Genomic DNA, 57,671 nt, shown 5'->3' with positions numbered 1-57,671 from the left:
CGCCCGGATCCGCGGCTGACCGGCCATCTGCCGCGCCATGCCGCACCGCACATCCCGCTTATTGATCCTGGCGCTCGGTAAGCGGGAACAGAAACTATTCTGCGGTGATGACCATCACCCCTGCCGCCTCAAGCGAGAGCGCGAGGCCCTGTTCAACACCAGCGTCTACGACAACCGTGTCGGCCAGAGAGAGAGAGCCGATGACATAGGGTGACGCCGCATTTATCTTCTCGGAGGAAGCAAGCACAATGGTCTCTGCGGCCCGCCGCGAAAAGGCACGCTTTACGCTGGCTTCTTCATAATCCCCGGTCGTCAGTCCCGTCTGAACGTGTAAACCGGTCACCCCCATAAAAAAGAGATCGGCCTGAATAGCGGAAATTCCCTCTATGGCCGTAGTTCCGGTTGTCACAACCGAATGTTTGAATAATTTCCCGCCTATTAATATCACATCAATCAGTGGATGTTCCACCAGCGCCAGGACGATACCCGGACTATGTGTCACCACGGTGATATTGAGCTCAGGCGGCAGAAAGGCCACCATTTCCGCCGTCGTGGTACCGCCATCAATGATGACAACCTGTCCCGGGGAGATAAGCCCGGCACCTTTACGCGCCACCCGTTTTTTGGAGTCAAGGCTGAGGAGCTGGCGATTTGCAAAATTTGCCGTTGCGCCTGAAGCCGGGAGCGCACCACCGTGAACGCGCTGCAACTCGCCCGCTGCCGCAAGCTCCCGCAGATCCCGACGAACAGTATCTTCTGAGACGGCAAACTGCTGACTGAGCGCCTTAGAGTAGACCTGCCCCTCGCGCCGTAGCATATCGAGGATTAAACCTTTGCGTTGCCGGGTAAGCATAATGACGCGCCCTCTTTTTGCATGAGTTATCTTGATAATGCACGAAAATGCCGTTTATGATGTCTACTCTACGTATGGAGGAGCGATCGTGCAATCAAAACGTGCAGAAGTACGCATTACGGACAGTCAGTTGCTGTCCGATAACTGGTATACGTTAAGAAAATACACCTTTGACCTGCATCGACAGAACGGCGAATGGCAACGGCAACATCGTGAGGTCTACGACAGAGGGAATGGCGCAACCATTCTGCTCTACAACCGCGAGAAACGAACGGTTATCCTCACGCGGCAGTTTCGTTTCCCGGTCTTTGTAAACGGGCATGAGAGTAACCTCATCGAAGCGGCGGCGGGTCTTCTCGATAACATGGACCCTGAAAACCGCATCAAAGCTGAAGCGGAAGAAGAAACCGGCTATCGAATTGAGAAGGTAGAGAAAATTTTTGAAGCCTACATGAGCCCCGGTTCTGTCACTGAAAAGCTCTATTTCTACATTGCGCACTATAATCCTGGCGATCGGGTCAGTGAGGGAGGCGGTCTAAAAGAGGAAGGCGAGGATATTGAAGTACTGGAAATAACGCTTGAAGAAGCACTGGCCGCCATTGAAAACGGCCAGATAGTGGACGCAAAAACGATAATGCTGCTCTATCACGTTGCCCTGAAAGGTATTCTCTGACGCGATTCAAAGATATCCGCGCTCCTGCGGATATCTCATTTCATTCACCCTTAGCGCAGTACCGAGCGGGCCATGCGCGTCAGGGTATGCCGCACCCCTCTTATGGCCACACTGTAAGCATAGATATTTTCCGGCAGCGCAATGCCCATAAATCCGGTATCGCCAATGTGATGCATATCTGCTCCGGCCATTTTACTCATCAGCGCAATCTGGCGCAGAGTGCTGACATCGGCGCCTTCCTGCGAGGTTCCGATGGCGGTCATCGCCATCATCCCCTTCGCATGCGCGGCCTCAGTCAGTGACGTAACCCTTTGTTGGCTCATTCCCGGCACGGTGCCTGGCGCGGGGATCAGAACCACATCCGCACCCTGGTCGGCAAACCAGGCAACATCCTCTTCGGTAATAATGGCACTGCCGCTTTCACCCACCAGCCCCGCTCCATGCATTTTCCCGGTAATAAGCAGTGCGCTGTCACCTATAGCATCCCGTATGGCCTTAAGTGCCACGCCCAGGGCACGATTGCTTACGCCATTATTTGGATTCCCGGTCAGCACAATGATTCTGGCACCCATCTCCACTACGGCACGGGCGTTTTCAGGCGTAGCGGCCCGCCCCGCCGTCATGGCCCATATGTCATCATGACGGGCGGCAAAGTCCGGGTCCACGGCCTCCAGATTGACACCAATAATACGCCCGGTCAGCCGTTGTAAAACCTTAATTGCCGCTTGCCCAGGCGTGCCGGGAGGTAATCCCTCAATGCGGGGAGTATGACAGTCGAACATATTGAGCAGCAGAATATCAGCGCCCTGCGACGCGGCTACTTCTGCATTGGTCACGCCAGGTAATAAGGGTTGAGTAATGGCGATGGTTTCACTCATCACTACCCGCCCTTCACTGGCGCGAATGGCATAAATCAGCCCGTGTTTATCGAGCTGTACCAGTTCAGAAGCGCAACAATCCAGTAATCTTTTTTGTGCCATCTACCCCTCTCCCAAAATGTATACCAGTTATGTACCACTCATATACATTAGCTGAATGCATTATCTAACTGCCATTGCATCAAGGTTATTTTGTGATCGTTATCGCGGGTGAGCAGGCGGCTTTTTTCAGCAGAATGGTGACAGAACAGCCAACATGGATAACAATTGGTACATGATATAATGAACCAGTTGATGATTATGTCCTTTACTACAGACCTTTTCAGATTCGATCCCCGAAGTGGTATGCCCCTTTACAGGCAACTGGTGAATGCCATTAAAACGGCCATCACCCGCGGAGAATTACGTCCCGGTGATGTGCTCCCCTCTGAGCGTGAGCTGGTCGATAAGCTTGAGATTGCCAGGGGGACGGTACGCAAAGCGTTTCAGCTGCTTCTGGAGGACGGTATTCTGCTGCGCAGTCAGGGATCGGGTACTTTTGTCGCGCCGCATATCCGCCAGTCCATGCCGATGCTTGAAAGTTTTAGTGAAATGGCAAAAGCGAATGGTGGCCAGGCGCAGAGTGAACTGGTGGGCTTTTCCCGCCGCCCGTCAACCGATACGGAACGGCGTATCCTGCATCTGTCTGCTGAACAGGGTGAGGTGGTGGAGCTGACGCGACTGCGAAAAATAAACGGCGTTGCGGTTTCCCTGCAAACTGCCCTCCTCCCTGCCCGGCTGCTGGTAAACCTGAGCAGTCTGGATGATTCACTCTATCTTTATCTTGAACGGCAGGGCGCGCCGGTTTTACGTGCCAGTCAGCGGTTTTCGGCCGTCGCTGCGGATGAACGTCTTGCGCACTATCTCTCTGTGAAACCCCAGTCGCCACTCTTATTGGTGACCCGCACCGGCTTCAGCCATAACGATGTCCCGGTTGAACACACCTGGACCTGGTGTCTCAACGAGTACTATGACTTTACACTCGAGTTGCATCGACAGGGCGAATAGCGCCGCCGCCCTTTCCTCTCATCAAAAAATTCACTCCTTAACCTGTTTTTGAGGGGTAAGATCCCTCGCCTAAGTGACACTGTCACATCTATTTTCCAGGAATAGACTATGATTTGCTTCGTAAGCCTTCAGGTGTCCGGCAGTGAGGACATCTTCGCCGTCCATTGACAGCTTTGTACTGAACGAGGGAGTTGAATGGAGTCAAAATCATTTATTAAACGCTGGGGCGCTGAGTACCTGGATAACGGCGCTGTGCTTTTTCGTGTCTGGGCGACCGGGCAGCCAGCCATTACGCTGAGACTTGCCGGTAACGATCTCCCCATGCAACCGCAGGGAGATGGCTGGTTTGAACTGCGTGTAGAGGGCGTTAAACCCGGAACGGAATACCACTACGTACTTGAAGACGGGATGGTTATTCCTGACCCTGCCTCCCGGGCGCAGAAAGCCGATGTGAACGGCCCTTCTCTGGTCATCGACCCGCACCACTATGTCTGGCAGCACACGGAATGGCGTGGACGTCCGTGGGAAGAAACGGTGATTTATGAACTGCATGTGGGCACCTTCACCCCCGAAGGGACACTGCAGGCTGCCATCGCGAAACTGCCTTATCTTGCCGATCTCGGTATCACCCAGATTGAGCTGATGCCGCTTTCTCAGGCGGGCGGTAACCGCGGCTGGGGCTATGACGGCGTATTGCTTTACGCCCCGCACAGCGCCTACGGCACACCGGATGACGTGAAAGCCTTTGTTGACGCTGCTCACGGTCTGGGTCTCTCCGTCGTGCTCGATATCGTACTCAACCATTTTGGCCCTGAGGGTAATTACCTGCCCTTGCTGTCGCCGGACTTCTTTGATAAATCGCGCTCGACCCCTTGGGGAGCAGGTATTGCCTATGATGTGGAGGCCGTACGCCACTACATCGGGGACGCCCCGTTATACTGGTTGAAAGAGTTTCACTTTGACGGACTGCGCTTCGACGCTATCGATCAGATTGAAGATAATTCTGAAAAACACCTTCTTATTGAAATCGCTGAACGCATCCGTGCCGAGATAACGGACCGACCGGTTCACCTCACCACGGAAGACTGCCGCAATATTATTTCACTCCACCCGCGTGAAGAGGACGGTACGGCGCCGCTGTTTACCGGTGAATGGAATGACGATCTCCATAACGCCGTGCACGTCTTCGCGACAGGCGAAACGCATGCCTATTATCAGGATTTCGCGAAAGCCCCTGAAAAACTGATTGCGCGTGCGCTGACTGAAGGGTTCGCCTACCAGGGCGAGGTATCGTCGCAGAGCGGTGAAAAGCGTGGCGTGGACAGCCGCAGCCAGCCTCCGGTCGCTTTCGTCGATTTTATACAGAATCACGATCAGGTAGGAAACCGTGCACTGGGGGAGCGACTGATAACGCTTGCTGGCGCGGAAACAACCCAGGTGCTCTACGCCGCCCTGCTACTTTCGCCCCATATACCGTTGCTGTTTATGGGTGAAGAGTACGGTGAGACGCAACCTTTCCTGTTCTTTACCGATTTTCACGGTGAGCTGGCGAAAGCGGTTCGTGAAGGACGGGCAAAAGAGTTTGAAGGTCATTCGGGATATGAAGGTTCCGATGTGCCTGACCCGAACGCCCCCGACACCTTTGCGGCATCTACCCTCAACTGGGCCGCGCAGGAGACGCCGGAAGGAAAATCCTGGCTTGCACTGAGCCGCCAGCTACTGGCGCTGCGCCAGCAACATATCGTTCCGCTTTTGCAGACCGCCAGAGGAGGCTGCGGCAAGGTTATCCATACGGCACCGGGCTTCTTTGCCGTGTCCTGGGCTTTCCCGAAAGGCACCCTCTCCCTGGCGGTAAATATCAGTACGCAGACACATCCTGTTCCGGATCTGCCCGGCACCACGCTTTTCGCGCTACCGGGTATGGGCAATGAACTGCCCCCTCGTTCAGTTGTTGTTCGCCTTGCATCAGGAGAGGCATTATGAGTATCCCGACCGCCACTTATCGCCTGCAGTTTCGTAATGGGATGACCTTTGATCGTGCGGTTACGCTGGTCCCCTATCTTAAAAAACTGGGGATAAGCCATCTCTACGCCTCACCCATCTTTACGGCGACAAGTGACTCCACGCATGGCTACGATGTCACCGATGCGAATGAAATCGATCCGGTTCTTGGCGGCCGTGAAGGATTTGACCGCCTGAGTGCGGCGCTCAAAGCGGCCGGACTCGGCCTGATTCTGGATATCGTTCCGAACCATATGGCCGCCTCACTGGAGAATCGCTGGTGGCGCGATGTCATTGCGTACGGTGAGAAGAGCCGTTACGCCCGCCATTTCGATATCGACTGGTCCCGTCCGCTCACCTTGCCTTTTCTCGGCGATCATTTTGATGCTGTACTGGAAAATGGCGAGCTCAGCGTCCAGGCGGACCCTGAAACCGGCACGCCATCGCTTGCCTATTTTGACAACTTTTACCCGCTCGCGCCGGGTACAACCGAAGGGTTGAACCTGACGGATAATGCCGGGATCGCTGAACTGCATGCGCGGCAACCCTGGCGGTTGATGAGCTGGCGCAACGCGCCTTTTGAACTCTCTTACCGTCGCTTTTTCGAGATAACAGGCCTGGTGGGGATGCGGGTAGAAGATCCGGTCGTGTTTGCTGACACCCACCGGTTAATCCTTGAGCTGGTCCACGAGGGTATGGTGGACGGGCTTCGCGTCGATCACGTGGATGGTCTTGCCGATCCGAAGGCCTATCTCGAACAGCTGCGCCACCATGCCGGACCAGCGTGCTACCTCACCGTCGAGAAGATCCTCGGCGAAGGAGAACAGCTTCCTGCTGACTGGCCTGTCTCTGGTACCACAGGCTATGAATTTATCGCCTCACTCTCCGATGCGCTGGTAGACAGCGAAAAGACGGAGACCCTGTTCAGCCTTTACGAAGAGGTACTCGATCGCTCAGTGGATATGGAAAGTGAGCTGCGTAAAGCCAAGCTGCTGATGGTTGATCGTAACTTCGAAGGCGAATTTACCCGCCTGCTCGCGCTCTGTATGGCCATCGCTGAGACGGAAAATGTCACTATCAGTGAGACACCGGTTCGGGCTGTTCTGCGTGAACTGCTGGTCACCTTCCCGGTTTATCGCACCTACGGAACGGCACAGGGTATGACGTCTGCCGATCGGGCGATGCTCGATAAGGTCGCGAAGGCGGTCAGCGCCAGCCCGAATGCGCCCCATCCCGAAGCGTTACAATTCCTGGTCACTCTTCTCGCGGGCGAGGTGAGTGAAGCGGCACGGGTACAGGCCACCGAATTGCGTACCCGTTTCCAGCAGCTCACCGGACCACTGATGGCGAAATCGGTTGAAGATACCCTCTTTTTCCGTCAGCACATGGATCTGGCGCTTAATGAGGTCGGCGCGGAACCGCTGCCGCGTAGTTATTCCATTGAGCGTTTCCATCAGGATATGCAAACACGGCGGGCATGCCAGCCGGACGCGATTTCTACCACGTCGACGCACGACACTAAACGCGGCGAAGACACTCGCGCACGGCTCTATACGCTGACCGAGGCGCCGCAGGTGTGGGCGGAACATGTGATCCGCTGGCGCGAAATGAACCAGTCTCAGGTCGTAAGGATTGAAGATGGCCTGGCACCCCGCTCCGGCAGTATCTGGATGATCTATCAGGCGCTGGCGGGCGCATGGCCGGTCACCCTCGAGCCGGAGGACAAAGCGGGACTGCAGGCGCTCGAAGCGCGTTTTTTACCTTACGTTGAGAAAGCGCTTCGCGAAGAGAAGCTGCGTACCAACTGGGATAACAACAACGACGCCTACGAGCAGGCCGTGCTCGGCTACGTATCCCATCTTCTGCACTATGAACCTTTCCTGCAGGACTTTACCCGTTCGCTGGCGCCCTTTATCCGTGCAGGCCTGAGCAATACGCTTACGCAGACGGTCATTAAGCTGATGGCCCCCGGCGTACCGGACATCTACCAGGGCAGCGAAGGGCTTAACTTCAGCCTTGTTGACCCTGACAACCGCCGTGAGCCGGATTATGCCGCGCTCGGGACTATGCTGGACGACGTCAGCGATCCGGTCCTCTTCGACGACGCCGGGCTGAAAAGCGGCAAGCTGAAGCAGCACATTACCGCCAGACTGCTGCATTTACGTCAGCACAAACCGGCGCTGTTCCGGTTCGGTGATTACCTGCCGCTGACGCCTTCCGGCACACAGGCCCGTCAGGTGGTTGCCTTTGCCCGTCAGCACGAAGATGAGGCTGTGCTTGTTGTGCTCCCCCGCCTGATGCTGAATGCAGACAACCGCGGCTGGCAGTCAACCGAGGTGCGCCTTCCGGCTACGCTTGCCGGGCGAACCTGGCAGAACAGTCTGACCGGGGAAACCGTTTCGCTAACAGACAGCATCGCTCTGGATAATCATACCCATATGATTGTGCTAAGTGGCTGATCCGTTTGCTATAAAACTATTCTCGTCCGTTGTAAACATTGTTGTGAATATTAAAAAATGAAACATGTTATGGAGAAGGATTAATGGCTAACGGAAATTCGTTTTACATCACCGCGGGCGAAAGTCTGCCGCTCGGTGCTAATTTTGATGGCGACGGGGTTAACTTCGCGATCTTTTCTGCACACGCTGAACGGGTTGAGCTCTGTCTGTTTGATCCAAGCGGAAAAACAGAAATCGCCCGCCTGGAGCTGCCTGAGTATACCCACGAGATCTGGCATGGTTACGTGCCAGGCCTCAAGCCTGGGGCACTGTATGGATATCGGGTCTACGGCCCCTATGATCCTGAAAATGGTCATCGCTTTAATCCCAACAAACTGCTGGTTGACCCCTACGCCCGCGAACTGGTCGGCAATATCGAATGGAATGACGCGCATTTTGCCTATGATCTTCTTCATGAAGATAAAGATCTGACCTTTGATGAGCGCGACAGCGCCCCTTTTATGCCGAAGTGCCAGGTCATCGACCCCAATGCTGTGGACTGGCAGGATACAAACCGCCCTGTCATTCCCTGGTCGGAATCGGTCATTTATGAAACCCATGTTAAAGGGTTTACTCAGCTCAATTCCGCCCTGCCACCTGAGCTGCGTGGCACCTTTGAAGGGATGGGCCACAAAGCCAGCATTGACTACATTAAAAGCCTTGGCATCACTTCGGTGGAACTCTTGCCCGTCCACTGGTTCCCGGACGATCAGCATCTGCTCGACCGCGGCCTGAAAAATTTCTGGGGTTATAACACCCTCGGCTTTTTTGCTCCGGCCTCACGCTATTACGGGCCGCGTAACATTCAGGGCTTCCGCGACATGGTGCGTGCTTTCCACGATGCCGGTATCGAGGTCATCCTGGACGTGGTGTATAACCACACCGCCGAAGGGAATGAACTTGGCCCGACCCTCTCCTTTAAGGGGATCGACAACTTCTCCTACTACCGCACCCTGCCCGATCAGCATCGCTATTACATCAATGACACCGGAACGGGTAATACCGTGAACACCTCCCATCCGCGCGTGTTGCAAATGGTCATGGACTCCTTGCGTTACTGGGCCGATTCCATGCACATCGACGGTTTCCGTTTCGATCTCGGCACCATTCTTGGTCGTGAGCCGCAGGGTTTTGACCAGCGTGGCGGATTCTTTGACGCCATCACGCAGGACCCGGTGCTCTCCCGTCTCAAACTGATTGGCGAACCCTGGGATATCGGCCCCGGTGGGTATCAGGTCGGCGGCTTCCCGCCTGGCTGGGCTGAGTGGAATGACAAATATCGCGATACGGTGCGTGAGTACTGGAAGGGTGATAATGTTTCAGGCGACTTTGCTGCGCGTTTGCTGGGCTCAGGCGACCTCTACGATTTACGTGGTCGACGCCCCTGGTCCAGCGTGAACTTCATTACGGCCCATGACGGCTTCACCCTGAACGATCTTGTCTCGTACAACGAGAAGCACAACGAGGAAAATGGCGAAGACAATAACGACGGCCATAATGATAACCGCTCCTATAACTATGGTGCCGAAGGCCCGACGGATGACGAAGGCATTAATGCCGTTCGCGAGCGGCAAAAACGTAACTTCCTCGCCACTATCTTCTTCTCCCACGGCACACCAATGCTGCTGGCAGGTGACGAGTTTGGACGCAGTCAGATGGGCAACAACAACGGTTACTGTCAGGACAGCGAAGTCTCCTGGATACACTGGGACGATCTGCCCGCCTCCAATGAGGCGTTACGGGACTTTACCCGTCACCTTATTGCGCTGCGTAAGACTCAGCCCCTGCTGCGCCGGGAAAACTGGCGTGACGGTATGATTATCGAGTGGTTCAACGCAGGCGGCGGCGTGCAAAAAGCAGAGCAGTGGGAAGAAGGCACCACCCTTGGCGCCTATATTGGCCGACCTGATCTGCAAACCGAACCTGGTGTCTGGCATGACGTACTGATGCTCTTTAACCCGTATGAAGGCTCAGTGCCGTTCCGCATCCCGCAGTTCGGGGATGGTGGCTGGGTGCTGGAGCTCTCCACTTCCGAGACTGCGACGCCCGGTCAGGTGATTACCCAGGAGACGGATTACGAGCTGGAAGGCCGTAGCCTGGTCCTGTTCAGAAGACCGTAACCCCGTGCGGTGTGACGTTGTCACGCGTTACACCGCCTTTCCCCAGGGCTCCCCGATTTACGCCCGTCAGCCAACGCTATACACTTTGCGCTTCCTCCTTTTTTAAAGTTACACCATGAAAAACTCGCATATTAATCTTCCGGCTGGCTACTTTGGTATGGTGCTTGGCATTATCGGTCTGGGCTTCGCCTGGCGTTATGCGGCTACTATCTGGCCGGTAACCACCCTGCCCGCCAATGTGCTTATCATTCTGGCCATCATTCTCTGGGGGCTGTTACTCGTCGCCTTTGCCAGCCGTTTCGTGTTACACCGTGCCTCCATTATTGAAGAGATAACCCACCCGTTAAAAAGCAGTTTTGTCAGTCTTATACCGGCAACGTCGATGCTGGTGGCCATCGGTCTGGCCCCCTGGACTCACGCCCTGGCCCTCGCGCTTTTTCTTGTCGCCGTCACCGCCCAGCTCGCCTATTCCGCCTGGCAAACGGCAGGATTATGGCGTGGCAGCCATCCCAAAGAGGCCACCACGCCGGGTCTCTACCTGCCAACCGTAGCGAATAATTTTATTAGCGCGATGGCCTGCGGCGCGATGGGGTTTACCGATGTCGGCCTGCTTTTTCTCGGGGCCGGTATTCTCTCCTGGCTCAGTCTCGAACCCGCTATTTTAAGCAGGCTGCGTAACCTGGAGGAGATGACGCCCGCCGTGCGCACCTCGCTCGGTATTCAGATGGCACCGGCGTTTGTTGCCTGTAGCGCCTGGCTGAGCCTCAACGGGGGGGAAGCGGATGTCTTCGCCAAATTGCTGTTTGGCTATGGGCTACTGCAAATGCTGTTTATGATTCGCCTTCTTCCCTGGTACAGCAGCCAACCCTTTAACCCCTCTTTCTGGAGTTTTTCGTTCGGCATCGCGTCGCTGGCGACGACCTCCATCAAGCTTGGACACGGTGCACCCGGCGGCGCACTCTGGTGGATGGCGTTCCCGTTATTTGTCGGCGCAAACCTGGCTATGGGGCTGCTGATGGTCAAGACAGTTATGCTGCTGGTGAAGGGGCAACTGATAGTGCGTCAGGCAGTGAAGTAGCCCGGTAGACTTCGTCAGAGCAAAGGCTAACGTTGCACAATCAAGCAATATCAATCATCATCGAGCAACACTTGAATAAAACAAGCCAGAAATGAGCATGCCAGTTATCATCCTGGCAGACATGGACGGTCGAGCTTAACGCGTAAGGAAGAGCCGCAGATGAATGAAAAAATAGCCACCAGAGTGATCTTTTTTATTGCCGGACTGGTGACGGCCACCTGGGCTGTGATTGTTCCTTTTGCCCGTTTCAACACCGGAGCGAATGACGGGCTGCTGGGGACGTTACTCTTGTGTCTGGGGCTTGGCGCCATGCTGGCGATGCCCGTTACAGGCACGCTGACATCGAAATATGGCTGCCGGGCGGTCATCAGCGCCGCCGTGGGTGTGATTCTCTTCTCCATGCCTTTTCTCGCACTGGTGAGTTCACCCCTCTTGTTGGGCCTGAGCCTGCTGGTTTTTGGTGTTGGTGTCGGCGTCACCGACTGTGCCATGAATGTCCAGGCAATACTGGTGGAGAAGCAGTCCGACCGGCCGCTGATGTCTGGTTTTCACGGCATGTACAGCGTGGGCGGTATTGCCGGGGCCGGGGCCATGACCGCGTTACTCTCCTCAGGTTTGACTATCCTTGCCGCCACCCTGACCATCGCCGCTCTGGTGCTTGTGTTTCTTATCATCAGCTTCAGGCAGTTGTTGCCCTATGCTAATCCTTCAGAAGGGCCCGCATTTGCACTGCCCAGGGGAACGGTTCTGGTGCTCGGCTTGATCTGCTTCATTATCTTTATGGCGGAAGGAACGGTCCTGGACTGGAGCGCGGTTTACCTGGTCGACAGTCGTGACATCCCTGAATCCCTGGGCGGCCTCGGCTTTGCTGCCTTTGCCACCTCAATGACCGCAGGGCGTCTGGGGGGCGATTATCTCGTCCAGCGTTTTGGGGCGCTACGCGTGGTATTAACCGGTACTGCCGCCGCCATTGCGGGCTTTATCATTGTTATTTACAGTGCGCCGCTGGCACTCCTGCTGACCGGGTATTTACTCATCGGGATAGGCTGCGCGAATATTGTGCCGGTCATGTTTTCCCGGATTGGTAAACAGCGCAGCATGCCGCAGATGGTCGCGGTTCCTGCCGTCACCACGCTGGGTTATATTGGCGTACTTGCCGGGCCGGCCATTATTGGTTACATCGCACATCACGCGACCCTGGGCTACGGCTTTATTTTTGTTATTGTCTTGCTGCTGCTTGCCCTCCTGCTTTCTTACCATATACGCCAGCTGCTGGCTTCCGGACAGGCCAGTTGACGCTTTTTAAAGGGACGGCTGCCGGCCGTCCGTACCCTTCCATCGGCAAGGGTAGGATTGTCTCGCGACTATGATTAACACCTTTCTGCGTTACGATAGTTTCGGTGAGCCAGAAACCACCCTTCAGTACATCAGCGAGGCGCAGGGTCCCCTGGATGCGGATAAGCTCCGGGTACGTATGCTGCTTTCACCGATTAACGCGTCAGATCTGATCCCGATTACCGGCGCTTATGGTCATCGTATCAGGCCACCACAGATTGCCGGGTATGAGGGGGTGGGCACGGTCGTTGACGCTCCTGCTCGCTATGCCCGGTTAATCGGCACGCGTGTGCTCCCACTTCGGGGCCAGGGGACCTGGCAACGCTATATCGATTGCCCGGCGCAGCTGGCGGTCCCCGTACCGGATGAGATAGGCGATGACATGGCCGCCCGCGCTTACATCAATCCTCTTGCCGCCATACTGATGCAACAGCGTGTTTCGCCTGCGGGGAAACGGGTGCTGGTCACAGCCGCCGGGTCAGAGTGCGCACAACTGCTCGGGCAGTGGGCATTGATGTCTGGTGCGAAAACCGTGACAGGCGTCTATCGCAACGCTGTTCACGCCGCGCGACTGGCGCAGCGAGGGATTGTGCCGGTTGACCAGACTCATATCCACGACATTGCGTCCTGTGCAACGCATACGGACATTGTCTATGACGCCGTTGGCGGTGAGCTTGCAAACAGTCTGCTCAACCATTTGCCGCACACCGCTCACTTTGTCAGTTACGGTCTGTTATCGGGCCGCCCTTTTAGCATGCAAAACCGGCGTGCCACTCTGCACTGGTTTCATATGCGCGATTCGCTTCGCGCCATGAAGGCCGCGCAGTGGCATGCTGAGTTTGAATTCCTCTGGTCGCTACTGCGCCAGACGACCCTCAGTGAAGTCACCCGTTTTCCGCTTGCCCACTGGCAGGCCGCCATCGCTTATTACCAGAAAGCGGGCAGAACGACCAAACCGCTGCTGGATTTTACTGCGCGTTAAAGTACTCAATGGTTTCCCGGACGGTTAATACTGCCTTTTTCAGCGTTTCGATATCCACCGAGCCAATTGCCAGCCGTACGGCATGTGGCGTATGGACAGAGGCGCTGAAAGGTTCGGCGGTCGAGAGAGAGATATTCTCCCTGAGTAACGCACTGACTACTCTGTCTGCGCGCACCTCCTCCTGCAGGGGAAGCCAGATAAAATAGGACGTCGGATGGGTCTGGTAACGTAGCGGTGCTAAATGCTCTCGCACCACCGACTGGCGAAAACGGGCATCCTCGCGCTTGAGCCCTTCCAGCCGCGCCACGGTGCCATCCTGTACCCAGCCGCAGACGAGTGCGGTCATTAGCGCGGGGGTGTTCCAGGTCGTAGCCCGGATGGCGCGCTCCACCGCCTGCCGCCTCTTTTCGGGTACTGCAAGCAGGCCTACCCGCAGCCCGGAGGCAACATTTTTGGAAAATCCGGCCAGATAAAGGGTACGCTCCGGCGCGTAATGGTGGATGGGCAGCGGCGGATTTTCTACCAGCCAGACGTAGGTGGCATCTTCAATTATCAGCAGATCATGCTCCCGTGCGATAAGGGCCATTTCGCGACGAAAAGCCTCATCCACCACCCAGCCCAGCGGATTATGCAGTGTAGGCATGGTATAAACCGCTTTGACGCGGCGCGTTTTACACACCTGACGCAGAGCCTGCAGATCCATAGCCTCGCCCTTTGCCGGGATTGCTACCAGTTCAAGATGAAACTGTTCTGCCAGCACTCTGAATCCCGGGTAGGTCAGTGCATCGACCGCAACCACATCGCCCGGTTTGAGCAGACCCATGACCACGACCGTCAACCCATGCTGCGTACCATTCACCACCAGGAGGTTTTCAGGCTCGGTGTTAACACCTGAGGCTGCCAGATAGGCTGCAAAGACGGCACGTTCGGTCAGTTTCCCGCCGTGCGGTTGATAACGAAGCAAGGATTCGAGATCGCCGCTCACCGACAGCTGACGCAGGGCCGAGCGCAACAGTTCCGTCTGCTCCGGCAGCGCGGGGTAGTTAAAACTGAGATCGATAACATCCGTGGCGATAGCATCTCTGTCAATGCCCTGACCGCGCGGCAGCATAATTTCCCGCACAAAGGTACCGCGTCCGGTCTCGCCGCTGACCAGCCCCATGCTTTCAAGCTCAGCGTAAACCCGCGTCGCCGTGACCAGCGAAATCTTCCGCTCAGCCGCCAGCGCACGGTGCGTAGGCAGGCGGGTACCCGGCGCCAGCCCGCCGGAGGAGATCGCATCAGCGAGTTCATCAACAATCGATTTGTAGCGTGCTTTCACAATTGTATCCATGACAATAATTTGATTGTCATGGATTTTCAGACGTATGCTTCCCCCTGTCAAACCCTCAGACGGGATACAACAAGGAATCGAGGTCGCATCATGCAGGAATTAAGAGACAATCATGCCGTCAGTGGATGGCTTAATGGCTTCGCGGGTATGCTCATTTTTAGCGGTTCACTGCCGGCAACCCGAGTGGCGGTGCTGGATTTTGATCCGCTGTTTCTCACCGTCAGCCGCGCCTCCATCGCCGGCGTTCTGGCGCTGATACTGGTATTGGTGCTGAAGGGAAAAGGTCCTGACCGTCGGCAGGTCCTCTCTCTGATCGTGGTTTCACTGGGGGTTGTGATCGGCTTTCCGCTGCTGACAGCGATGGCCCTGCAGCACGTAACCTCCGCGCATTCCATCGTTTTTCTTGGTCTTCTGCCGATGACGACGGCAATTTTTGGCGTCATCCGCGGCGGGGAAAGGCCGCGTCCGGCCTTCTGGGTTTGCTCATGCCTGGGAAGTTGCCTGGTCACCGGGTACGCCCTGAGCCAGGGAGGTAGTGCTTCGCTGAGGGGTGATCTGCAGATGCTGGCCGCTATCCTGGTCTGCGGTCTCGGCTACGCCGAGGGGGCGCGCCTGACGCGGGCGCTCGGTGGCTGGCAGGTGATAAGCTGGGCACTGATCCTCGCCCTGCCACTGATGCTTGTCCTGGCCCTCTTTACCCGCCCGGCCAGCTTCAGTAACGTGAGCGAGTCGGCCTGGTTTTCACTCGGCTACGTTTCTTTATTCAGCATGCTGGTAGGATTTATTTTCTGGTACAAAGGGTTAGCGCAGGGAGGGATTGCGGCTGTCGGGCAATTGCAGTTACTGCAACCTTTTTTCGCCCTCGCTCTTGCCGCCACCCTGCTGCATGAAACGGTCAGCCTGATGATGGTATTCGTGACGCTTGGTGTGATTGCGTGTGTAGCAGGTTCGCGCAGATTCAGCCGTTAGTCTCTCGTTAACCGCTCCAGCGCGCAGCGGGGCGATGGAGCGGTTTTCAGCACTGATACTCAGGCGGGAGACGGCAGGTCCAGCGTCTGCCCTACCATCATGCGGTGCCCGTCCGGAGTGCCAATCATAAACTCCCGCATACCGTGGGGCTGATCGGTTAGCGGCGAGAGGATTGTGGCGCCCCGACTTACCCACTCATCATGTAACGCGGTGGCATTTGTCACGTGCAGATAGGCGAAATAGTTATGATCGCCCAGATCGGCGGCTCTTTTCGCCTCAGGACATTCACCCAGCATGATCCTTACGCTACCGCGTCGGGCCAACTGCCAGCCGCCCCCTTCAGGCCATAAAAGTTCGAATCCAAGAACATCACGATACCAGGCCGCGCTGCGTTGCAGGTTACGCACGGCGAGGACATAAGAAAAAGGGATTAACTCAGGAATCGTTTCTGACATGTTCTCTCTCTGTTATAAGGGCACTTGCGCGGGTTTTTCAGCCGCTTCTGCAAAGTGAGAGTATACACCCTGAGTCATCGGCCGGAGGGGATCCGGCCCTGGGATATTCTCTCAGACTTTCAGCATCTTCACGGTCGCTTCAATATCTATTTCATCTTCGGAGAAGATCAGGGTAGTGCCCTGGAAGGTGGTGATCGCCAGCTTTTTCAGCGAGCGCATTTCGCCAGGGCTCACGGCGGATTTCGGCCTGATATTATTCAGCAAGATACCCACGGACAACACCGCGTTTTCTTTATTAATGCCGGTTTCTACAGGAACCTCTTCACTGAAGACAACGAAGGATTTAATGGAGGTGAGTTTAAGACGCTCCCCTGCGATATAGATATATTTGCTGTCAGGAATCACTTTTACCGCATACGCGGATAACCCTTTATTGTTGGTCGTGGGTTCAAACGTGACTGCCGCATCTTTCTTGATCAGGTCCGGGTTGGCGACTTTGATCACGTGAAAATAGCGGTTATCCCCGTTCTCATCTTTGATAAAACCAAAGCCTTTCTCTTTAAACCACGTTGTGATCGTACCGTTCATCGCCATTACCGCCTGATTCGTTTATCTGCCAAAATTTTTGCAGCGCGCAGTGTAAAGCACAATGCCTGCCCAGACCATGTCTTTGCGTTAAGTCTGGATGAAAATGTGCCCGCCGGCGAGGAGATAAACGCGCCTTCAGTTACCGGAGGGTCTGGTGAGAAAGCCACGCTATGTTTCCGCGCCACGTGGAGCAGTTTCTCGATTTTTTTACCGGCTTATCCAGAATCATGAGGAGGATTCATGATGCAGTGAAATTTAGTCGCTTTCACTCATTCAGCCGCTCTGGCATAAAAGATGATAATTAACGTATTGATAACACGATACCGACTGGATACCTGAGCCGATAACACCAGGTGATTTCAGTTATTATCTCAAACCCAGGGTGCAAAATCGCGATGAATAATACTTTTTCATTTACCATCAAGAGCAGTACTTTTGATGAGAATTATAACCCTTCAGAAAATACGCGTATTACCACCAACTTTGCTAATTTAGCCAGAGGCCAGAACCGTCGCGAAAACCTGCGTAACACGTTACTGATGATAACGAATCGCTTTAACACCCTGGCGCACTGGGATAACCCCACAGCGGATCGTTATGCTGTCGAGCTGGATATTATCTCTGCCGAGATGAACATTAATACCGAAGAAGGCAGTCATGCTTTCCCCGCTATCGAGATCCTGAAAACCCGTATTATTGATAAGAAAAACAATGCACGTATCGACGGCATAGTGGGAAATAACTTCTCATCATACGTGCGTGATTACGACTTCAGCGTGCTGCTTGCAGAACATAACAAAAACCGCACAGAATTCAGCGTTCCCGAGGACTTTGGTGGGTTGCACGGCACTATTTTCAAACGGTTTATTCTCTCGGCGGAATACCAGCAAAACTTTAGCAAAGCGCCCGTTATCTGTCTGAGCGTATCAAACAAAAATACTTATTATCAGACGGGAAACCAGCACCCGGTGCTGGGCAAGGAATATCGGCAGGAGGGCACCTCTCTTACCGAAGCCTATTTTAAAAAAATGGGTCTGCAGGTTCGTTACTTTATGCCGGTAAACAGCGTTGCCCCGCTGGCCTTCTATTACATGGGCGATTTACTGGCTGATTATTCTAATCTCGAACTGATTGGGACGATAAGCACCATGGAAACCTTCCAGAAGATTTATCGTCCGGAGATTTATAATGCGAATTCCGCCGCCGGATACTGCTACCAACCGAATCTCAACCATCAGGATCACTCATTAACCAAAATCGTTTATGACCGTGAAGAGCGCAGCCAGCTGGCCGTTGAGCAGGGAAAATTCACTGAAACACATTTCATCAAGCCGTATAAAAATATTCTTGAGCAATGGGCTGCTCACGACGCGCTTTGATTTACAAAAACAATAAGGTCACCTGTTATGAAAATATTGCTTCCCACATCAACGGCGGGCAGTCTGCCTAAACCGTCCTGGCTTGCTGAGCCGGAAAAATTATGGTCACCCTGGAAGTTGAGCGATGAGACGTTAGCGGACGGAAAAAAGGATGCGCTCAGTCTGTCACTGTTCGATCAGCTCCGCGCTGGCATCGATATCGTCAGCGATGGCGAACAGACCCGCCAGCATTTTGTGACGACCTTTATCGAGCACCTGAGCGGTGTGGACTTTGAGAAACGCGAAGTCGTTAAAATTCGTAATCGCTACGACGCCAGCGTGCCGACCGTTGTAGGTGACGTTTCCCGCCAGAAGCCGGTGTTTGTCGAGGATGCCAGATTTCTACGCCAACTGACCAGGAACCCCATTAAATGGGCGTTGCCCGGTCCGATGACCATGATTGATACACTCTATGATGCACATTATAAAAGCCGGGAAAAGCTGGCCTGGGAATTCGCCAAAATACTGAATCAGGAAGCGAAAGAGCTTGAGGCCGCCGGGGTGGATATTATCCAGTTTGACGAACCGGCCTTTAATGTTTTCTTTGACGAGGTGAATGACTGGGGCATCGCGGCGCTGGAACGAGCCGTTGAAGGGCTGAAGTGTGAGACCGCGGTACACATCTGTTACGGCTACGGCATTAAAGCCAATACCGACTGGAAAAAGACATTAGGTTCCGAGTGGCGCCAATATGAAGAGGCGTTTCCGAAGTTACAGACGTCCAGTATCGACATCATTTCGCTGGAATGTCACAACTCGCATGTACCTATGGATCTGCTTGAGTTGATTCGCGGTAAAAAAGTGATGGTCGGGGCGATTGATGTTGCCAACCATGCGATTGAAACGCCGGAAGAGGTTGCCACCACCTTACGCAAAGCACTTCAGTTTGTGGATGCCGACAAGCTTTATCCATCAACAAACTGTGGCATGGCTCCCCTGCCTCGCCGGGTAGCCACAGGCAAACTTAACGCCCTGACCGCAGGTGCGGAAATCGTACGCAAGGCGCTTACGGCGTAGTTCTCATTCAGGTAACCCTCATTCAGGTAACGCAGGGCATCCCCTGTCATGCTGGCACTGGCCCGTCAGAGCATTTACGGGCCAGTGCCTTGTTATTGACCCGGACTACAGAGCACTATTTTATGCGCCTGCCCTGTGCGTCGATCACGGCTTCACCATCTTCTTTGACAAAGGCTGCTTTTTGCTCATCGGGCAGAATCTCCAGTACCACTTCTGAGGGGCGACACAGACGTGTACCCCGTGGCGTAACCACCACCGGCCGGTTCATCAGAATCGGGTGCTGAAGGATAGCGTCAATTAGCTCGTCATCCGTGAAGTGGTCATCGTCCAGCCCAAGCATGTCGTAAGGGGGAACATTTTTGCGCAGTAGCTGGCGCACGGTGATCCCCATATCCGCAATCAGCGTCACCAGTTCATCGCGTGACGGTGGCGTGTCCAGATAAAAAATGATCTCAGGCTCTGTGCCGGAGTTTCGGATAAGCGCCAGCGTGTTCCGGGACGTGCCGCAGTCAGGATTGTGATAAATGGTAATGGTGTTCATGAGCGATCCCGTTAATAAGAAAATGAAAGCCGCAGTGCCAGTGCTGCCAGGGTGACTAACAGTACCGGCAGGGTCATAACGATACCGGTGCGGAAATAGTATCCCCAGGTGATATGCATATTTTTCTGCGAGAGAACGTGAAGCCAGAGCAACGTGGCAAGGCTGCCGATAGGCGTTATTTTGGGGCCGAGGTCGCAGCCGATGACGTTTGCGTACACCATTGCTTCTTTTATCACCCCTGCGGCTGAACTGGCCTCGATGGACAGGGCACCAATTAACACCGTCGGCATATTATTCATCACTGAGGAGAGAAAGGCGGTGATAAGGCCCGTGCCCAGCGTTGTCACCCACACGCCTTTATCAGCAAGCCAGTTGAGAAGTTGCGTAAGAAAAACGGTCAGTCCTGCATTACGCAACCCGTAAACAACCAGATACATACCCAACGAAAAGATAACGATCTGCCAGGGCGCGCTACGTAGCACTTTTCCGGTGCTGATGACCTGACCTTTTTTCGCTACCGCTAATAATATCGCGGCACCGGTTGCGGCAATGGCGCTGACCGGAATGCCGAGCGGCTCCAGCACGAAAAACCCGACAAGAAGAATGACCAGAACTATCCAGCCGGTGTTAAAGGTTGCCCGATCCGTTATCGCCAGTGCTGGTGCCTCAAGCTTGTCGAGGTCGTAAACGGGGGGAATATCACGGCGAAAAAAGAGATGCAGCGTGAACAGTGTTGCAGCAATGGTTGCCAGGTTAACCGGAACCATCACCGCCGCATATTCAGAGAAACCAAGCCCGAAAAAGTCAGCCGACACAATATTAACGAGATTAGAGACCACAAGCGGCAGACTGGCGGTATCTGCAATAAAACCCGCTGCCATCACAAAGGCCAGGGTGGCGCGTTTGCTGAAGCCTAACGCCAGTAACATGGCAATAACGATGGGTGTCAGAATTAAAGCGGCACCGTCATTAGCAAATAGCGCCGCGACGGCAGCACCCAGTAAGACAATATAAGTGAAAAGCAGTCTGCCACGCCCTTTACCCCATCGCGATACGTGTAACGCCGCCCATTTGAAAAAGCCGCATTCATCCAGCAACAGACTGATGATAATAACGGCGATGAAGGTGGCCGTCGCATTCCAGACAATATTCCAGACAACAGGGATATCGCCGGGATGGATAACGCCACTTAGCATCGCCAGCAAAGCACCGATGACAGCGCCCCAGCCAATACTTAACCCTTTAGGCTGCCAGATAACCAGCACTAGTGTGAATAAAAAAATAGCACCTGCCAGAAACATAACGCTCTCCATCACATATAGATTGGGGAATATGTATTTTGCATTTAGCACCTTCCCGGCGAAATCGCTTTCACCCTGGATTGCAACATTTCCCGCTGCGCATTCCACGCGGAATCGATAATGCTGGCGGCCCATGCCGGAATATGTGGCGATAAACGGTAATGCACCCATTTCCCCTCACGGCGGTCAGCCACAAGGTTAACGTCACGTAACATAGCCATATGCCTGGATATTTTTGGCTGAGATTCTCCGGTCGCGCCGCAAAGATCACAGACACACAGCTCACCGGCTTCACGAAGCAGCAGCACTATTGAAAGCCGGGTCTCATCGGAGAGCATTTTGAAGAGATGAAGCGGAAGAAGCATATCCGGCCTTATCGCAATGGTTTTCATATATGTTAAACCATATGTGATGAAAGTGAAAAGCCAGATATGATCCTGGTTGCGCCAAAAGCGGAGTGGTAAGGCATGACTTCAACTGCTGAGTGACGGCCATCGTTTAAAAAACCGCGGCCGTTCACGTCACAAGCTTGCGCTCTGTTTAAGGGAGACGAAGGGCGTCAGAAATTTACCCATTCTTCATTCACCAGTTTCCCGGCAGGACGAACATGTGCGACGCCCTTAGATTTAACACTCTCTTTTTTCACCGCCAGCGGTTCCTGCTCGGTGTCCCGGCAGGTGAAGACTTTTACGCTGTCAACCAGCAGGGCAGCCTGCTCCTGAAGAGAGGTGCTGGCAGCTGAGGACTCTTCAACCAGGGCAGCATTTTGCTGAGTTGTGGTATCGATTTGCCCCATCGCCAGGTTTATCTGATGAATACCATCACTCTGCTCAAGGCTGGCTTTGGTAATGTCATCCACCAGTTTCTGCACGCTGGCGACATTCGCGACGATATCTTTCATTCCGCTGTCCGCATCATCGACCAGAGTACGACAGGTGTCGATTTTGCCAAGTGACGATCCGATTATCTCCCTGATCTCCTTCGCTGAAGAGGAGCTTCGTTGTGCCAGGGTACGTACTTCTCCGGCGACCACGGCAAATCCTCGGCCCTGCTCCCCTGCCCGCGCGGCTTCAACTGCCGCATTGAGCGCGAGTATATTTGTCTGGAACGCAATCCCTTCGATAGCCGTAACGATAGCGTTCATCTGCCCGGAAGCGGCATAGATGTCCTGCATGCTCACGGAGACCTCATGCATGCGTTTGCTATTTTTTTGAATGACATCGCCAGCTTCGCCAAACAGATGATTCACAGTGCGTGAATTTTCCGCCGTACTTTTGATGGTGGCCGTTAACTGTTCGAGGGTTGCCGCTGTCTCTTCCACACTGGCTGCTTGTTCTTCTGTTCTGGAGGCAAGGTCGTGATTGCCTGCATTAATCTCATTCGCGGCAAGCGAGATGTTTTCGGCACCTTTTCTTACATGGCTGACGGTTGAGTTCAGCCCGACCGTCATCTCTTTGAGGGAGAGCAGCAGGTTGCCAAGTTCATCTCTCGAATGCACGTTGACATCTACCGTTAATTCGCCTGCTGAAACCCGTTTTGCAACCGACACCGCCTCTGCTAAAGGGCGAGTGATACTGCGGGTGATATACAATGAAATCCCGATACCCGAGACAATACTCAACAGGATAAAGGTCAGAATTATGGTTTTTGAAGAGGAGGCTTCATTGTGTACACCGAGATACGACTTATCGATTAATGACTTCTGAAACGACTTTAGCTCCATCAGCGCGTTAACGTACCCTTCTGTGGCAGGGTAAAATTGCGATGAAATAAAAGCAGTGGTTATCTCTTGATTACCTTCGCGGGCAAGCTTAAAGCCATTTGTACGCAGTGAGACATATTTCTCTCTTGCACTCACGACATTTTCAAGGAGGCGTTTGCCCGTTGGCAGCCGTAATAAGGGGGTGAGTGTTTTCTGCACTGAATTTATGCGTTCTGAATTCGTTTTCATGGTTTTCAGAATGTCATCCTGTGCTTTGACATCCCTGGCGTTCATTGCCGCCAGTGCAAGGCCATTATTAACGCTGACGAGCTGTACCCAGTCATTAACTAATCGTTCTTTAACCAGATGCCACTGAATTATTTCATCTACTTTTTTTTCACTGTTCACGGTCAGCCAGTAGGAGCTTGCTCCCATGATGACTATCATCATGATGAGCAGTGCGAACCCGGTTGCCATACGTGTTCCCACCTGCAAATTCTTTATAATCATAAATCCCTCGATCTCCGTGATAAAGTTAAGCTGGCGCGCATAAAGGATAAGCCATGCTTAATTATCTAATTTATTCACTGTTATGTTATCGGCGGAAACTCAGGCAAACTTTATGGTTAATTCTGAACGATCGCAGTTACCTTTCGGTGAGGTTTACGGGAATGTGAGATACTTCACCTCTCACTCCCGTAAAGCGAAGTTTTTATCGTTATCGTCTAAAACTCAAATCCAGCAGCTGTCTTTCAACAGGTTTGCTAATATAATATCCTTGCAGCACATCACATTGATTTTCTATCAAAAAATTCATCTGCTGCTCTGTTTCGACCCCTTCAGCGGTGACCTCCATAGAATAAGCTTTACCCAGCGCGATCATTTTCTCGACCACATTCTGACTCTCTGCCGACTCGTCCATTGCATTAACAAAACTCTTATCAAGTTTGATGCCGTCAAAATGGAATTTACGTAGATAACTCACTGACGCATAGCCCGTGCCAAAGTCATCGATGAGAAAACGGACGCCCTGCTCTTTGAGTTTTTTCATGATGTTAAAGGTCTTATCCGGATCCGTGAGAATGACATTTTCGGTGACTTCAATTTCCAGTTTGTGGGGATCAAACCCGGTTTCGGCAATAATTCTGGCGATTCGGGAACAAAGATCGCCTGAACTAAACTCTATAGCGGAAATATTTACCGACACCGCTTTATTCCTGAAATAAAGCGGTGCATCAGTACAGGCGCGTTTCAATACCCAGTCACTAAGGTCAACAATTAACCCCGTATCCTCGGCAACGGGTATAAAGGTATCCGGCATCACGATACCTTTCTGTGGATGACGCCAGCGAACCAGTGCCTCAACGGCCTCAATCCTGTTAGTGCAGGCATTGTACCTTGGCTGGTAGACCAGGAAGAGCTGATTGTTATGTATTGCCGAGCGCAACTCGATTTCCAGCTGCCTGCGTTCGGAAATTTCTTCATACATATCAGGGTGATAGAGAACCCACTTATTCCTTCCAGTCTGTTTGGCGCGGTACAGGGCAATATCGGCATAGCGTAGAAGATCGGTGCTGGTGGTGCCGTGCTCAGGTGCCAGCGTTACGCCCATACTGACGCCAACAGATATCTCATTGCCTTCAATAACAAAGGGATGATTTAACGCCTCCACAATCCGGGCGCAAATGTCATTAATGTTATGGATTTCATCCATCGCCGAGAGTACCACTAAAAATTCATCACCCCCCTGCCTCGCAACCAGGTCACATTTGCGCAGACAGCGCTGGAGACGAACCGAAACCTCAGCTAATAATGCGTCCCCGGCGGCATGACCAAAAAGATCGTTAACAGGTTTAAATTTATCAAGATCGATACTGATGAGTGCAAAGGGGCTGTTTTGTAAATTGCTGATATGCGTATTGAGATGCTCTTTTATCTGATGGCGATTAGGTAAACCGGTGAGCTCGTCGTGGAAAGAAAGATAGTGGATACGTTTAATTGCTTCGACTTCATCAGTAATATCCGTGGCGGCACCGCGAAATCCGATTGCTCCATTTTCCAGAACAATTTTTTTTGCAACCAACGTACAGATTCGCGTGTGATTATCTTTGGTGAAATACCGGCAGTGTTCAGCCACGCAGTGCGGTGGTTGTTCTTGTGCGTACCAGTTGCTAAACAGATTTTGTTGTTCCGGGAATAAAGTCCCCAGACTTTTACCGATCCAGTCCTTCTTATCAAGGCCAGTAACCGTTGAGAATTTGTCAGAAATCCAGGTGATAGTCAGATGGGCATCGGACTCCCAGAGCCAGTCACTGGTAATTTCGCTGGCATCGCGAAAACGCTCCTCGCTTTTTTGTAATGCCAGACGGGTGCGCCACAAGAGTTTAGTTTTTTCATCCTGAGCCTTGGCTTTTTTTATCAGGTGACGAAGCAATAGCAGCAGCAGAATCACAGTGAGGAGCATGATAATAAACAACAGCGGCATCTGAACGACAAGAAGATTTTTCCCGGGGTTTTCGCTATTCCAACCCACGCTAATACGGCCTGCGGCGGAGTTTAGAGAAAGGACGCGTTGGCTGGAGATAAAATTCTGCTCTGCGTTATTTATTATGCGAATATCATTAACGCCAATTTCCTCACCCATCCTTTTTAATTTTTCCGGCGTTAGTCTGTCTACAAAAATCAAATAAGAGTGGACCGATGATCGATAAGAGACACGATTATCCTCTCCCGGAACAATCCAGGCGGCGGAAACAATACTCAATACTGAATTAGTAATAGCAAGATAAGATACGGTTTTGCCATTGTTCTTATTTACACGTTGAAATAAGTCAGCGGCCAACGCTTCATCTCCGAGCCACGCTTTCAGGTCCTGCGAAACGAGTTTGCCATTGATGACGCTGTAGTTTGTCTTCTCGTCGTGAGAGACCACAAAAACACCTTCATAGCCAAAATTGTCGAAGATTGATTTGCCAAGGTTCTGGCTATCCCAGGCCCACGTCGTGTCCACCTTATTATGCAAATGAACATAAGCCTCGCCCCACTCGGCGTTATCTTGCAAATGGCTTCGCATATCTGACTGCCTTTTTTCAAAAGCATGGGTGATTAAAAAGCTATCATGTCTGTCTGTAATAAAATTTACCTGTTCTGAGATATAAAACAGTGAGCTTATTGCGGCAATAAACACACCTATCACAACAGGAACCAGAATGATAAATGTTCTCATTATCAATGATTTGGATTTCCCTGGCACGTCGTAGGTAAGATCTTGATGAAAATTAACCATATAACCGTTCTCGATTTTTTTATATTAGAAATCAGATGATGTTATCTGTTATGTACTTATCGGCAATTTCACTTATTAATGTAATAAAATTTCCTGGATTCTAACGCGCTGACTTCTTTATCTATTTCTTTTGCTGTCTTGATAAAACATTTCTCTTGTTTAAAAAATGCGCACGCTCTGCGGATTTGCTCACCAGCGTGACTCCAGCCTCATAGCGGCGCGAAAGATGCTATGATCCAGCACATACCGTAATAGCTGCCACTGACAGGCGCACACGCACCAGGAGTGATTGATGAATCAGGAAATCTCTTTGAAATACTATGACATCGCAGATGAGTACGCGACGGAGGCGAACGAACCGGTCGATGAGGCCGAGCGCGACGCGCTGGCGGCTTACTTTCAGTTACTGTTAACCCGTTTAATGAATAACGAAGAGATCAGTGAGGAAGCGCAGGGTGAAATGGCACTCGAAGCGGGCATTAATCCCGCCCGCATCGATGAAATTGCGGAGTTCCTTAACCAATGGGGCAATGAATAACCCATCCCGAAGACCCGTTTCTGCTCATCCTCAGCACGATGTGAATCTGTTGCCCGGCGGTAGGCGCTACCACCGGTGACAGGTCCGCGTAGCGGTGGTTTAAGCAGCAAAATGCGTGCTTTAACTAAAATGCACGGCATTTTCTGGCTTTTCCCGACCTTTTACATTTAATTTGCAAATTTTTTGCATCATTAACAGTTTCATTTCGTCAGCCTGTTAAGGTAACTTGTATCACGTGGAGTTATGAGTTCGAGCGGAATGATGAGGTAGCGAATGTATGCTTTTGTAGCCAGACAGGCTATTTTCGATAGTCAAATGAACACCGTCGGCTATGAACTGCTTTTCAGGGATAGCATGACTAACCGTTTCCCGGATGTGTCTTCTGAACAAGCCACTACCCAGCTTATCGAAGAGCAGTTTTTTGGTGCCCCGGTAGGACGTAAAAACGAAACCAATTCGGTTTACGTTAACTTCCCGCATCAGTTAATACTGGACGGGCTGGCAGAAACACTGCCAAAAAACCGTGTTGTTATCGAGATTCTGGAAACCGCCTCCCCCGATCAGCAGCTCCTCAGTGCTGTAAAAAGGCTGCATAGCCTGGGGTTTCGCCTGGCACTTGACGATTTCACGATGAGTCCGGAATGGGATATTTTCATTCCTTACGTCAATGTCATTAAATTTGATGTACAAAAAAATACGCAGCAGGAGATTGGAAGTTATCTTCAACACCATCGCCAGCTAATACGCAACGTTGTGTTGTTAGCAGAAAAAGTTGAAACTAACGAAGAGTACGACGCCTATAAAAAAATGGGCTTCAAACTCTTTCAGGGTTACTTTTTCAGCAAACCGGTTGTCTATAAAAGAAACAAGTTGATGCATAATCGCGCATTTGCGCTAAAGCTTATGCAGGAAGTGAACGTTGAATATCCGAGCCTGAACAGGATTGAGGATCTGCTTAAACGCGACGTTTCGTTATCCTTTAAAATTATGCGTTATGCGCAAAATATCCTCTATAACACCCGGGGGATAACAGGACTTCGCAATCAGTCTTTGAAAGATATTGTGCTCTATTTAGGCATTAATGAGCTGCGCCGTTTTGTGCTGGTGGCATGTTTAACCTCATTTGAGACCGTCAGAACCGCAGAGATTTATTATATGAGCCTGATCCGTGCCAAGTTTTGTGAGCTTTTGGCCGGACGCAGTTCGTCACATGCCTTGTCCAATGAAGCATTCATGGTTGGTCTGTTCTCCCTGCTGGATGTGATCCTTGAAACGCCCCTCGACGAGTTAATGGGCCAAATCGCTGTGTCGCCAGAGGTCATGGAAGCGCTTAAAGATCAGGAAGGTATACTCTATCGCTATGTGACTCTTGCGCAACTCTATGAGAAACGTTTGTGGACGGAAGCCAGTGACATGGCGGGAGAACTGGGTATCTCTGAACATACTGTTATGGAAATGATGAACAGGGCCACGAAATGGGCCGATGAGATCCCTGTCGGGTTCGGTAAATAATCCGAACTCGTCACGTTTGGTATTTTACCAGCAGGTGACTGTTTCTTTTGAAACATTATTTCATCTTGATAATGATTATTTTATTTTCATTTTATTTACATTATTAACAATTATCTTAACCCTTAAGGTAAACTTGCTTTTTGGGCATTACCACAATCTTATGACGATAAAATTGTGTGATTAAGATCAATTAAATAAAATCAACATTCTCGCCTGCGTGCCGTTATTACTATTACCATTCATAACAAAAATGACGACCATGAAAAAATTGTCCCAGACATCTGTATTAACAAAATTACTAACCGGTTTTTCTATCTTAATAGCAATGATGCTCATTCTGGGCGCTGTTGCCATTTATCAGCTCAACGCGACCAATCATCATATCGACAAATTTCGCGAAAATCGTATGCCGGGCATTCGCTATACGCTCGAGATGCGTGGCGTATTATCGGAAATGCGGCTTCAACAAACCCAGTATATTGCCTCAGTTACCCCTGAAGAACGTGAAAAGCATCGCGTGGAACTGCTGCAAAATCAGGCAATCTTCCTCAATGCACAGCAGCATTATGAAAAACTCAGTAAGGACGCACCTGAGGAGATGCGCGCCCTGTTTACAACGGTCGCTGATAACTTTCGCAACTTTGTCGACGTTAACGGCAAAGTAATCGAAGCGGTTAGCGCAGGCAGGCTGGAGGAAGCGTCAAAAATTAGCGGTGCGGTCTCCTCTAAATACCGCACTTCATTGATGGCAGATCTCGCGAAACTGGTTGATCAGGAAGTTGCTATGGGCGATTCGGCCGGACGCGCTTCTCAGGCCGGTTATACCAGCGCGCTTTATACTTTCTCTGCTTTGCTGCTGCTTGCGCTGATTGCCACCGGGTTCATCGCCCTCTTTATCTCGCGCAGCCTCTCCCGCCAGTTAGGTGGCGAGCCCGCCTATGCGGTATCAATTATGCATGAAATTGCGTCGGGCAATCTGAAAGCCGACGTGCAATTACGCGACAACGACAATAACAGCCTGTTAGCAACCATTAAGCTGATGAACAGTAAGCTGGCTGAAATTATTGATGGCATCATTAATGGCAGCGAATCCATATCGCTTGCCGCTAATGAAATTGCGCAAGGTAACAGCGATCTTTCTCAGCGCACTGAGGAACAGGCTGCCTCTCTGGTTCAGACCTCTTCCAACATGCAGCAGATCACTGAGAACGTGAAAAGTAATGCTGATAACGCCAGAAAGGCGAGTGAACTGGCGCGTGAAACCTCGCAGACGGCGGTAAAAGGCGGCAAAGAGGTCGATGATATGCTCAAGCGTATGCATGAAATCGCCCATAGCTCGCAGAAAATTGTCGATATTATCTCTGTAATCGAAGGCATTGCTTTCCAGACCAACATCCTCGCGCTGAATGCCGCCGTCGAAGCAGCCCGTGCGGGAGAGCAAGGTAAAGGTTTTGCCGTGGTCGCCGGGGAAGTGCGTAACCTGGCGCAAAAAAGTTCTTCGGCGGCCAAAGAGATCAAGCTTTTGATTGAAGGCACCGTCGACAAAATTACTGATGGATCGCGTTATGCCGACACGGCCAGCCGTGCAATGGAGCAGATAGTGACTTCCGTGAATAAAGTCACCGACATCGTAGCGGAAATTTCTGCGGCATCCACTGAACAGCATCAGGGCATCAAAGAGATAAGCCTGGCGATAGACCAGATGGATACCGTGACGCAACAGAACGCTTCGTTGGTAGAACAGGCAGCGGTCGCCGCCCAGTCAATGACGGAGCAGAGTGAAATGCTGCGCGATTCGGTGCGTTTCTTCCAGCTGCGTATGCAGAACGCCTAATAACTGGGTCATTGTAGATCAGGACGCAGAATTATCGGCGTCCTGTTACCTGGTTTTTTCTCCATATCCATATCCTAATTTAGCACTTCTCCTTACTAAATCCCCCTCCCTCAGCTTCCTCAACAGCCACTTTCAATTACTCTGCTTGCTTATCGTCTGACACGGCATTGAAGTTTGCAGTATCAGACGAATTGCTACTCTAAAAGGTAGTGACGATAAGTTTACGGAACAAGGAAGGACGGTTATGACAAAAGGACACTTTTTAGTTATCGGGGACCGGACAACCTGCGGCGGAATCATTATTGATGGCGCTGAGGATTACGTTATTGAGGGAGAGCCGCAAGCAAGAGAGTTCGATCGGGTAACGTGTGGCAAACATACCGGCATTTACATTATTGTCGGAGGCGTACCTGAAATATACCGTGGAGGCAGGCGGATGGCAGGCTCGCAGCACAGTAGAAGCAGTTGCCCCTGTCATGCCAAACTGATCGCATCGAAGCTGAACGTTGAGTACGGAGTTTATGAACAGTATGAACCTGAACAACGGGCGCAGTCTGGCCGGAAATCATTGGTCGGGAAGATACAATCAGCCTCAGAAGATTGCCAGCAATGCGAAACGGAAGAAAAGTTGCGTGAAATTACCCTTACGCTGGGTTTGTTCTTTGATGGCACCGGTAATAACGCGTTTAATATCAGCAACATGATGCAAGGCTGCACCGCTGACCTTCATGGTTTTTCTGACCCTGCTGTAGAAGACTTATTGCGTCAATGTGCAGATGCATCATTTGATGTAAAAGGTATTGGTGCGACAAGCTATTTAGGCTATTACACCAATGTGCACTGGTTGGCGACGTTATATAGAAAAAAGTTTAATAAGCATGAAACACACATGCAGCAAGCGATATATATTGATGGCATAGGCACAGAGTCCGGTAAACCAGATAGCGTCATCGGGCAGGGGCTTGGAATATCTGATACTGGAGTGTTGGCCAAAACGGACAAAGCCATATCGCTTCTATCATCAACAATTTCGAGAAGCATACAACAGCTCTCATCAACACTACCTGCCGATAATGAGCTTATCCTTTCTAACCTCCAGTTTGACATTTTTGGTTTCAGCCGTGGTGCGGCCGCCGCCCGACATTTTGCTAATCGTATTCATGCTGAAGAATCTATTATCGTCGAAGCCATACGTAAAGGTACAGGTGAGATACCTTACAAGGGAGCACCCGCAGGCAAAGTTCGTTTTATAGGTATTATGGACACGGTGGCTGCGATCGGTACGCCTGTCAATGGTTTAAATCCGCATACAGCAGATACCGGAGAAGTGAATATTGTCTTGCGGCCAGGCGTGGCTGAGAAAGTTTTTCATATTACCGCAGAAAATGAGTGTCGCTTTAATTTTGCTTTAAATAGTGTGCAACCTGCATGGCCCGAACTAAGCCTGCCGGGTGTACATTCCGATATTGGCGGAGGCTACCTCCCAATCGTTTTCGAAAATTTATTTCTAACCCGCCCGGAAACGGATACTGTTCCTGCCAATTTGCCTGGTGAGCAAACCCGTGGCTACCGTCAGACATTGAAAAAGAAGGCTGGGCTTAAGCTTGCATCTGCAATGGCACCAATAGTGCATACTACCCCAACAAACGCTGAAACATGGTGTGATGACCGATTACCACCGGATCGTTATGGTGTTGCTCAGAAAAGAAATTATGCGGCATTAACGGTGCGTAACAGGAAAGTAAAACATGATTGGTCAAAAGTTGTGTTGCGGGTCATGCTTGATGCAGCGCAAGATGCTGGCGTTTTGTTTGATAATGTTGAAACAAATGATGAATTTACTCTTCCAGATGAACTCATCCCGCTGCGCGAAAAAGCCATCAGAATGGGAAAAGCAGTGCGCTCTGGTAAGATACCTCCACCCTTTACTCTAGATGAGCTGGATATCATCGGCGATGAGTATATTCATTGTTCTGCCCACTGGAATCCGATTAAGACTGATAAGACAGGAATGATCCAGGGAGGTGCTCACCCCTCAGTTCTTATTGGGTTTGTTAATCGGCCAGACGATAACTGGCAGCGAACTATTTATGACATGGACGGACATAAAATATGAGGGCCTTAATCATTGCTTCTGTCATCTTTATAAGCTTGTTAGCAGCCTGTACGTCACGAGTTCCGCACACTTTATTAGAAGCGGATGAGATGCCTTATGGCAAATGGAGTTTTGTCTTTTTTACTCCCTACGCACTTAGTGCCTCAGTTAACCGGGTAATGATTATTGATTCAAACAATATCGTTTCCTCATATCTCACCCTGGATTACACGCCTGATGATGAAGATACATTTTCAACATGGCATAACAGGGTTTATATGCAGGTATTGTTTAATAAAGCCCCACGGCCGCCCGCTGAGATGCTGTTTTGCTGGGACTCCATTATCGACAAAAGGACCTACGAAACTCGCATTATCTTTGACCCTGCATTGCGGGATATTATGCTGACGCCAACGGGTAAGGATCTAATGGGCGAAACAGCATGGTATGACACCCTGCTGTTTGGGCTGGCACCAGAAGGCAAGGTCCGTATCTGGCTACAGAACAGCGCCGGAGGCGAAAATGTGCCGCTGATCCCCCGTGCCATTACCACCCTGTCCGGCGACAAGCTGAAAGTATGCAAAGGAATAACCAACCATACCAGGGGATACCGTTATACCCAGACCACGCAATCTTTTATTAAAGACAAAACTTACCCTTACGGAAGCTGGTAAAAAAGAGCGGGATAATCATGCATCTACTACTGGTTGCCAGATATCCCTTCTCAGTAAGTGCGAATCATCAATACTTTATATTCTGACTTCGCGCTCTTCCGTTGTTTCTACGTGTAAATTTTATTCATAGGTCAGTTTTCTTATTGAAGCCCTGCACGATCAAGTCCGTAAGCGGCATCCTGCGAGCCGGGTTGCATGCGGGAGAGGAGCTGCAGTCGGTTCCAGGCATTTATCAGAGCAATAGCAAACGTCAGCTCCGAGATCTCTTCATCAGTGAAATAGTCACGTGTTGCAAGGTAAAGCGCATCGGATATCCCTTCTGCGTCCGGGCGCGTGACCGATTCAGTCAGGGCCAGCGCCGCTTTTTCTTTCTCACTGAACAGGGGCGACTCACGCCAGATAGCAATATGGTAGAGGCGTAATTCACGCTCACCGCGTAACTTAGCCTGCTTAACGTGCATATCCAGACAAAATGCGCAGCCATTCAGTTGCGATGCCCTGATATCCACCAGATTTTTAATGCCACCATCCAGGCTGCTTTTATGCGACGCCATACTGGCATCGCCAAGGGTTTTGATCAGTGTTGGTATTGTCTGGAAGTGGTTCACGCGTGCGCTCATTTCATTTTCCTCATTTATTAATTCAACCGAACCAATAATAGGGATTTATGGCATAGTAAAAAGAGGCAAAAAACCACTTTCGAGGTAGGACATGAAGACAGGATATCGTGAAATTTATGCACGATTCAGAGAAGATATCCTTCAAGGCTTACGTAAACCCGGCGATAAAGTCCCTTCGGTGCGATTGCTGGCCACTGAACTGAAGGTCGCACGTAAAACCGTCGAGACAGCCTACGCCATTCTGGCTGGAGAGGGTTATCTGGTGACTCAGGGTGCCCGGGGTACCCGAATCAATCCTGAACTAAAACTCCCTGCCGTTAAGAAAATCGCGCCCCAGCCGCCATTGCAGGACACCCCGCTCGCCTCTGTCGTCAATCTTCGAGACCAGCAAGGCTTTATGCGGCTGGGAATACCCGCGCTGGATGCGTTCCCGACAAAAAAATGGCTCTTACTGTCCGCAAAAACGCTGCGCGCTCTGCCTGCTACCGAGATGGTCAATCCACCACTGATGGGTTATCCGCCTCTGCGGGAAGCCATCGCCCGATATCTCAATATTTCTCGCGGACTGAACTGTTCTGCCAATCAGATATTCATCACGAGTGGATATCGTAATAATCTCTCCCTGATCCTCACAACGCTCGCCGAAGAGCAGGATAAAGTCGTACTGGAGGATCCAGGTTACTTCTTTGGCCAGCAGTTGCTTAAAAGAACGGTCAAAAATCTGCATACGGTACCGGTCGATGCCCAGGGTCTTGATGTTAATTATCTCCTTGCACACCATCCGGACACGCGGTTTGTTTTCACCACCCCCTCCCACCATAGTCCTCTTGCGGTTACGCTTTCTCTGCCCCGTAAACATCAACTTCTGGAATGGGCCAGGGCAAACAATGCATGGATTATCGAAGATGATTACGATGGAGAGTTTCATTACACACGTAAAGTGTTACCTGCCCTGAAAAGCCTGGATACGCATGACCGGGTTATCTACATGGGGACCTTCAGCAAAACTATCCTGCCCTCGCTGCGCATCAGCTACCTGGTAATGCCCCGTTCGACAATCAATGCCTTTCATGAAACAGGCGAGATCACTGAAAACGGCCAGCCGATATTGACGCAAAAAATTGTCGCCAGCTTTCTTTCCGAGGGTCACTTCTTCCGGCATCTCAAAAAAATGCGCGCGCTCTATCAGCAGCGGCGGGAAATGATGATTGCTGCGCTCCGCCACGTCTTCTCCGACTGTCTGGAAGTGGAAAATCGTGATGGCGGGATGCATATCGTGGCATACCTTAAACAGCCTATCAGTGATGTCGGGCTGGCAAAGATCTGGCATCAACATCAGCTCAGAGTGAGTCCACTGTCCGAGTGGTACAGCGATGTGACTGAACGATATGGACTGATTATGGGATATACAAACCTGGTATCAGAGGGAGAGGCCATTGCTCTGTTTAAACGGGTCGAGCCGGAAACGCGGGCGTATCTGGGGATCTGAAAGGGGGATACCCCCTTTCAGACACTACTCAGGGCAAAGCACTGACGAATGAGATATCCCATGCCGTGGCAAGAAGCGAGATACCGAATACCAGACCCATGACGAGCGGTAATGTCTTTTCAAGCTTTTCCATTGCTTGTCCCCCTCTTCGTTCGTGTTGAACCTGTTAAGGCACAACGGTTTTCCCCGGTCGACGGCGTCGACGCGTGTGTGGCTGTTAAAAGTATAGAAAGAAACAGCCGCACTGATGAGCTATTTGTGGTTTTTGCGCCGATGTTAATGTCGGGAATAGTAGATTGATAAATAGTATGTTGTAACTAATAGCAGAGTAAAAATAAAGGCGCTCCCGGCCAAAGACTGAGAGCGCCCCTTTTTAGTGGGCGACGAGAATTAGCAGAGCGGTTTTACCGCGTCACGCATACCGCGCAGCAGAATAGCATCAAGATCCAGAGAAACCTGTTCTACCAATCCTGATACCTGGCTTAAATCCTGTTCCCAGTGTTCGCTCACGGACAGAACATTTCGTACCAGTTCCGTGGTGCTAATCTGACGGTCGCGGTGCTGCGTCCACAACTGCTGATAACGCTCGAGCCAGTGTGCATCATCCTGGACCGGATAGGCTTCGCCATTACGCTCGGCACGGTAGAAAGCAATAAGCGCGGCAAGGGCGAACGTCAGACGAGCAGGCAGTTTGCCCTGTGTCTCCTGCCCTTTCAGCAGCTGCGGCAGTATACGGGTGCGGAACTTGGTCATGCCGTTTAACGCAATGGAGAGCAACTGATGTTTGATGTAGGGGTTACGGAAACGCCCGGTTACGGCGCTCGCGAACGAGGCCAGTTCATTACGCGGCAGATCGAGCACCGGAATGATCTCTTCGTAAATAGCTTTTTCGACGAACGCGCAAATTTCTGCGTCGTTCATTGCTTCCCCTACGGTGTCCAGACCGGCCTGGTAAGCCACCGGCACCAGCGCAGTGTGCGCACCATTGAGAATCGCGACTTTACGTTCTTTGTACGGCTTGATGTCATCGACAATCAGCACATTGAGCGGGAACTGATCCAGACGTAACTCCTGCGCCAGTGATTCCGGCCCCTGAATAACAAACAGATAGAAGTGTTCGGCAGTATCCAGGAAGTTGTCGTGATAGCCCAGTTCCGCTTCAATTTTAGCCACTTCATCACGCGGGTAACCCGTCACAATACGGTCAACCAGCGTTGAGCAGAAGGTATTGGCCTCATTGAGCCATTGCGTAAACGCCGCCGGCAACGCCCAGTCCTGCGCATAACGGACAACCAGCTCATGCAGTGCCTCACCGTTGTAATCAATCAGCTCACACGGAATGATTACCCAGCCTTTATCCGCTGCGCCGGCGAAGTGGGTAAAGCGTTCGAACAACAAACGGGTCAGTTTAGCGGGGTAGCTGACCGCAGGGGCATCCTCAAATTTGTCACCGGCATGGTAGCTGATACCCGCCTCGGTGGTATTTGAGAAGACAAAACGCATGTCCGGATTGTGGGCCAGTTTCAGGAACTCTTCGTACTGACTGTAAACGCTGATTTCGCGGTTAACGGAGCGAATCAACCGGGAGTCACTGACTGCCTCCCCCTGTTCGTTCAACCCACGGATAATAGTGGTGTACAAACCGTCCTGAGTGCTGAGTGACGGTGGGAAGGTACTGTCAATAGGACGCACCACCACAATCCCCGCATTCAAATCGGTGTGTTCATTCAACAGGTCAATCTGCCAGTCAACGAAAGCACGTAAGAAGTTGCCTTCACCGAACTGAATCACGCGTTCAGGGTAAGAAGCACCGGGAAAATCGCGACGGTTTACAGTGTTCACAATGGGTTCCTTTTTTGATTAGTCATACAACCTGGGAGGATTGGTGTAATAACTTATCAGACTTTTAAACCACTAACCCCTGTTTTGATCAAAGTGAGCAGACAAATTTAACGGCTATCACAAAAACTTATAAAAAATGCTGGTACTTGCCATTTCCCCATCCGGCATCAATGCATAACGCGGAATTTCTCCCACCTTTTGCCAGCCCGCCCGGCTGTAAAAGATTTCGGCCCCGCTGCCGGTCGTGGTGTCCAGAACCAGTACGGTTTTACCCTCGTCCCGTGCAGCGGTTTCCAGCGCGGCCATTAAGCGGCCCGCGATACCCTGACGCCGGGCCCTTTCGTGCACCAGTAACTTCGCAACGTCTGCGCGATGGGGTTGGTTTTCGGGTTGATCGAGGATGAGCTGGACCGTACCAACAATACCCTGCCCGTCCCGTTCGACCAGCACCACTCGCTCCCCTCGCGAAACGCTCAGGGCGACGTTTTGCCAGAAAGCGATGGAGGTAGCGCGATCAAAGGGCAACATGAAACTGACAGAGGCACCGCCCTGTACACAGTTTTCCAGTACGAGACTAAGTTCATTAATACAGGAGGTGATTTCGTCCGCGGTAAGGGACTGGAGAGAAGCAGGCGTGGTCATTTTTATTCCTTAAAAACAACCACTATGCATTGACCCTGGCTACTGCACAATCCGCAGCGTCAGAGTTTTTTGTTATGCCCCGCGGGCCTGATGGTTTTTGGATTTCATGGCATACATCTTTTCGTCTGCATCCCTGAGCCACTGCTTCACGTCTCCCTCGCTGTTATGGTCAAACTCACTGACGCCCCAGGAAAAAGCCAGCTGCCAGGGTTTACCGGAGGATGCGTTCCAGGCCTTCGTCTGCTCCGCAAGGTGTTCGACGGCTATCCATGCGCCATTCTCATGGGTGTCCGAGAAGAGCACCGCAAATTCATCACCGCCATAACGCACCAGCAGATCGGCCTCTCTGAAGCTGGCGCGCATCACCCCCGCCATCGCTTTCAGGGCTTCATCACCTTCGCTATGCCCCCAGGTGTCATTGATTTGTTTAAACCCATCCAGATCGAGCCACGCCAGTGCCAGCGGCTCAGCACGGCGACGGGCGCTGGAGATAGCGAACCTGACCAGGCTGTCAAAAGCCCGGCGGTTAAAGAGTCCGGTCAGCTCATCGGTGGTGGCCGCACTCATTACCGCGAACTCATTTTCCACAATGAGCGCAAAATCTTTCAGGATCTCGAGTTCGGCGGGGGTGAAATCACGTGGGCTGCGATCGATTAAACAAAATGATCCCACGGAGGCCCCATCGGGAAGATGAAGGGGGTAGCCCGCGTAAAAGCGCAGACCCTCTTCGCCATGAACCAACGGATTGCCATTAAATCGCTCATCCTGTTGGGTGTCATTTATGACCAGTGGCGACGCACTGAGAATGGTATGACCGCAAAAAGAGAGGCTTCGGGGCAGGTTTTCATAGGCCATGCCATCACTGGTCTTGAAATGGAGCGTTTGTTCCCCTACCAGCGTAACCAGGGCAACCGGGACATTGAACAACCGCTTTGCGAGCCGGGTCAGACGGTCAAAACGCTCGTTAGTACCGGTGTCGAGAAGGCCTGAGTCGCGAAGTGACGCCAGGCGTTGTTCCTCATTGGCAGGAGTTGCAGGTGCTTTCATAGGGTGCTTTCTCGCTATTCATTACCTGATCTATTCCGCGATGATAAAAACAGGCAGCGTCAACGTCGCGGTGCATAGGATAAAGCGTAGCGTATTCAGCAGGTTTAGTGGGCGTAGATCTGGTTTTTTCCCTGTCGCTTAGCACGGTAGAGCGCGTCATCCGCCGCTTTCAGCCAGTGGGGAACGCTGTACATTCCCGGCGTCAGAACAGCGATGCCGATACTGAGGGTACAGCGGAAGCTGTGCTCGGCTTTTACGGTGATGTGTGCCGTGGCTTCAAGGATGCGTGTCGCCACCACCATCGCCTCATCCCGGGTGGTATTGGGCATCAGAATAACAAACTCATCCCCGCCCAGTCGCGCGGGGGTATCCGTTTTGCGCGTGGCGGCGTGAAGCACATGTGAGACGGAGACTAAAAGCGCATCGCCGGCTTCATGACCAAAGCGATCGTTAACCTCTTTGAAGTTATCAATATCGATTGAGATAAGCGCGGCGTGCAGCGGCGCCTGGTTGAACTGATCCAGTTCGAACTGGATACGCTGTTCAAGCAGCCGTCGGTTAGCGATATCCAGCAGAGGATCCATCATCGCAATACGTTCCAGCTCGCGACTTTTGAAGCGCAGTTTTACGGCAATGGTGTCCGTTAAGACACTCAGCGCCACCATATAAACCGCGATTAAGGGGAGCGTGGCAAACATGGTGCGCTGCGTAACCACCGGAGCAATCTCCATCCCCTGCGCTATCCATCCAGCGCAGAACGCGGCCACCATTGTCAGTGCGGCTTTACGCATCAGCTCACTGCCGCCAGCGGAGAGTCTGTCTGATATAAGAATGGTGGCAATCACAACGGAAGGAAGGGGATTTGCCGCCATCATCGCAATCCAGAATCCACCAGCCGCCGCATCCATAACGAGATTGTCGTGTTCCGCACGTAACGGCGTTGCGGCCTGGCGGGCGCGCGCAAAGGCAACCGTAGGCCAGATGAAGGCGTTTAGGCCTAACAACACCAACAACCAAAGTGGCCTGTTGAGTTCAATAAGAACGGAGAGAATGGGGAAGAAACATAAAAACGTTCCCAGGATACGCATCAGGTACATTCTTCTGACAAAGGCGCTGCCAGTCACCCGCGAACTTTTGTGCAAATTATCAGGTACGTTCATGACGTATGGGAATTCCGAAGCGTATAACGATTAATAATATTGACGAAGAAAATGTGTAGCAAGCAATTTAATAACCTGCTACCAGGGTTTCGCGATAATGTTGCATAGCAGACTGGCGTTTAACAGAGCGCTTCTGGCTCTGTCACCTGGGGGTTACGTATTGTCGGTGCCATCTCCTGCATACTGGTGCAGTTGCGCCCCGCTTTTTTTGACAGATAAAGATATTCGTCAGCCTGTGCGAGTAGCTTATTAAAAACGTCGGTGAGCCGTTTTGTCCGGACCTGCCCGTTACTGACGCCAATGCTGACCGTCAGACGTAAACTGTTCTGCCGCCACATAAAGTGCTGGGCTTCAATGGCCCGACGAACCTGTTCGCCCAGTTGGTATCCCTGAGTGGGATCCGTGGTTATGGCGACCACCGCGAACTCTTCTCCGCCCATGCGGGCGACGATACCCCGATCACCGATTTCCTGCCTGACCTGCTGGGCAAAGGATTTCAGCACCTTGTCGCCGCATTCATGGCCATAATTGTCATTAACGCTTTTAAAATAATCGACATCCAACAGCATGACGGTAAGGTGCTTATTTATAAAAATCGAGCTGTCATTATTCAGGGCTTCGTAGAGTCCGGAGCGTGAATAAACCTGGGTAAGGAAATCGAAATCCGCCCGCAATGAAACCTGACGAATTAAACGATTGATGGTGGCGACGCTAACCGAAACGATAACCGGGCAAATCGCCATCGTGGCAATACCCAGACGAGCGGAAAACATCCGCGGCATCTCCAGCGGCGAGGCCACGAAAATATTAATAATGCCATTAGCCATCAGGATAATTTCCACCCCACCCGTGATAAGGGTCATCAGACAGGTCACCGGAAGCGGGTATTTTACCGCGCACCAGATTAACGCAGGCAGAGGAAACGCGAGGCTGCCTGCGCCGCCGATGCAGACAGAGACCGCAACCGACGCCACCAGCGCCAGTACGGGCAACAGGTTTTTACTTCTGAACACGGGCGCCCGTTGTGGCCAACTGAACGTCAGCATACAGGGCAGAATTAACACGCCGGTCGAAAACTGCTCGCTAAACCAGTCGCAATAGAGGCTGAAGAAGCCCAGTCCGCCAATACCCACGGACGCCACCGCCCCGAACAGGGCGCAGAGCATGGCAGAGACCAGGCAGTAGCTGAAAAGATTAAGGGCATTGACAGGTTGCGGCGTCCGGGGCATCAGCCGTTTTTCTCTCAGCACCAGCGTGGCCATGGTCAGGATAAAGACCATATTGGAGAGATTAATAAGAAGTGACGCGCCCCCCCATGTGGTGGTCACGCCGTCATAAAGCAGCATAGCGGTGAAAGAAAGCAGATATAAATACCAGCGGTTCAGAAAGGCGTAGCGGGCGAAAATACCAGCCATCACCGCATTTAATGGCCAGAACAGCGACAGTTCATCTACCAGGCGCAGCATAGCGCCAACGCAATAAAGCAGCGTGGTTACTGTAAAAATAAGCACCGCGTTGATAAGCGGTCTGTCCTGCCGGAAAGGTCGGAAGGGGCCAGCAAAAAAAACACGCATCAAAGAGTAATCCAGGTCATTGGCAGAACGAATCAATGGGGCGGGGTAACGTTAACACATAGCTTAACATGCAATGCTCTGATAACAGCTTGCTAACATGCCTTTAAACTGGGTTTGTTACCCTCACGCGTTCATTTGTCGTACCAGCCACTGGTAAATAACCTCGACAACGTACTGCTGCTGCGTGTCACTCAGGGCAATGCCGGCAGGGATGTTATGCCATTTGGCAAGACAGCCACGACAGCAGGTTGCCGTGGCATGCTGCGCGATAAACACCGGATGGCCCCGCATCGGCGTCTGTTTCCCGTCATTTGCCAAAAGCGCAGGCGCGAGTCGACGCGCCACAAAATCTGCCGCGTGTTGCGCTATCACGGGTGCGCCCTTATCCAGGCAGTACTGTCGCTCTTTTATTCCGAGACGAAAGCGCGAACGAAAGGTTGAGCGTGCGAGACGCGCAAAGAGTGGGTTGAGATTCGTCATCAGTAGACCGACCGCCCCAGGCGCTGCGTTAACGCCTCCAGTAAGGCAATGCCCGCCAGTGAATTACCTGCCTCATCCAGTTCAGGGCTCCAGACGGCAATCACCATCTCATGGGGAACGACGGCGACAATGCCTCCTCCGACGCCCGACTTAGCAGGCAGCCCTACCCGCCAGGCGAACTCCCCTGCATTCTGGTACATCCCGCTCGTCGCCATCAGGGCATTGACCTGCTGGCTTTGCTGAGGCGTTAATACTGGTACATCACTTTGTGGCGAGCGGCCGCGATCGGCCAGGAACAGAAACGTGCGCGCAAGCTCGCTACAGCTCATCCTGAGCGCGCAATAATGGAAGTAATTTTGCAGCACGGTCGCGACATCGTTATTAAAATTGCCAAAAGATTTCATCAGCCACGCAATGGCTGCATTGCGGGCAGAGTGGTCAAATTCAGAGCGGGCGACCACGCTGTCAAAGCCGATATCCGGCGTGCCGGAGAGTTTTCGTACAATTTCCAGCATTCGTTGACGCGGTGCGCTGAGGCGACTTTGCAGCATGTCGCAGACCACCAGCGCCCCGGCGTTAATAAAGGGATTACGCGGTTTCCCTTGCTCCATTTCAAGCTGAACCAGGGAATTAAACGGCTGGCCGGAGGGATCTTTACCAACGCGCGTCCAGATTTCGGCCTCATCGTAATGGTTCATCGCCACGGTCAGGCTGAGCACTTTTGAGAGCGACTGAATGGAGAACCGCTCCTGCGCGTCACCGGCCTGATAATGCTCCCCACCGACGGTGCTGATAGCGATGCCCAGTTTATCCGGGCTGACCTCTGCAAGCGCAGGAATGTAATCCGCCACCTTTCCACGCCCCAACAGTGGGCGAACCTGCTCCAGCAGCGCCTCCAGCATCCCATTTCCCAACACCTTTGCCACGCTATGACCTTACTCACCGCTAAAATCGGGCTGCGAGTATACCAAAGTTCATGCCGGGAGACGAAAACGAGAAACCGCCTGAATAAGTCGGTGAGAGTCCTCATGCAACTGAACCGAGGCCTCGGTGGTGTGGGTCACAAGCTCCCCCGTTCGCTTTGCTACATGGTTGAGCGCGTGTAGCTGGCGCGTCATATGATGAATGTTTTCAGCCTGACTCAGCGTCGCCGCGGAAATATCATTAAGCAACCCACTCAGATGCCCCACCAGACCGGTCACCTGCTGCAGATTGTCTTCCAGTTTACTGACCGCCTGCGAACCCTCCTCTATTCCCTGAAGCGAATGGTTGATCAGTTGCTGGATGGTTTGCGTTGAGTGGCTGCTCTTACGTGCCAGCAACCCCACCTCTTTCGCAACGACCGCAAAGCCGCGACCATGATTACCCGCGTGTGCGGCTTCTATTGCGGCGTTGAGGGCCAGAATATTGGTCTGGAAAGCGACCCCGTCTATCATCTGTACGATGCCGCGCATCTCCGCGGCACGATCGACGATTTTACGCATCGACTGATTCACCGTCTCCATCATACTGTCCCCACCCGCGGCGGCCTGACGCGCCTCGTCGGCCCGTTGGCTGGCAAGCTGCGCATAACCGGTATTGCCCTCTACATAGGTTTCCAGACTGGCAATATGCGAGGTGACATCCTCAAGTTCCTTCGCCTGACGGGTTGATTGCAGGTAGAGCTTCTGGTTTCCATCTGCCAGATTGTCAATATTAGAGGCCATCGAACGGGTGGCATGGCTGACCTGGATGACCAGCTGCTGCAGTCCCTGCTGCATAGTGTCAATGCTCAGGCCAATCTGGTTGATCTCCCGGTTAAAGCGTTTCACTGCCGGAAGTGGCGCTGAAAGATCGCCCGCGGCAAGGGTGTTGATATGGGCAATTAACCGACGCAGCGGGGTAATTACCCATCGGGACATGGTAAACCAGACCACAATGGCAATCACGGCAAGTAGCGCCGGCACCAGTACAAACACATGTTGTAACTGCGCCAGATTCCCCATCAGTGCCTGACGCCCACGGTCCGCCTGCTGCTCACTGCCCTGCTGAAAACGGGCATAATTTTCATTAAAGTCTGCCTGGAATGCCTGGGCCGGTACGGCAAAAAACGCATCAATAGATTGTGTCTTCACCAGGCCGTCCGCCTGCTCTTTGATGGCGCCGTAAAACAGCTGATAGCTGTTCACCAACCCCTCGTCTTTTGGCGGATTAAGCGCCAGCCACGCCTGCCATGCCTTTTGCGAGCTAGCCAGCGCCTGCTGCGTTTCGTCCATCAGACTGTGCCAGCTACCCTCAGAGCCGGTCTCTTTATCCTGCATAAAGTAAACACCGGCGCGGTTGAGCAGATCGCTTGCGGCAAGGAGCGACACGCGTGCTTCATCGACCTTAACCTGCTGCATATGCGCCTGCTGGTTAAGCTGTTCGTTATGTCGGGCGTCGTTCAGTGAGGTGGAAAGCAGAACCGAGGTGGCAATCTGTAGTGCGGAAAAGAGGCCAATAATCCAGAAGATACCTGCGAGCAAGCCAAAATCCCGTGGGAAAACACGCCGGAAAATGCGGCGAAAAATTTGTGTTAAGTTCATGATATTCTTCTATAACCTTACGAATATCGTGAGTCTACGAAAGAATAATGACAGCACCATGACAGGCAGGCATGGCGCGCCCTGCACGGGCGCGCGAAAGGTTAAACTCTCTCTTTCCAGACCGTTTGCACATTACAGAACTCATGCAGGCCAAAATGAGACAGCTCGCGACCGAAGCCACTTTTCTTCACCCCACCAAACGCCACCCGGGCATCGCTGGCGCTAAAGCCATTAATAAAGACTCCGCCACACTCAAGACGCGAAGCAAAATCTTCAGCCAGCGCATTATTGGTGGTAAACACCGTCGCCGACAGACCGAATTCACTGTCATTGGCGAGCGCCAGAGCGTGCTCCGCATCGCGGGCAACAGTAATAGCCGCGACCGGGCCAAACATCTCCTGACGAAACGCCGTCATCTGCGGCGTAACGTGGGTCAGCACGGTTGCCGGGTAGTAATTCCCTGGCCCAGCAGGTATTTCACCGCCCAGCGCCAGAGTTGCCCCCTCATTAATCGTTGCCATCACCTGGGCGTGCAGCTCATCACGCAGATCAAAGCGGGCCATTGGCCCCAGAAAGTGCTTCTCATCCTGCGGTGAACCCTGCTGCAGAGCGGCAGCCGCGGCAATAAAATTCTCCGTAAAGCGGTCGGCAATGCCTGCTTCAACGATAAAGCGCTTCGCGGCGGCACAGACCTGCCCGGTATTCTGGTAGCGTCCAGTCACTGCCGCTTTCACCGCAAGGTCAATGTCGGCATCGTTCAGGACAATAAAGGGGTCTGATCCGCCAAGCTCAAGCACACATTTTTTCAGCGCCGCTCCGGCCTGTGCCCCGATTGCCGCCCCGGCACGCACGCTGCCGGTCACCGTGACGGCGGCAATACGTGCGTCTTTGATGGCCTGACTGACCCCCTCGTTGGTAGCGTTCACCCAGCCAAATACCCCTTCAGGGATCCCCGCCCTGGTAAAGAGTTTACCGATAAGTTCCGCGCAACCCGACACAGTTGGCGCAGGTTTCAGCAGATAGCTATTTCCGGCGAGCAGAATGGGCACCGCCCCGCGCAGCACCTGCCATAACGGGAAGTTCCAGGGCATCACCGCCAGTATCGGCCCCAGCGGGCGGTATTCAATGGTCGCACGGTTATTTTCCACGGTTGTGGCTTCACTGTTTAACATCGCCGGACCCTGGTCGGCATACCAGTCACAGAGGCTGGCTGACTTACTGACCTCTCCACGCGCCTGAGCAATGGGTTTGCCCATCTCAAGGGTGATGAGCTGCGCCATCTCTTCGCCATGTTCGCGCAAAACAGCGCCCACCTTACGCAGCAGCGCCGCGCGCTCGCAGACAGGCTGCTTACGCCACTGACGATAGCCGTTTGCAGCGAGTGTCAGTGCCGCGTCCACGTCATCAGGCGTGGCCCACGGGCGGGCAGAGAGGGTTTCGCCGGTTGCCGGGTTAACAGACATGGCGTGAGTAGCAGGTGATATCGACATAATTTTCTCTCCGTGTGGGAACGGCGCTATCCTCGCCCGGTTTACTCTTTCTTAAAAGTGAATAATATTAAGCAAACCATTCACGGTGAGAGAACGAAATGGATCTGACCCAACTTGAAATGTTTAACGCCGTGGCACAGACCGGTAGCATTACCCAGGCCGCGCAGAAAGTGCATCGTGTACCCTCAAACCTGACGACTCGTATCCGCCAGCTTGAAGCGGATTTGGGTGTCGCGCTCTTTATTCGTGAAAATCAGCGTCTGCGCCTCTCCCCCGCAGGCCACAGTTTCCTGCGCTATAGCCAGCAGATTCTGGCGCTGGTGGATGAAGCGCGGATGGTAGTGGCCGGGGATGAACCCCAGGGGCTTTTCTCACTCGGCTCGCTGGAGAGCACCGCCGCCGTGCGCATACCGGCAACGCTTGCGAAATACAACCAGCGTTACCCGCGTATTCAGTTTGATATGGCGACCGGCCCGTCCGGCAAAATGATTGACGGTGTACTGGAGGGAACCCTCAGCGCGGCCTTCGTTGACGGGCCGATTGTGCATCCGGGCCTTGAGGGCATTCCGGTTTACCGTGAAGAGATGATGATTGTGGCGCCTCATGGACATGCGCCTGTGGAACGCGCGTCTCAGGTCAACGGCTCCAGCATCTACGCCTTTCGTGCCAACTGCTCGTACCGCCGCCACTTTGAAAGCTGGTTTCACGCCGACAAGGCTACCCCCGGTAAAATTCATGAGATGGAGTCGTACCACGGCATGCTGGCCTGTGTGATTGCTGGCGCAGGAGTGGCACTTATCCCGCGCAGTATGCTGGAAAGTATGCCCGGTCATCATCAGGTGGGGGCGTGGCCGCTATCGGAAAAATGGCGATGGCTGACCACCTGGCTTGTGTGGCGTCGTGGGGCCAAAACCCGCCATCTGGAGGCGTTCATTGCCCTGCTGAATGACGATCCGACAGATCCTTCTCCATAAAAATGCTTAACGGGTCGTCGGCGTAAGGGGCAAACGCGCTGCGCTGCTGGTAGCCGCAGCGACCATAAAGGGTGATGGCCGCCGGTTGCTTAATGCCGGTTTCCAGCCGCAGGGTATGGCATCCCCGCGCCAGAGCCGCAGTTTCCAGCGCGGTAATCAGTAATTCACCCAGCTTTTGCCCGCGATGGCGTGCATCGATATAGACCCGTTTAATCTCCCCGGTGCCATCCCCGTTCAGCACCACAGCACCGCAGCCGACGGTTTCTCCGCTCTCATGACGGATAGCCAGCAGCGCCAGTGTTGACGCAGGTAATTCACTCAGATCCAGCAGATGGTTACTCTCCTGCGGATAGCATTCGCTCTGCCAGGCATCCAGGGCAGCAATCAGCGTGCGGATAACAGGTTGCCGGGCGGTCGCGGGTATAACGGTGTACATGGCGCTCTCCTGTGAATGTCCTGTTAAATTAACCCCCTGGCACCCGCCTTGATTCATACAATTAACTTATAACGCCCGCGCTGCATTGCGTAAGGCGCGGCCTGAGCGGTACTTTACGCTCATACGTCATCCTGAGAACGGAACCGAAATGAATACCAAAGCCCGTAAAGTTATGATCATAGGAACCGGAAACGTGGGCGCATCCGCCGCCTATGCGCTGTTAAATCAAAATATTGCAGAGGAGCTGATCCTGGTTGATGTCAATCGTGACCGGGTAGAAGGGCATGTGCAGGATCTGGCGGATGCGGCCGCGTATATGCCAGGAATGATGACCATTTCCTGTCGCGACGTTACCGAGTGTGCGGATGTGGATATTGCCGTCATCACCGTGTCCGGCGGCCCGCTCAGGGCGGGACAAACCCGTCTGGATGAGTTACAGAGCACGGCGCGAATCGTCAAAAACATTGTGCCGTCGATGATGGAAAACGGGTTTAACGGTATTTTTCTTGTGGCCACCAACCCCTGTGACATCATTACCTGGCAGGTGTGGAAACTTTCCGGTCTGCCACGCCATCAGGTGATTGGGACCGGGGTCTGGCTGGACACCACCCGTCTGCGCCGCGCGCTGGCGCAAACCCTCGATATTGGTGCCCAGAGTATTGATGCCTTTATTCTCGGTGAGCACGGCGATACGCAGTTTCCGGTCTGGTCGCACTCGTCGGTATATGGTTCGCCGATTGCCGACGTCTGGTTGCGTAAAACCGGGCAGGCGCTGGATTGCGATGCGCTCGCCGAGCAGGTGCGCAAACATGGTTTTGCAATCTATGCCAAAAAAGGCTGCACCGAATATGGTATCGCCGGCACTATTGCTGAGATTTGCCGCAATATTTTTACCGGTAGCCACCGGGCGCTGGCCATCTCCTGCGTGCTGGACGGTGAATATGGGGTGAACAATGTCGCCATTGGCGTACCCGCAGTACTGGCGCAAAGCGGCGTACAACAAATCATTGAGTTACAGCTCGAAGAGGACGAAGTGGCCAAATTCCACCACTCCGTTTCGGTGATAAAAGAGAATATCTCCCGCCTGCCCTGACGGGGTTAGTGGGTTAACCGGCTATGGTTAACCGCCCCGGCAGCACGGTGAGTTGCTGGCGGATCTCATCACTCAGTTGAGCATCGGTGATGATATCCGTCAGTGAGTCAAGGCGGGCAACATTAAACAGCGACCAGGCCCCGTATTTACTGCTGTCGGCAAGCAGCACCCGACGCCCTGCGTTATCAATCAGCGCCCGTTTCAGGGCCGCTTTTTCCTCCGTTGGCGAGGTAATGCCCTTTTCAAGGTCCCAGCCGTTACAACTGACAAAAGCCACATCCGGCCAGATCCCCTGCAACAGTTTGCGCCCATGCTCACCCACGCATGACTGGCTGGTATCATCGATACGCCCGCCAATGATGGTCACCTCAATTTGCTTAAACTCCGACAGAAACAGTGCTATGTGCAGATCGCTTGTGATAACCCGTAGCGGAAGATGGGTAAGCTGACGCGCCAGTTCAATCATGGTGGTGCCCGCATCCAGTACAATGGCATCCCCCGCTTTCACCAGCGACGCCGCTGCGGTGGCAATGGCGTGTTTCTCGGTCAGGTTGCGCTGCATCTTCTCATGCGTGGTCGGCTGAGAGGGAATAAACCGGTTCAGGGTCACACCACCGTGGGAACGGCTGATAACCCCTTCCTGGTCGAGCTTAATAAGATCCCGACGTATGGTCGCGGGTGACGCGCTGGTGGCGCTCACCAGCTGGTCTACCGTCACCAGATTATGGCTTTTGAGATAGTCCATAATCTGCTCTAACCGGTTATATCCCTTCATATTATTCTCGCGTTATTTGCATCGCTAACTGGATGGATACCGCCATGCTCTCCGGTTTTGCTTTCCCGGTCCAGGCGATATCAAATGCGGTGCCGTGATCCGCAGAGGTACGGATAAATGGCAGGCCCGCCGTGATATTAACCCCATCATAAAAGCCCAGCAATTTTAACGGAATATGCCCCTGATCGTGATACATCGCCACCACCATGTCATACATCCCTTCATGACACTGCATAAACACGGTATCGGGCGGGCATGGGCCGGTGACATTCACTCCTTCAGCCTTCATCGCCTCCACGGCCGGGCCGACGGTGGTTATCTCTTCGTCACCAAATAAACCATTTTCACCCGCATGTGGGTTTACCCCGGCGACGGCGATACGCGGATTAGCAAAACCCACCCGCTTCAGGAAAGCATCAGCCACACGTACCACGGTTTTGATGCGATCCTGATTCAGCGTGTCGAGGAATTTTCGCAGAGCAATGTGGGTGGTGACATGGATAACTTTGAGCTTATCGGTGTAGAGCACCATTGCATAATCGTTGATATTGGTCAGCTTCGCCAGCAGCTCGGTGTGCCCCGGATAATGGTGCCCCCCAAGATGCAGCGCTTCTTTATTCAGTGGCGCAGTGGCAATGGCTTTTACCTCACCGGCCATCGCCAGTTCTGTGGCACGACGCACGCAGCGGTAAGCCAGATCCCCTGCCTGCGCCTGCACTTTACCCGCCTCTAATGCCTGCGGGTTTTCCAGCGGCTCGTCCAGAACATTAATGACTCCGGGTGCAAAATGGGCCAGGCTCACCTGATCGATAATGCGCAGTTCCGCATGAGGGGTGATGTTTAATGCCAGAATACGGTTAAAGGTTTGCGCACAGCCAACCACCACAACCGGGGCGCCTGACAGTTCCCCCTCAACCAGCGATTTAATAATAATCTCCGGGCCAATCCCTGCCGGGTCGCCCATCGTTACGGCAATAACATTAGTCACTCGATTTCTCCTCAATAAAATTCAATACCTCATGCAGTGTGGCTTCATCGCCGAAGCCCCCTGCTTTGGTCATCACTGGTCGTTGCCATTCGCAACCTGAAAAATATCCCCAGGGCACACAGCCTGCGACGCGGCCCTGAATGCGAAACCCTTTTGCGCCGAGCCTGCGCGCTACCGCAATCGCAACGTCCCCGCCCGACAGATAGAGCGCATCCGGTTGGGTTTCTGCCAGAACTTCACGCGTGAGCTGTCCCAGAAACGCACAAATTCGCTCACCACATTCAACCCGTGAAACACCCCAGCGTTCGCACAGGGCTGCCACCTGGTGGCGCGCCTGTTCATCCGGGCAGGTGTGCACCAGGCAGTGTTTCCCGGCCTTCAACGCCGCGACAATCGCTGCGCGGTAATCGACTGTCGGGGTTGAAAACAGAGGGTTGATATCAATAAAGAGGTGCACCAGTCGCGGATGAGCAACGACGGCCGCAATCTGTTGTTGAGCGATTTCACTCATAGAGCCGACAATTGCCAGCACCCTCTTCTGGGTTGCCGGAGCCAACCGACGCGAGAGCGCATCACAGATCCCTGCAGAACCTACCAATAACGGGCGAACCGATGCCCGCATAGCGTGAAGCACGACGGCATCCAGATCCGCATCGCTTTGGGCGTCCACTATCACGGTTACCGGTTTCTCCGCGGTCGCGGACTCGAGAATCGCTGGCAGGTCATCAGGCTGTGCGTACAGGCGCGGGCCAGAAAAAAGCGCCCCTACATCCGCACTGGTAATGGGTGTTTTCGGGTCGCTGGCAAATTCGGTCTCCGTCAACAGGACATTGTTTACATAACAGTGCCCGTTGCGGGTCACGCGTCCGGCGGCGGGAAAGGCGGGCGCGATAATTACCGCCGCCACACCCGCTGCGCGCTGCATTGCGGCCACTTCCGCCCCCGGATTGCCCCGAAGCGTTGAGTCAATCTTCTTAACAAGCCAGGCGGGTTTGCCCGGGCGTAGCAGTTTTTCAGTCAGTACGGCCACCCGTTTCGCAGCAACGCTCGCCGGTAGCGCTCGGCTGTCAGTATTAAAGATACGCGCCTGAGCGTTGCTGACGTCGCTTTCATCCAGTACGACTTCTACCTGTATGCCGACCTGAGCCAGGCTCACCCCCGCATCGTTCGCACCGGTAAAATCATCGGCCAGAATCACCACGCTGTGTTCTGCAATCTGTTCGTTCATCCCAACTCCGGGTCGTTTCGTTTCTGGTTATGATTATATTCAATCATGATTGATTATATGTGAGCAAGATCAACTTATTTAATTTATGAATAATTTATAAATTCAGGCCATACAGTGACGGTGATTGAATTTTGATGATTAACTTCAATCACCACCCGGAAAGACAGGAGAATGTTGTGGTTACGATTAACAGCACCCTCATTAGCGGTGCGGGAGCGATTCCCTCTCTGGCACCGTTGCTGGCGGGTAAGAAAAACCTCTTACTGGTGAGTGACGCCAATGTCATTAAGCTGGAGGCCACCCGGCAGATCCTTGCGCTGCTGACAGCGGAAGGTCGTCAGGTACAGATAATCGATACAGTTCCACCCGAGCCTAGCCAGCATGATGTGGCGACGATTATGGCCAGCGCCCCGGCAAGCGCCATTGATCTGGTAGTGGGCATTGGCGGCGGCAGTGTGCTTGATGTCACCAAGCTGCTCTCGGTACTGCATCACCCAGGTTCGCCTGGCCTGGAGGCGTTGCTGGAGGGGGTAAAACCCACTGAACGTATCGCCTCTTTGCTGATCCCGGCCACTGCCGGCACGGGTTCGGAAGCGACGCCGAACGCCATACTGGCGATCCCGGAACAGGACACCAAAATTGGTATCATCTCTCCAGTACTGTTACCGGACTATGTTGCGCTGCTGCCCGAACTGACCACCAGCATGCCTGCACATATCGCCTCTTCCACCGGCATTGACGCGCTGTGCCACCTGATTGAGTGCTTTACTGCCACCATCGCCAATCCGGTCAGCGATAACGTTGCCCTCACCGGCCTGCGCAAACTACTGCACAACATCGAAACTGCGGTGAACGAACCGAACAACCTGGTAGCGCGGCTGGAGATGCTCTGGGCCTCTTATTACGGCGGTGCGGCAATTACCCATGCGGGTACGCATCTCGTACACGCGCTCTCTTACCCACTTGGGGGCAAATATCACCTGCCGCACGGCGTGGCGAACGCCATCCTGCTGGCACCCTGCATGAAAGTGGTTCGTCCTCACGCCGTTGAGAAATTTGCCGAGGTGTGGGATTTGGTGCCAGGCGCTGATACCTCACTGAATAATGAAGAGAAATCCCACGCGCTGGTGCAGTTCTTTGCCGATCTCGTCCGGCGTCTGAAGCTCCCGGACAACCTGGAAAGCCTGGGCGTGCCGCGTGCTGATATCCCGTCTCTCGCCGACGCCGCGCTGAACGTGAAACGCCTGATGAACAACGCACCCTGCACCGTCAGTCACGACGACGTGCAGGCGATTTATCAGACACTGTTTAAATAATGATTCATGTAGAGGCTGTAATGAGCAAGAAAATAGAAGGCGTGTTGACGGCAATCATCACACCTTTCGATGAGGACGGTGCGCTGCACCTGTCGTCGCTACAACAGCAGGTTGAACGCCAGCTTAGCGCCGGTAATGGCATCTTCTGCGGTGGCACCAACGGTGAATTTTTCGTGCTTAACGAGCAGGAAAAGTTAGCGGTAACCGAAACCTGCGTGAACCAGGTTAAAGGGCGCGCCAGTGTCGTGGCCCATATTGGCGAGATTTCAACCCGCGAAACCATACGACTGGGCAGGCAAATTGAGAAACTGGGCGTCGATGCCGTCTCCGTCATCACCCCCTGGTTTGTCCCCTTAAAACAACACGAACTCATTACCCACTATACCGCCGTGGCTGATGCCCTCAGCGTGCCGGTATTTCTGTACAACATCCCTGCGCGCACCGGCAACACGCTCGACCCTCAGACCGTGCGCACCCTGGCCTCACACCCGAACATTGCCGGTATTAAAGACAGTGCAGGCAGCTACGAGAGTCTGAGTGGTTATCTGAATGCGGTGAAGGATGTTGACAACTTCGACGTACTCAATGGCCCGGACTCGTTGATTCACAAAGGTTTTGTGGAAGGCTGCTCTGCATGCATTTCGGGGCTTGCCAACGTTGCGCCGAAAGAGATCAACAGCATCTGGGCACGCTTTAAAGCTGGCGATATCGAAGGTTCGCGACAGGCCCAGGAGAATGTAACCGGCCTGCGTACCGATCTTTACAGCATTGGTTTCTCACCGGCCGCGGTGAAGAAAGCACTACAACTCATGGGCTACGATGTCGGGGCCAGCCGTTACGCCGTCACGTTTAGCGATGAACAACAACAGCAGATCCGCCAGATAGTGAACCAGTACCTGCACTAAGGCGCATTTTTTTAGCATAACAATATTGGGCACCTCAGGTGCCCTGGATTCACACGCCCTGAAGAGAGGCTAAGATGAACACGTTTACTTCTCAAGATACCCTGATTATCGTCGGTATAGTGATTGTCTATATCGTCTTTACTACCTGGCTTACGTTCCGGTTACGCAGTAAAAACTCCGGCGATTTTATGGAAGGCTCCCGCGCTATGCCCGCCTTCCTCGTCGGGATCCTGCTGATGTCTGAATACATTGGCGCAAAATCTACCATCGGTACTGCGCAGGCGGCCTTCGAGGGTGGTATTGCCGCCTCCTGGTCCGTTCTCGGCGCGGCGATTGGCTTTCCGCTGTTTGGCCTGCTGCTGGTTAAGCGCATCTATAACACCGGAAAAATCACCATTTCAGGTGCGATAGCCGAGAAGTACGGCACCAGTACTAAAAATATCATCTCTGTCATCATGATTTACGCCCTGCTGCTGGTGAACGTGGGTAACTACGTCAGCGGCGCGGCGGCGATTGCCACGGTGCTGAAAGTGAGCCTGCCGGTAGCCGCCTTTATTACCGCTATCGTCAGTACCTTCTATTTTGCTTACGGCGGTATGAAAGGAGTGGCCTGGGTTACCCTGCTACATAGTGCGCTGAAGTATTTTGGTATTCTGGTCATCATGGGCTTTGCGCTGTACAAAACCGGCGGCTTTACGCCGATGGTCAGAGAGATGCCGCACTTCTACTGGACCTGGGACGGTAACTTTGGCCCGAGCACCATCTTTGCGTGGCTGATTGGTACCATTGGTTCGATTTTCTGCACCCAGTTTGTGATTCAGGCTATCTGCTCTACCAAAGATGTAAAAACAGCGAAGCGTTCCACCTGGATAGCCTTCTGGTTCTGCCTGCCAATTTCACTGGCTATCGCCATTATTGGTGTGGCGGCTAAGTATCTGCACCCGGAAATCAACAGCCTGTACGCCATGCCCATCTTCCTGCAGGATATGAACCCGTGGATTGCCGGACTTGTGACAACGTCACTTGTTGCTTCCATCTTCGTGAGCGTGAGTACCGTTGCGCTGGCTATCGCCTCGCTGGTGGTGAAGGATTTCTATGTGCCTTACCGTAACCCAACGCCGGAACAGGAGTTCAAAGCCACACGCTGGTTGTCACTGTTCATTGGTTTCCTGCCGCTGATTTTCGTGCTGCTGGTGCCTGAAGTGCTGAAGCTCTCCTTCTTTACGCGTGCGATTCGTCTGTCCATTACCGTGGTGGCGGTTATCGCCTTCTATGCACCTTTCTTTAAGAGCACCCGTGGGGCGAATGCTGGTCTGATTGGCGCCTGTGTGGTGACCTCTGTCTGGTACCTGCTGGGTGACCCGTTTGGTATTAACAATATGTATATCGCGCTGATAACGCCTGCGGTGATCATGGTCCTGGACCGCCTGATCCCCAATAAAGCGGCGGATAAAGCGCCAACACCCGTTCAAAATAGTGGAGTTTAATATGTCCGTTACCGTTAATCGTGATGGTGTGCTTCGTCAGCAGGAAGATGCGCAGGTTCTGAGCGCAATGCTGCCGTCACCCTGCCCGCAAAACCATGCTGCCAACATTTTACCGCTGCCGGATGGCTCGCTGATGTGCGTCTGGTTTGGCGGCACGCAGGAAGGTGTGGCGGATATTTCAGTGTGGGGCTCGCGCCTTATGCCGGGCAGCGATCGCTGGAGTGAGGCGGTTAAACTGTCTGACGACCCGACCCGCTCTGAGCAAAACCCGGTACTGTTCCTCGCTCCTGATAACGTGTTGTGGCTGATGTGGACAGCCCAGCTCTCCGGCAACCAGGACACCGCTATCGTACGTTTCCGTCAGTCTTCGGATCTGGGGCAGAGCTGGGGAGAGATTGCCACCCTGCTCGACAAACCCGGCACCTTTATCCGCCAGCCGGTGACGGTGCTGGAAAATGGTAACTGGCTGCTGCCGGTCTTCTACTGCCGCACGCAACCGGGTGAGAAGTGGGTTGGCAATGATGACATCAGCGCGGTGAAAATCTCCTCTGACCAGGGAAAAACCTGGCGTGATGTGGAAGTACCGGAAAGCCTGGGCTGCGTACACATGAATATTACTGCGCTGCAAAATGGCAACCTGGTGGCACTGTTCCGTAGCCGCTGGGCAGACAATATCTACTACAGCCAGTCGACCGATGGCGGTGAGAGCTGGTCTGTACCTGAACCAACCAGCCTGCCGAATAACAACTCGTCCATTCAGGTGACGACCCTGGCGGATGGTAGTCTGGCGCTGGTGTTCAATTTTATGAGTGCAGCAGGCGCGCTGGAGCGCCGTGCCTCTTTGTACGATGAAATTGACGATGGTGACGGGCGCAAAGAGCCGGAGGTGACCAGTGGTCGCAGTGCCTTCTGGGGGGCGCCGCGCGCGCCAATGACGGTGGCGATTTCGCCTGATGGCGGTAAAAGCTGGCCGTGGCAGCGCCACCTGGATGAGGGCGATGGCTACTGTATGACGAACAATTCGCAGGAAAAGCTCAACCGTGAGTTCTCCTATCCGAGCATCAAGCAGAGCGCCGACGGCGCGCTGCACATTGCTTACACTTATTTCCGCCAGGCTATCAAGTACGTTCGCATCCAGCCTGAGTGGGTAAAGGAGTAGTCGATGATTGTAGGAAACCTTAATGCCCTGCCGCTGGCAGGGTTACCTCGCGCATTTCGGGCCATCCTCGATCTGCCAGAGTGTACTCTGGCGGCGCTGCAGGCGCGGGATGATGGACGTTTTCAACCACCGGGCGCGACCTGGTTCTGCACCATTGGCCCGGCGTCTACCCAACTGCGGGAGCAGCGACATACCGAGTACCATCGACAGTGGGCCGATATCCAGGTGCTGCTGGATGGGGAAGAGATTATCTGTGCCGGACCGCAGTTGACTCCCGTCGCATCTGATGAAGAACGCAAGCCGGATCTGTTTATCACCACGACGGCTGACCTGCCGGTAAGCATGCGGTTGCAGAGTGGCGACTTTGCTGTTTTTCTGCCGGGCGAGCCGCATCAGGCTTTGTGTGCGGTTAACGCGCCATCAACCGTACGTAAGGCGGTGTTCAAAGTGCCACGCGCCCTGCTGGAGGAGTAAAGATGCCGCAAGCGTTGGTAACCGGGGCCAGTTCGGGGATTGGCGAAGCCATTGTCAGCTGGCTGCTTGACCACGGCTGGCGCGTGACGGGGCTGAGCCGATCAAAGGTAGTGCGTGACTCATCTGCTTTTGACAGCGTCTGCGTGGATTTGAGCGACGGCGTGGCGTTAAGCGATACGCTTTCGACTCTGCCGGTGCCGGACGCGGTGATTCATGCGGCGGGGATGATGGCCGCCGCTCCGCTGGGCGAAATTACCCCGCACGTCAGCCAGCGACTCTGGCAATTGCATGTGCTGGCCGCTGAAACCCTGGTCAATCATTTTGCGCCGCAGATGTCACATGGTGGACGCATAGTGATTATCGGTAGCCGTACCTCCCGAGGTGCGGCGGGCCGTTCACAGTACGTGGCGACGAAAGCCGCTCTGGTTGGCATGGTACGCAGTTGGGCGGCGGAACTCGCCCCGCGTGGTATTACGGCGAATGTGGTGGCACCGGGTGCCACCCAAACCCCGATGCTGAATGCGCCTGGCCGGTCGAGTTCGCCACCGAATGTGCCGCCAATCGGTCGGTTGATTGAACCACGGGAAGTGGCAGCGCTGGTAGGGTTTGTGCTGTCGGCGGATGCAGCGGCAATCACCGGTCAGGAACTGGTGATATGTGGGGGGGCATCGCTGAAATAACACGGCACGCCGGATAAGGCGATAATCGCCATCCGGCGTTGTTGCATCAGGCACGGGTAATGCGGGTGGATGGTTCCGTTCACCTTGCGTGTGGTGTGCTTCTGATCCCTCTTCACATGCGAACGTCCACGGAAGGCGAGCCGCCGTCCGTTTCCCCTCCCCCATAGGGCGACGGGCAAAAGCGAGCCGCCGTCCGAAATTTTGCATCGTGGTGAACAGGACTATGTATCACAGGCGGAGTGTTCCGTTCACCTTACGTGTCGTGTGCCTCTGATTGCCTCTGCTCACGTTAAAAGCATGGTGGTGAACAGGAATATGTAACGCAGGCGGAGTGTTCCGTTCACCTTACGTACCGTGTTTCTCTGTTGCCGCTCCTCCCGTGAACGTGCAAGGGAGGCTCGCCGCCGCCTCCCTTGCAACCCGGGCTCCCGGCAAGGAAAATCGCCGCTTCGCGGCATTATTCGCCCCATCCCTGGGGCTCACCCCTTCGGGGCTGGCGCAGGCGCTATTCAAAATTGCT

At 53.1% G+C, this 57,671-nt stretch carries 50 protein-coding genes (1 of these 50 running past the window's edge); 26 read left to right on the top strand and 24 right to left on the bottom strand.

From position 1 onward, the window contains the following. Nucleotides 1-81: the final stretch of a GNAT family N-acetyltransferase gene (locus tag KXR87_RS19560; RefSeq protein ID WP_437433880.1), read on the top strand. Its footprint begins 543 nt before the window's first position; 81 of the gene's 624 nt are visible here — the last part of the coding sequence; its start codon lies beyond the left edge, outside the window; it ends in the stop codon at nt 79-81. A gap of 13 nt (nt 82-94) precedes the next feature. Here the strand turns inward: KXR87_RS19560 and KXR87_RS19555 are convergent, their stop codons facing one another. Continuing rightward, nucleotides 95-853 carry a DeoR/GlpR family DNA-binding transcription regulator gene (locus KXR87_RS19555; protein ID WP_437433879.1) on the bottom strand — a complete coding sequence of 253 codons (759 nt, stop codon included), beginning with the start codon at nt 851-853 and terminating at the stop codon, nt 95-97. An 88-nt stretch (nt 854-941) separates the two neighbouring features. Between KXR87_RS19555 and KXR87_RS19550 the strand changes: the two genes are divergently transcribed. Next, nucleotides 942-1,526, top strand: coding sequence for an NUDIX domain-containing protein (locus KXR87_RS19550; RefSeq protein WP_437433878.1), 585 nt, complete (start codon nt 942-944; stop codon nt 1,524-1,526). 50 nt (nt 1,527-1,576) lie between these two features. Here the strand turns inward: KXR87_RS19550 and KXR87_RS19545 are convergent, their stop codons facing one another. Continuing rightward, a complete protein-coding gene (locus KXR87_RS19545; protein WP_437433877.1) occupies nt 1,577-2,506 on the bottom strand; it encodes a DUF7916 family protein in 930 nt (309 codons plus the stop codon). Nucleotides 2,507-2,749: 243 nt separating this feature from the next. On the opposite strand from KXR87_RS19545, the gene KXR87_RS19540 reads away from it, so the two are divergent. The 7 genes from KXR87_RS19540 (at nt 2,750) to KXR87_RS19510 (ending at nt 13,465) form a co-directional block, all read left to right on the top strand. Further along, nucleotides 2,750-3,451, top strand: a complete 702-nt coding sequence (locus tag KXR87_RS19540) for a GntR family transcriptional regulator (RefSeq protein WP_437433876.1) — start codon at nt 2,750-2,752, stop codon at nt 3,449-3,451. A gap of 195 nt (nt 3,452-3,646) precedes the next feature. Next, nucleotides 3,647-5,434 carry a malto-oligosyltrehalose trehalohydrolase gene (gene treZ, locus KXR87_RS19535; protein WP_437433875.1) on the top strand — a complete coding sequence of 596 codons (1,788 nt, stop codon included), beginning with the start codon at nt 3,647-3,649 and terminating at the stop codon, nt 5,432-5,434. Continuing rightward, entirely contained in the window at nt 5,431-7,911 is a 2,481-nt protein-coding gene (treY, locus tag KXR87_RS19530; RefSeq protein ID WP_437433874.1) for a malto-oligosyltrehalose synthase, read from the top strand. Before treZ ends, treY begins: the two co-directional genes overlap by 4 nt. A gap of 83 nt (nt 7,912-7,994) precedes the next feature. Continuing rightward, the gene (gene glgX / locus KXR87_RS19525; RefSeq protein ID WP_437433873.1) at nt 7,995-10,070 is read left to right on the top strand and encodes a glycogen debranching protein GlgX; all 2,076 of its coding nucleotides are present in this window, start codon (nt 7,995-7,997) and stop codon (nt 10,068-10,070) included. A 115-nt stretch (nt 10,071-10,185) separates the two neighbouring features. Further along, nucleotides 10,186-11,148 (top strand): dicarboxylate transporter/tellurite-resistance protein TehA, encoded by a 963-nt coding sequence (gene tehA / locus KXR87_RS19520; RefSeq protein ID WP_437433872.1) that lies wholly within the window; start codon nt 10,186-10,188, stop codon nt 11,146-11,148. Between the two features lie 159 nt (nt 11,149-11,307). Further along, nucleotides 11,308-12,444 carry an MFS transporter gene (locus KXR87_RS19515; RefSeq protein WP_437433871.1) on the top strand — a complete coding sequence of 379 codons (1,137 nt, stop codon included), beginning with the start codon at nt 11,308-11,310 and terminating at the stop codon, nt 12,442-12,444. Between the two features lie 70 nt (nt 12,445-12,514). Next, complete coding sequence (locus tag KXR87_RS19510; protein ID WP_437433870.1) at nt 12,515-13,465, top strand: zinc-dependent alcohol dehydrogenase family protein; 951 nt, start codon at nt 12,515-12,517, stop codon at nt 13,463-13,465. Here the strand turns inward: KXR87_RS19510 and KXR87_RS19505 are convergent. Further along, complete coding sequence (locus tag KXR87_RS19505; RefSeq protein ID WP_437433869.1) at nt 13,452-14,786, bottom strand: PLP-dependent aminotransferase family protein; 1,335 nt, start codon at nt 14,784-14,786, stop codon at nt 13,452-13,454. The genes KXR87_RS19510 and KXR87_RS19505 overlap by 14 nt on opposite strands. Before the next feature lie 102 nt (nt 14,787-14,888). Between KXR87_RS19505 and KXR87_RS19500 the strand changes: the two genes are divergently transcribed. Then, nucleotides 14,889-15,767 (top strand): DMT family transporter, encoded by an 879-nt coding sequence (locus tag KXR87_RS19500; RefSeq protein ID WP_437433868.1) that lies wholly within the window; start codon nt 14,889-14,891, stop codon nt 15,765-15,767. Nucleotides 15,768-15,826: 59 nt separating this feature from the next. Here KXR87_RS19500 and KXR87_RS19495 read toward each other — a convergent pair whose 3' ends face one another. After that, entirely contained in the window at nt 15,827-16,222 is a 396-nt protein-coding gene (locus tag KXR87_RS19495) for a VOC family protein (RefSeq protein ID WP_437433867.1), read from the bottom strand. Between the two features lie 111 nt (nt 16,223-16,333). After that, entirely contained in the window at nt 16,334-16,816 is a 483-nt protein-coding gene (locus tag KXR87_RS19490; RefSeq protein ID WP_437433866.1) for a cold-shock protein, read from the bottom strand. A 389-nt stretch (nt 16,817-17,205) separates the two neighbouring features. Here KXR87_RS19490 and KXR87_RS19485 point away from each other — a divergent pair, with 389 nt between their 5' ends. Continuing rightward, nucleotides 17,206-18,189 carry a DUF1852 domain-containing protein gene (locus KXR87_RS19485; RefSeq protein WP_437433865.1) on the top strand — a complete coding sequence of 328 codons (984 nt, stop codon included), beginning with the start codon at nt 17,206-17,208 and terminating at the stop codon, nt 18,187-18,189. A gap of 27 nt (nt 18,190-18,216) precedes the next feature. Beyond that, nucleotides 18,217-19,245 carry a methionine synthase gene (locus tag KXR87_RS19480; RefSeq protein ID WP_437433864.1) on the top strand — a complete coding sequence of 343 codons (1,029 nt, stop codon included), beginning with the start codon at nt 18,217-18,219 and terminating at the stop codon, nt 19,243-19,245. A 115-nt stretch (nt 19,246-19,360) separates the two neighbouring features. Here the strand turns inward: KXR87_RS19480 and arsC are convergent, their stop codons facing one another. The 5 genes from arsC to KXR87_RS19455 all read right to left on the bottom strand — a co-directional run bounded on the left by arsC (nt 19,361) and on the right by KXR87_RS19455 (nt 26,075). Beyond that, on the bottom strand, nt 19,361-19,786 hold the full coding sequence (gene arsC / locus KXR87_RS19475) for a glutaredoxin-dependent arsenate reductase (RefSeq protein ID WP_437433863.1): 426 nt from the start codon (nt 19,784-19,786) through the stop codon (nt 19,361-19,363). Between the two features lie 11 nt (nt 19,787-19,797). Beyond that, nucleotides 19,798-21,087 carry an arsenic transporter gene (locus KXR87_RS19470; protein WP_437433862.1) on the bottom strand — a complete coding sequence of 430 codons (1,290 nt, stop codon included), beginning with the start codon at nt 21,085-21,087 and terminating at the stop codon, nt 19,798-19,800. Between the two features lie 44 nt (nt 21,088-21,131). Further along, entirely contained in the window at nt 21,132-21,452 is a 321-nt protein-coding gene (locus tag KXR87_RS19465; protein WP_437433861.1) for a metalloregulator ArsR/SmtB family transcription factor, read from the bottom strand. A gap of 194 nt (nt 21,453-21,646) precedes the next feature. Next, on the bottom strand, nt 21,647-23,299 hold the full coding sequence (locus KXR87_RS19460) for a methyl-accepting chemotaxis protein (protein WP_437433860.1): 1,653 nt from the start codon (nt 23,297-23,299) through the stop codon (nt 21,647-21,649). Nucleotides 23,300-23,507: 208 nt separating this feature from the next. Next, nucleotides 23,508-26,075 carry an EAL domain-containing protein gene (locus KXR87_RS19455; protein ID WP_437433859.1) on the bottom strand — a complete coding sequence of 856 codons (2,568 nt, stop codon included), beginning with the start codon at nt 26,073-26,075 and terminating at the stop codon, nt 23,508-23,510. Nucleotides 26,076-26,367: 292 nt separating this feature from the next. Between KXR87_RS19455 and KXR87_RS19450 the strand changes: the two genes are divergently transcribed. The 5 genes from KXR87_RS19450 (at nt 26,368) to KXR87_RS19430 (ending at nt 32,728) form a co-directional block, all read left to right on the top strand. Beyond that, the gene (locus KXR87_RS19450) at nt 26,368-26,613 is read left to right on the top strand and encodes a DUF2543 family protein (RefSeq protein WP_437433858.1); all 246 of its coding nucleotides are present in this window, start codon (nt 26,368-26,370) and stop codon (nt 26,611-26,613) included. 273 nt (nt 26,614-26,886) lie between these two features. After that, on the top strand, nt 26,887-28,125 hold the full coding sequence (locus KXR87_RS19445) for an EAL and HDOD domain-containing protein (protein ID WP_437433857.1): 1,239 nt from the start codon (nt 26,887-26,889) through the stop codon (nt 28,123-28,125). 259 nt (nt 28,126-28,384) lie between these two features. Then, on the top strand, nt 28,385-29,959 hold the full coding sequence (locus KXR87_RS19440) for a methyl-accepting chemotaxis protein (protein ID WP_437433856.1): 1,575 nt from the start codon (nt 28,385-28,387) through the stop codon (nt 29,957-29,959). Nucleotides 29,960-30,203: 244 nt separating this feature from the next. Then, on the top strand, nt 30,204-32,075 hold the full coding sequence (locus KXR87_RS19435; RefSeq protein WP_437433855.1) for a PAAR domain-containing protein: 1,872 nt from the start codon (nt 30,204-30,206) through the stop codon (nt 32,073-32,075). Continuing rightward, nucleotides 32,072-32,728 (top strand): DUF2931 family protein, encoded by a 657-nt coding sequence (locus KXR87_RS19430; protein ID WP_437433854.1) that lies wholly within the window; start codon nt 32,072-32,074, stop codon nt 32,726-32,728. The genes KXR87_RS19435 and KXR87_RS19430 overlap by 4 nt, the downstream gene beginning before the upstream one ends. Nucleotides 32,729-32,868: 140 nt before the next feature. Here the strand turns inward: KXR87_RS19430 and KXR87_RS19425 are convergent, their stop codons facing one another. Continuing rightward, nucleotides 32,869-33,348: a carboxymuconolactone decarboxylase family protein gene (locus tag KXR87_RS19425; protein WP_437433853.1), complete on the bottom strand. Its 480-nt coding sequence runs from the start codon at nt 33,346-33,348 to the stop codon at nt 32,869-32,871. Between the two features lie 91 nt (nt 33,349-33,439). On the opposite strand from KXR87_RS19425, the gene KXR87_RS19420 reads away from it, so the two are divergent. After that, nucleotides 33,440-34,837, top strand: a complete 1,398-nt coding sequence (locus tag KXR87_RS19420) for a PLP-dependent aminotransferase family protein (protein ID WP_437433852.1) — start codon at nt 33,440-33,442, stop codon at nt 34,835-34,837. Between the two features lie 390 nt (nt 34,838-35,227). On the opposite strand, the gene KXR87_RS19415 is transcribed toward KXR87_RS19420, so the two are convergent. From KXR87_RS19415 to sad, 9 genes are all read right to left on the bottom strand, one after another. Next, entirely contained in the window at nt 35,228-36,679 is a 1,452-nt protein-coding gene (locus KXR87_RS19415) for a tagaturonate reductase (protein ID WP_437433851.1), read from the bottom strand. Nucleotides 36,680-36,796: 117 nt separating this feature from the next. Continuing rightward, nucleotides 36,797-37,321: a GNAT family N-acetyltransferase gene (locus KXR87_RS19410; protein WP_437433850.1), complete on the bottom strand. Its 525-nt coding sequence runs from the start codon at nt 37,319-37,321 to the stop codon at nt 36,797-36,799. A gap of 72 nt (nt 37,322-37,393) precedes the next feature. Next, nucleotides 37,394-38,368 carry a sensor domain-containing diguanylate cyclase gene (locus tag KXR87_RS19405; RefSeq protein ID WP_437433849.1) on the bottom strand — a complete coding sequence of 325 codons (975 nt, stop codon included), beginning with the start codon at nt 38,366-38,368 and terminating at the stop codon, nt 37,394-37,396. Nucleotides 38,369-38,472: 104 nt separating this feature from the next. Further along, a complete protein-coding gene (locus KXR87_RS19400; RefSeq protein WP_437433882.1) occupies nt 38,473-39,465 on the bottom strand; it encodes a diguanylate cyclase in 993 nt (330 codons plus the stop codon). Nucleotides 39,466-39,647: 182 nt separating this feature from the next. Then, nucleotides 39,648-41,102 carry a diguanylate cyclase gene (locus KXR87_RS19395; RefSeq protein WP_437433881.1) on the bottom strand — a complete coding sequence of 485 codons (1,455 nt, stop codon included), beginning with the start codon at nt 41,100-41,102 and terminating at the stop codon, nt 39,648-39,650. A 123-nt stretch (nt 41,103-41,225) separates the two neighbouring features. Further along, nucleotides 41,226-41,582 carry a DUF4186 domain-containing protein gene (locus KXR87_RS19390; RefSeq protein WP_437433848.1) on the bottom strand — a complete coding sequence of 119 codons (357 nt, stop codon included), beginning with the start codon at nt 41,580-41,582 and terminating at the stop codon, nt 41,226-41,228. Beyond that, complete coding sequence (gene glsB, locus KXR87_RS19385; protein WP_437433847.1) at nt 41,582-42,508, bottom strand: glutaminase B; 927 nt, start codon at nt 42,506-42,508, stop codon at nt 41,582-41,584. Before glsB ends, KXR87_RS19390 begins: the two co-directional genes overlap by 1 nt. A gap of 48 nt (nt 42,509-42,556) precedes the next feature. Continuing rightward, complete coding sequence (locus tag KXR87_RS19380; protein ID WP_437433846.1) at nt 42,557-44,146, bottom strand: methyl-accepting chemotaxis protein; 1,590 nt, start codon at nt 44,144-44,146, stop codon at nt 42,557-42,559. Between the two features lie 101 nt (nt 44,147-44,247). Further along, on the bottom strand, nt 44,248-45,636 hold the full coding sequence (gene sad, locus KXR87_RS19375) for a succinate-semialdehyde dehydrogenase (RefSeq protein WP_437433845.1): 1,389 nt from the start codon (nt 45,634-45,636) through the stop codon (nt 44,248-44,250). Between the two features lie 98 nt (nt 45,637-45,734). Between sad and ptrR the strand changes: the two genes are divergently transcribed. Continuing rightward, complete coding sequence (gene ptrR / locus KXR87_RS19370; RefSeq protein ID WP_437433844.1) at nt 45,735-46,610, top strand: putrescine utilization regulator PtrR; 876 nt, start codon at nt 45,735-45,737, stop codon at nt 46,608-46,610. On the opposite strand, the gene KXR87_RS19365 is transcribed toward ptrR, so the two are convergent. Further along, nucleotides 46,567-47,046 carry a GNAT family N-acetyltransferase gene (locus tag KXR87_RS19365; protein WP_437433843.1) on the bottom strand — a complete coding sequence of 160 codons (480 nt, stop codon included), beginning with the start codon at nt 47,044-47,046 and terminating at the stop codon, nt 46,567-46,569. The genes ptrR and KXR87_RS19365 overlap by 44 nt on opposite strands. Before the next feature lie 148 nt (nt 47,047-47,194). On the opposite strand from KXR87_RS19365, the gene KXR87_RS19360 reads away from it, so the two are divergent. Continuing rightward, on the top strand, nt 47,195-48,139 hold the full coding sequence (locus KXR87_RS19360; protein WP_437433842.1) for an L-lactate dehydrogenase: 945 nt from the start codon (nt 47,195-47,197) through the stop codon (nt 48,137-48,139). Between the two features lie 13 nt (nt 48,140-48,152). Here the strand turns inward: KXR87_RS19360 and KXR87_RS19355 are convergent, their stop codons facing one another. From KXR87_RS19355 to dtnK, 3 genes are read right to left on the bottom strand one after another with little or no spacing between them, the layout of a single operon-like run. After that, on the bottom strand, nt 48,153-48,914 hold the full coding sequence (locus KXR87_RS19355) for a DeoR/GlpR family DNA-binding transcription regulator (RefSeq protein ID WP_437433841.1): 762 nt from the start codon (nt 48,912-48,914) through the stop codon (nt 48,153-48,155). A gap of 1 nt (nt 48,915) precedes the next feature. Then, nucleotides 48,916-49,902, bottom strand: coding sequence for a D-threonate 4-phosphate dehydrogenase (locus tag KXR87_RS19350; RefSeq protein WP_437433840.1), 987 nt, complete (start codon nt 49,900-49,902; stop codon nt 48,916-48,918). Further along, the gene (gene dtnK, locus KXR87_RS19345; RefSeq protein WP_437433839.1) at nt 49,895-51,130 is read right to left on the bottom strand and encodes a D-threonate kinase; all 1,236 of its coding nucleotides are present in this window, start codon (nt 51,128-51,130) and stop codon (nt 49,895-49,897) included. Before dtnK ends, KXR87_RS19350 begins: the two co-directional genes overlap by 8 nt. 176 nt (nt 51,131-51,306) lie before the next feature. Here dtnK and KXR87_RS19340 point away from each other — a divergent pair, with 176 nt between their 5' ends. The 6 genes from KXR87_RS19340 (at nt 51,307) to KXR87_RS19315 (ending at nt 57,151) form a co-directional block, all read left to right on the top strand. Continuing rightward, nucleotides 51,307-52,446, top strand: a complete 1,140-nt coding sequence (locus tag KXR87_RS19340) for an iron-containing alcohol dehydrogenase (RefSeq protein WP_437433838.1) — start codon at nt 51,307-51,309, stop codon at nt 52,444-52,446. Between the two features lie 20 nt (nt 52,447-52,466). Next, entirely contained in the window at nt 52,467-53,351 is an 885-nt protein-coding gene (locus tag KXR87_RS19335) for a dihydrodipicolinate synthase family protein (protein WP_437433837.1), read from the top strand. Nucleotides 53,352-53,425: 74 nt separating this feature from the next. Continuing rightward, nucleotides 53,426-54,838, top strand: a complete 1,413-nt coding sequence (locus KXR87_RS19330) for a sodium:solute symporter family protein (protein ID WP_437433836.1) — start codon at nt 53,426-53,428, stop codon at nt 54,836-54,838. Between the two features lies 1 nt (nt 54,839). Next, a complete protein-coding gene (locus tag KXR87_RS19325; RefSeq protein ID WP_437433835.1) occupies nt 54,840-55,997 on the top strand; it encodes a sialidase family protein in 1,158 nt (385 codons plus the stop codon). A gap of 3 nt (nt 55,998-56,000) precedes the next feature. Further along, the gene (locus tag KXR87_RS19320) at nt 56,001-56,471 is read left to right on the top strand and encodes a YhcH/YjgK/YiaL family protein (protein ID WP_437433834.1); all 471 of its coding nucleotides are present in this window, start codon (nt 56,001-56,003) and stop codon (nt 56,469-56,471) included. A gap of 2 nt (nt 56,472-56,473) precedes the next feature. Beyond that, nucleotides 56,474-57,151, top strand: a complete 678-nt coding sequence (locus tag KXR87_RS19315) for an SDR family NAD(P)-dependent oxidoreductase (RefSeq protein ID WP_437433833.1) — start codon at nt 56,474-56,476, stop codon at nt 57,149-57,151. Nucleotides 57,152-57,671 lie beyond the last annotated feature (520 nt).

Source organism: Yokenella regensburgei (assembly GCF_051486985.1).
Lineage (GTDB): Bacteria > Pseudomonadota > Gammaproteobacteria > Enterobacterales > Enterobacteriaceae > CBFFRJ01.
The sequence above is the reverse complement of the archived record's forward strand: the minus strand, read 5'-3'. Positions and strand labels throughout refer to the sequence as shown.

Excerpts from the sequence above, each read along its gene's own strand:
- KXR87_RS19555 (WP_437433879.1), bottom strand. The coding sequence starts at position 853 with ATGCTTACCCGGCAACGCAAAGGTTTAATCCTCGATATGCTACGGCGC.
- KXR87_RS19545 (WP_437433877.1), bottom strand. The coding sequence starts at position 2,506 with ATGGCACAAAAAAGATTACTGGATTGTTGCGCTTCTGAACTGGTACAG.
- KXR87_RS19540 (WP_437433876.1), top strand. The coding sequence starts at position 2,750 with ATGCCCCTTTACAGGCAACTGGTGAATGCCATTAAAACGGCCATCACC.
- treZ (WP_437433875.1), top strand. The coding sequence starts at position 3,647 with ATGGAGTCAAAATCATTTATTAAACGCTGGGGCGCTGAGTACCTGGAT.
- treY (WP_437433874.1), top strand. The coding sequence starts at position 5,431 with ATGAGTATCCCGACCGCCACTTATCGCCTGCAGTTTCGTAATGGGATG.
- glgX (WP_437433873.1), top strand. The coding sequence starts at position 7,995 with ATGGCTAACGGAAATTCGTTTTACATCACCGCGGGCGAAAGTCTGCCG.
- tehA (WP_437433872.1), top strand. The coding sequence starts at position 10,186 with ATGAAAAACTCGCATATTAATCTTCCGGCTGGCTACTTTGGTATGGTG.
- KXR87_RS19515 (WP_437433871.1), top strand. The coding sequence starts at position 11,308 with ATGAATGAAAAAATAGCCACCAGAGTGATCTTTTTTATTGCCGGACTG.
- KXR87_RS19510 (WP_437433870.1), top strand. The coding sequence starts at position 12,515 with ATGATTAACACCTTTCTGCGTTACGATAGTTTCGGTGAGCCAGAAACC.
- KXR87_RS19500 (WP_437433868.1), top strand. The coding sequence starts at position 14,889 with ATGCAGGAATTAAGAGACAATCATGCCGTCAGTGGATGGCTTAATGGC.
- KXR87_RS19495 (WP_437433867.1), bottom strand. The coding sequence starts at position 16,222 with ATGTCAGAAACGATTCCTGAGTTAATCCCTTTTTCTTATGTCCTCGCC.
- KXR87_RS19490 (WP_437433866.1), bottom strand. The coding sequence starts at position 16,816 with ATGGCGATGAACGGTACGATCACAACGTGGTTTAAAGAGAAAGGCTTT.
- KXR87_RS19485 (WP_437433865.1), top strand. The coding sequence starts at position 17,206 with ATGAATAATACTTTTTCATTTACCATCAAGAGCAGTACTTTTGATGAG.
- KXR87_RS19480 (WP_437433864.1), top strand. The coding sequence starts at position 18,217 with ATGAAAATATTGCTTCCCACATCAACGGCGGGCAGTCTGCCTAAACCG.
- arsC (WP_437433863.1), bottom strand. The coding sequence starts at position 19,786 with ATGAACACCATTACCATTTATCACAATCCTGACTGCGGCACGTCCCGG.
- KXR87_RS19470 (WP_437433862.1), bottom strand. The coding sequence starts at position 21,087 with ATGTTTCTGGCAGGTGCTATTTTTTTATTCACACTAGTGCTGGTTATC.
- KXR87_RS19465 (WP_437433861.1), bottom strand. The coding sequence starts at position 21,452 with ATGCTTCTTCCGCTTCATCTCTTCAAAATGCTCTCCGATGAGACCCGG.
- KXR87_RS19460 (WP_437433860.1), bottom strand. The coding sequence starts at position 23,299 with ATGATTATAAAGAATTTGCAGGTGGGAACACGTATGGCAACCGGGTTC.
- KXR87_RS19455 (WP_437433859.1), bottom strand. The coding sequence starts at position 26,075 with ATGGTTAATTTTCATCAAGATCTTACCTACGACGTGCCAGGGAAATCC.
- KXR87_RS19450 (WP_437433858.1), top strand. The coding sequence starts at position 26,368 with ATGAATCAGGAAATCTCTTTGAAATACTATGACATCGCAGATGAGTAC.
- KXR87_RS19445 (WP_437433857.1), top strand. The coding sequence starts at position 26,887 with ATGTATGCTTTTGTAGCCAGACAGGCTATTTTCGATAGTCAAATGAAC.
- KXR87_RS19440 (WP_437433856.1), top strand. The coding sequence starts at position 28,385 with ATGAAAAAATTGTCCCAGACATCTGTATTAACAAAATTACTAACCGGT.
- KXR87_RS19435 (WP_437433855.1), top strand. The coding sequence starts at position 30,204 with ATGACAAAAGGACACTTTTTAGTTATCGGGGACCGGACAACCTGCGGC.
- KXR87_RS19430 (WP_437433854.1), top strand. The coding sequence starts at position 32,072 with ATGAGGGCCTTAATCATTGCTTCTGTCATCTTTATAAGCTTGTTAGCA.
- KXR87_RS19425 (WP_437433853.1), bottom strand. The coding sequence starts at position 33,348 with ATGAGCGCACGCGTGAACCACTTCCAGACAATACCAACACTGATCAAA.
- KXR87_RS19420 (WP_437433852.1), top strand. The coding sequence starts at position 33,440 with ATGAAGACAGGATATCGTGAAATTTATGCACGATTCAGAGAAGATATC.
- KXR87_RS19410 (WP_437433850.1), bottom strand. The coding sequence starts at position 37,321 with ATGACCACGCCTGCTTCTCTCCAGTCCCTTACCGCGGACGAAATCACC.
- KXR87_RS19405 (WP_437433849.1), bottom strand. The coding sequence starts at position 38,368 with ATGAAAGCACCTGCAACTCCTGCCAATGAGGAACAACGCCTGGCGTCA.
- KXR87_RS19400 (WP_437433882.1), bottom strand. The coding sequence starts at position 39,465 with ATGTACCTGATGCGTATCCTGGGAACGTTTTTATGTTTCTTCCCCATT.
- KXR87_RS19395 (WP_437433881.1), bottom strand. The coding sequence starts at position 41,102 with ATGCGTGTTTTTTTTGCTGGCCCCTTCCGACCTTTCCGGCAGGACAGA.
- KXR87_RS19390 (WP_437433848.1), bottom strand. The coding sequence starts at position 41,582 with ATGACGAATCTCAACCCACTCTTTGCGCGTCTCGCACGCTCAACCTTT.
- KXR87_RS19380 (WP_437433846.1), bottom strand. The coding sequence starts at position 44,146 with ATGAACTTAACACAAATTTTTCGCCGCATTTTCCGGCGTGTTTTCCCA.
- sad (WP_437433845.1), bottom strand. The coding sequence starts at position 45,636 with ATGTCGATATCACCTGCTACTCACGCCATGTCTGTTAACCCGGCAACC.
- ptrR (WP_437433844.1), top strand. The coding sequence starts at position 45,735 with ATGGATCTGACCCAACTTGAAATGTTTAACGCCGTGGCACAGACCGGT.
- KXR87_RS19365 (WP_437433843.1), bottom strand. The coding sequence starts at position 47,046 with ATGTACACCGTTATACCCGCGACCGCCCGGCAACCTGTTATCCGCACG.
- KXR87_RS19360 (WP_437433842.1), top strand. The coding sequence starts at position 47,195 with ATGAATACCAAAGCCCGTAAAGTTATGATCATAGGAACCGGAAACGTG.
- KXR87_RS19355 (WP_437433841.1), bottom strand. The coding sequence starts at position 48,914 with ATGAAGGGATATAACCGGTTAGAGCAGATTATGGACTATCTCAAAAGC.
- dtnK (WP_437433839.1), bottom strand. The coding sequence starts at position 51,130 with ATGAACGAACAGATTGCAGAACACAGCGTGGTGATTCTGGCCGATGAT.
- KXR87_RS19335 (WP_437433837.1), top strand. The coding sequence starts at position 52,467 with ATGAGCAAGAAAATAGAAGGCGTGTTGACGGCAATCATCACACCTTTC.
- KXR87_RS19330 (WP_437433836.1), top strand. The coding sequence starts at position 53,426 with ATGAACACGTTTACTTCTCAAGATACCCTGATTATCGTCGGTATAGTG.
- KXR87_RS19325 (WP_437433835.1), top strand. The coding sequence starts at position 54,840 with ATGTCCGTTACCGTTAATCGTGATGGTGTGCTTCGTCAGCAGGAAGAT.
- KXR87_RS19320 (WP_437433834.1), top strand. The coding sequence starts at position 56,001 with ATGATTGTAGGAAACCTTAATGCCCTGCCGCTGGCAGGGTTACCTCGC.
- KXR87_RS19315 (WP_437433833.1), top strand. The coding sequence starts at position 56,474 with ATGCCGCAAGCGTTGGTAACCGGGGCCAGTTCGGGGATTGGCGAAGCC.